The following is a 57,221-nucleotide window of genomic DNA, read 5'->3' as shown; positions in this document are numbered from 1 at the left end:
GAGGGCAAGGCGATCCAGCTGCATCCGCTCGTCTGCGCGGCCTTCAACGCCGACTTCGACGGCGACCAGATGGCCGTGCATGTCCCGCTGTCGCTGGAAGCGCAGCTCGAGGCGCGCGTGCTGATGATGTCGACGAACAACATACTGCATCCGGCCAATGGTCAGCCGATCATCGTGCCGTCGCAGGACATTGTTCTCGGCCTCTATTATCTGTCGCTGGAGCGCGACGGCGAGCCGGGCCAGGGCATGATGTTCGCCGATCAGGGCGAGATCGAACATGCGCTCGCCGCCAAGTCGATCACGCTGCAGACCAAGATCAAAGGCCGAGCCTGGACCTATGACGAGAAGGGCCAGCGCGTGTCGAAAATCTTCGACACCACGCCCGGCCGCCTGATCCTCGGCCAGCTCTTGCCGCGCAATCCCAAGATTCCCTTCGACGCAGCCAACAGACTGATGACGAAGAAGGAAATCTCCAACATGATCGACACCGTCTACCGCAATTGCGGTCAGAAGGAGACGGTCATCTTCTGCGATCGCATCATGGCGCTCGGCTTCCGCGAGGCGTTCAAGGCGGGCATCTCCTTCGGCAAGGACGACATGGTCGTGCCGGAGACGAAGGAGCGCATCATCGAAGAGACGCGCAGCGCCACCAAGGAATATGAGCAGCAGTACAACGACGGCCTCATCACCCAGGGCGAGAAGTACAATAAGGTCGTCGACGCCTGGATGAAGTGCTCGGAGAAGCTCGCCGAGGAGATGATGATCCGCATCTCCACCGTCCGCAAGGACGAGCATGGCCGCGATCTGCCGATCAACTCGATCTACATGATGTCGCACTCGGGCGCGCGCGGCTCGCCCGCCCAGATGAAGCAGCTCGCGGCGATGCGCGGCCTCATGACCAAGCCCTCGGGCGAGATCATCGAGACGCCGATCATCTCGAACTTCAAAGAAGGCCTCACCGTTCTCGAATACTTCAACTCCACCCACGGCTCGCGCAAGGGCCTGTCGGACACGGCGTTGAAGACCGCGAACTCGGGCTATCTCACGCGTCGTCTCGTCGACGTGGCGCAGGATTCGATCATCACCACGGTCGATTGCGGCACTGAGAAGGGCATTCGCATGAGAGCGATCATCGACGCCGGACAGGTCGTCGCCTCGCTCGCCTCGCGCATTCTCGGCCGCACGGCGGCGGAGGATCTGCGCGATCAGCAGGGCAAGATCATCGTCCCCAATGGCGAGATGATTCAGGAATGGCATATCGAGCCGATCAACGCCGCCGGCATTCAGGAGGTGAAGATCCGCTCGGTGCTGACCTGCGAGTCGAAGAACGGCGTCTGCGCCAAATGCTACGGGCGCGATCTCGCCCGCGGCACGCCCGTCAATATGGGCGAGGCGGTCGGCGTCATCGCGGCGCAGTCGATCGGCGAGCCGGGCACGCAGCTCACCATGCGCACCTTTCACATCGGCGGCGCGGCGCAGCTCGCGGACCAGTCTTTCATCGAGTCCAACTTCGAAGGCACGGTGCATATCCGCAACCGCCATGTGGCGCGCAACTCGGATGGCGATCTCATCGTCATGGCGCGCAACGTGGCCGCGGTGATCGTCGGGCCGGACGGCGTCGAGCGCGCCGTCAACCGCATCCAATATGGCGCGCGGCTGAAGGTGGACGAAGGCGACAAGATCAAGCGCGGCGACCGCATCGCGGAATGGGACCCCTATACGCGTCCCATCGTCAGCGAGGTGGACGGCGCCATCGGCTTCGAGGATCTCGTCGAAGGCCAGTCGGTGTCGGAAACGGCCGACGAATCGACGGGCATCACCAAGCGCGTCGTCATGGATTGGCGTCTCAACACGCGCTCGGCGAGCCTCAAGCCGGCGATCGTCATCAAGGGCGCGGACGGCAAGGTCATCAAGCTGCAGCGCGGCGGCGACGCCCGCTACACGCTGCCGGTCGACTCGATCATCGCGGTCGAGCCGGGCGGGCAGATCAAAGCCGGCGACATTGTCGCGCGTATCTCGCTCGAGAGCGCCAAGACCCGCGACATCACCGGCGGTCTGCCGCGCGTCGCCGAGCTGTTCGAGGCGCGCCGTCCGAAGGATCACGCGATCATCGCGGAAATCTCCGGCACGGTGCAATTCGGCCGCGACTATAAGAACAAGCAGCGCCTCTCCATCGTCCCGCATGAGGAGGGCGCGGAGCCGGTCGAATATCTGATCCCCAAGGGCAAGCACATCCATCTTCAGGACGGCGACGTCGTGGAGAAGGGCGACTATATCGTCGACGGCAATCCGGCGCCGCACGACATTCTGGCGATCAAGGGCGTGGAGGAACTGGCGGCCTACCTCGTCAACGAGATCCAGGAGGTCTACCGGCTGCAGGGCGTCAACATCAACGACAAGCACATCGAAGTGATCGTGCGTCAGATGTTGCAGAAGGTCGATATCGTCGACGCCGGCGACACCGGCTTCCTCGATGGCGAGCAGGTCGATCTCACCGAGCTCGAGGAAGCCAACGCCAAGGCGCTCGAGGAGGGCGGCAAGCCGGCCCATGGCACGCCGGTTCTGCTCGGCATCACCAAGGCCTCGCTGCAGACGCGCTCCTTCTTCTCGGCGGCCTCCTTCCAGGAGACCACGCGCGTGCTCACCGAGGCGGCGGTCAATGGCAAGGTCGATCCGCTGGTCGGCCTCAAGGAGAATGTCATCGTCGGCCGGCTGATCCCGGCGGGCACCGGCGCCGCCATGGCGAAATTCCGTGGCATCGCCACCGGCCGCGACGATCTCATCATCACGCAGCGCGCTGCGGAAGCCGAGACGCGCCCGACGCCGCCGCGCCTGCCGCCCGCCGCGGCGGAGTGAGGCGATAGAGATTCTCCCTCTCCTCCACAGCGGGGAGAGGGAGCCGCGCATAATGAAAAAGGCCGCCAGTGTCTGGCGGCCTTTTTTCGTGCTGTATCTGGGATGTTGTTCGATCTGCGAAAACCGCGGGCGCCCGCATCAGACCCGGCTTCGCCAAGCCGCCTTCTCCAGCGCGCGGGAGAAGAATTCGCAGGCCTACCGCTTTTTCTTGCCGCCGGTTTCCGCCGTTTTTTTGAAGCCGATGGCCAGCTGTGTGCCGAGCGCGAGAGCGCGCGCCTCGGTCACGCGTAGGGCGCAATAGCCGAAATCCGCCTCCTGAACATAGGAGCGGCAGATCTCTTCGCGACGCGCGGAAAAGCCGGCCTGTTCGCGCACCAGCTCCTTGCGCTGCGCCTTGTCGGATTTGATCCGATCATAGAGCGCCTTGAAATCATTGCGCACGGTCTGCTCGATGCGGGCGCGCATCGTCAGCATCTCCTCGGCGCGCTTGGGATCGAATTCATCCGCGCCCATTCCCCAGAGTCCATTGGGGTCGGCGCGGCAATCGGCCTGTTTCAGCTCGCAGGCCTTGCCGTCGGAGCTGACCAGAATCGCCCCGTCCAGCGCGTCGAAACCGAAGGGGCAGGCAGGAAACGCCACCTCATAGCGCCGCAGCCCGCTCGTCGTCTCCCGCGGCGTGAGCGGCAGGGGCTCGGAAACCTCGATGCGGCAGGTCTCGCCGGAGCGCGTCAGCCGATCGCCGACGAGCGAGAGCCGCGCCACTTCCAGCGCGCCGCCGCCACGGCGCTGCAATTCGATCGAGCCGCGCGCGTCGCCGTCCTGGTGGAGGACGTGTCCGACGATCGTCTCCTCGCTCGGCAATTTGGGCGCGACGGGCGCGACCGCGGCGCGCGGCTTGGGCTTCGAGCCCTCCGCCGGCGCCGCCACGGCGCCGGCCGGCGCAGGCGCGACGGCGCCCGGCAGCGCCATTTGCGCGCGCGCGCCGGTCGATGCGGCGAAAGCCGATAGAAGCGCCGCGCCGGATAGAATCGCGCGGATGGACGGTCTGGACATGAAAGCAACAAAGACTGAAAGACGCGGCCTCGGCAAGTGCGGATCGAGGCCCCGTCCGAGGCGGGTCAGCGCGGCGCCAGCACCATGATCATCTGGCGGCCTTCCATCGAGGGCTCGAGCTCGACCTTGGCGATGGTGGCCGTCTCCGCCTTCACGCGGGTCATCAGGCGATAGCCGATGTCCTGGTGGGCGATCTCACGACCGCGAAAACGCAATGTGACCTTGACCTTGTCGCCCTCTTCGAAGAAGCGCTGCACGGCCTTCATCTTCACGTCATAGTCGTGCTCGTCGATGCCCGGGCGGAGCTTGATCTCCTTGACCTCGACGATCTTCTGCTTCTTGCGGGCCTCGGCGGCCTTTTTCTGTTCGAGAAAACGAAATTTTCCGTAATCGAGAATTTTGCAGACCGGCGGCTCGGAGTTGGGCGCGATCTCGACGAGATCGAGCGCCGCCGTCTCCGCCAGAGAGAGGGCGTCGAGCAGAGGAACCACGCCGTGGTTCTTGCCTTCCGAGTCGATCAGTTGCACCTCGCGCGCGCGAATCTCCCGGTTGATGCGCGGACCTTCCTTCTGTGGGGCCGCGGTGCTCTTCATTGGACGGCGAATGGATATTCTCCCTTCAGGATGAATCGGTCGTCTTCCGATCCTATCCGATTCGCGAGAGAAAGCGGCAAAAGCCGTCTTTTCCCCCGGGAGACCCGGTGGATGGCCGACGCCGAAAGAATCTCACTCTCCTCGGCGAAGTCAACCGCCGATATCGAACAATTCTGGGCGAAAGGCTGAAATTCGCGCTCAGCCGCAATCGGCGAAGGCGGGGCAGGAGGCTCCGCAGCCGCCGCCGCCGAGGGAGGCGCAGGCGGGCTCGGCCTCGCCGCCGCTCGCCGGCTTCGCGATCAGCGAGAGCTGGCGCGTCAATTCGACGCTTCCGCAGGCCGGACAGGCGGGAGTGTCGTCCGAGCGCACCAAGGTCTCGAATTCTTTATCGCAGGAATTGCAGCTATAGGCGTAGAGCGGCATCGCAATCCTCGTCGCCGGAACAGGTTTCGCGATACATGCGCTCGCGCCCGCGCCATTGCAAGCCGTGGCTCCTGCTCACGCGCCGCCGCCGGCGAGGCGCAGCGCATAGGCGCGAACATCCTTCGGCCACCCGGCCATTTGCGCCTCGAAGCGCGTGGCGTCCCCGGCGAAGAGCGCGCGCAGCGCCTCCTCATAGCCCGGCAGATTTCCGGCGACGTTGGAAAGGAAGCGATAGGCGGCCTCGCGCGCCGCGCGCGTGCGGTCGTCCGTTCCACTCTCGCGCCGTGCGTTGTCGACGAGCCGGCGCAGCGTCGCCGAAGCGCCGCCGGGCTGGGTGGCGAGCCAGTCCCAATGGCGCGGCAGTAGCGTGACCTCGCGCGCGACGACGCCGAGCCTGGGCCGTCCGCGTCCGCGCGCGCTCTCGTCGCCCGTCTCCGGCTCGGCGGTTCCGCTTTGCGGCTTGCCGCTGGCGGCGGGGGAAGCGGCGAGCCGCGCGATGATCGCGGCCTTTCCGCCGCGCAGATCGAGATCGACGATCTCGCCCGTCGCATCGTCGAAAGTGAGAATATGGCCGTCGGCGGCGTCGGCGCTCTCGACCGCGAGAGCGACCTCCACCAAAGGGCCCGCGGCCAGCATCCGGCCCTCGGCGAAAGCGGCGCAGGGCCGCGACAGACGGGAGAGGAGATCATTTTCCATGCGCTATTTATACCCATTAAAAATTACGCAAGTCAATAATACCCGGAATAAATAATCGGCAAGCCGCAAGGGCGCGCGGCCCTATCTTTCTCGACGGGTCCTTTTGGGACCGCCACGGAGACCGTCCGATGATTCGCCGGATCGCCCTTTGCCTCTGCCTCTGCTCGACGCCGATCCTCGACGCCGGCGCGGAGCCCTCGCCGGAGGCCGAGACCCGCCGAATAGAGGCGGATCTGAGCCGCATCCATATGCCGGAAGGCTTCTCCATCTCGCTTTATGCGCTGGTTCCACATGCGCGCACGCTCGCTGTCGGACGGCGCGGCGCCGCCATTTTCGTCGGCACGGATGCGAACCGCATTCATGTGCTGACGCCGGGCAGGGAGGGCGCCGCTTCGGTCGATGTTTTCGCCCCCGACGCGCCTTTCGTCATTCCGCATGGGCTCTGCTTCGACGCGGAGGGAAGCCTCTTCGTCGTCGAGCAGAATCGCATTTCGAGCTTCCCCGCGGCGGAGACAGACTGGCGCCGGCTCGCCTGGAAAGACGCGCGCGGCCTCGCGCCGCAGGGCGGGCTCATCCCCGCCGCCGAGCAGAGCGCCAATCACACGACGCGCGTCTGCCGCATCGGGCCGGACGGCAAGCTCTATGTGTCGCTCGGCCAGCCCTACAATGTCACGCCGCGCGACAAGCTCGAGCTCTTCGACAAAATCGGCATGGGCGGAATCATCCGCATGAATCGCGACGGCTCCGGCCGCGAGGTTTTTGCGCGCGGCATTCGCAATTCTGTCGGCATGGATTTCGATCCTTCGGATGGGACGCTCTGGTTCACCGACAATCAGGTGGATAGCATGGGCGACGACACGCCGCCGGGCGAATTGAATCGCGCGACGCGGCCGGGATTGCATTTCGGCTTTCCCTGGTATGGCGGCGGCCATGTGCGCGCGAATGAATATGCGCGCGATGCGCCGCCGCAGGGCGTCGTCTTTCCGGAGGTGGAGGAGGCGCCGCACGCCGCCGATCTCGGCATGACCTTCTATCGCGGCTCGACCTTCCCGCCCTATTATCGCGGCGGAATTTTCTCGGCGCAGCACGGCTCCTGGGACCGGACGATGCCGGTCGGCGCGCGCGTGATGTTCACCCGCGTCGGCCCGGAGGGAAAGCGCGGCGTCAGCGAGCCTTTCGCGGAAGGCTGGAACGATGGCGATCCGCAATATCTCGGCCGGCCCGTGGATGTGGCGGAGCTGCCGGACGGCTCGCTGCTGGTGGCGGACGACCAGAATGGGGCGGTCTATCGAATCGTTTATAAGGCGCCGTGACGAATGATCTTTTGTATTGACATTATCCACACACGGGCTTTTCAATAGGCTGATCGTCAGAGGAGAGTCGAATGCCGACCGAGGCGTCGAAACAGCCGGCGGCGCCGGCCAGAGAGCGTCACGACTCCACAGTGAATGTGCGCATGTCGACGACGACGCGCAATCTGATCGACACCGCCGCCTCGCTCCTCGGCAAGACGCGCAGCGAGTTCATCACGGAAAGCGCTCGAAACCACGCCGTCGACATATTGCTCGATCAGCGCCTGTTCGTGCTCGATGAAAAAGATTTCGCGGAATTCGAGGCGGCGCTGGATCGGCCGCCGCCGCCCAATGACGAGCTGCGAGCGCTGCTGCTGAAGAAGCCTCTGTGGGAGAGGTAGAGCGCGGGGCGATATTTCATGCGCCCGCGCGGCTCGATCCGACCAAGCATGACTTTCGGACCTTCGACTGCGGCAAGCCTCGGCTGAACGAATGGCTGAAGCAGCACGCGGCCGCGAGCGAAGGACGTAGCGCGAGAACCTATGTCGCCTGCGAGGGCGACAAGGTCATCGGCTATTACTGCATCTCCGCGGGCGCGATCGAGCGTGCGGCGATTCCTTCCAAGGTCAGGAAGCATGGCCTTCCCGATCCGATCCCGGTGAGCATCATCGGCAGGCTGGCGCGGGATGTCGGCCATGCCGGCAAGGGTCTCGGGGCCGATCTGCTCGCCGATGCGCTGAAGCGAATATTGTCCGCTTCGCAGACGATCGGCGTGAGAGGCGTGGTCGTTCACGCGCTCGATGAGGAATCGGTCCCTTTCTATACGAGGCGCGGGTTTCTTCCCTGCAAGCTCGGCGAGCGGACGTTTTTTATGCCGATCGAAACGATCGAGAGCGCTCTGTGAGTCCGCGCCCAAGTCGGCGCGAAATAAGTCGGCGCGAAATCACAGAGGCATCGCCAAGGCGGCCGCGAGCGCGTCTCTCATTGATCGCCGTCGAAGCCGAAGGCGAGCTCGGGAAGATCGAGCGCCGCCACGATCTGCTGAAAACGCGCATTGGCGCTCGTATTCTTCAGCACCAGCAGATCGATCGCCGCGAATGCGTCGCGGCGCTCCAGCCAGACATCCACCGCGCTTCCCGACAATGCCGCGCCGAGCGGCGCGGCATAGAGGGTCCAGAACAGCTTCTGACGTTCGCGCGGGTCCTGCGTGGTGATTTCCTCGCGCGCTCGCGCGATCGTCTCCGCCAATCGGCTCGCCGTGGCGGAGAGACGCGCGCGCAGGCAATCGCGATAGGCTTCGATCTTGCTCCGCTCGGCTGCGGAAAGATGCGGCAGCATATCGTCCAGCGCGCCGGAGACGATGATTTCCGCCGCGTCCTTGGGCTGCGCGAGATGCGCCTTGAATTTGTGAACGCGCGCATAGAGCATATTCTTCACCTTCAGCATATGGCCGTCGTCGAAGCGCACGACATAGCCTTCGCCCTCGGTCTCCGCGAAAGCGCGCGCAGAAAAGCTGTCCCAATCCGCGATCGAATCGAAAGCGCGCACGAGCGGAACGCGCAGCCGCCGTGCATGATCGGCGAGCTGCGCGTAAGCGACATGATCGCCGGTCTCGCGCTCGCGCAGGCCGGTCAGCGTCAGAGCCGGCGCGGCGTGGCGGACGACGACGATGTTTTCCGGCGACGTCCATTCGAAAATCGGCGTCAGCCCGGCGGCGACGAGATCGCGCAGCGCGGCGCGCCCGGCGCCGTCTCCATCTTGCGTTTCGTACCAGGCGAGCGCCTGGCGCGCTATGTCGCTCACGCCCCAACGCGTCGCGAAGGCGAGCGCGCCATCGGGCCGGATGAAAGCATGAATCATCGAGCCGTCGAGCTTTTCCAGCACGAGATGGCGATCGGCGAGCGGCAGATTCGTCGCCAGCGTCTCCTCGCGTTCGCCGGCGTTGAAGAATTTCTGATAGGGACGCGACAGCAGCGCGCTGTTCTTCGCGTCGAAGGTCAGGCCGCGCAGCTCGCGCGCCAGCGCCGCGAATTGCGTCGCGCCGATCGGCGGAAAAACCTCATTGTCCATATAGGCGTAGTCATAGACGATCGTGCCATTGTGACGTTCGCCGCGCTTGAACGCCTCATGCATGAGGCCGGCGTCGCGATGCCTGTCGATATCGTCGAGATGCCGAATGAGAGGAAAAGCGTATTTCATGGGTCACTCTCCGCGCCCGGCCGCCGCAGCGGGCCGAACGCTGAAGAAGGCCGGACTAACAAATCATGTGAAAAGCAGGTTGCCGAGCGTGCGCAGGCCCACGCCGCCACCGCAGTGCGGGGCGTTTTTCTGAATGCGGGCAAAATTGCGCATGTCGCTCATGCGCGGCGCGATACGCCTGTCATGCGCGAAAAGCAAGAGGCTTCGTTGCTCCGCGCGATGACGCTCAGGCGATGAAGACGCCGTTCAACGCCTTCCCGTCATGCCCCGTCACGCGCATTTCCAGCATCCGCCCCGCTTCCGCGCCGGGCGTGCGAATGAGCGTGAAATCGTCGGCGCGGGCCATGCCGCCTTTTTCCGTCAGCACGCGCAATGTCTTGCCGATCTGCGCGTCGAGATGGCGGATGAGCGCCGCTTCTCCGGCCGCGCGCAGGCGGGCGGCGCGCTCCTTCGCCAATGCGCCATTCACTCGAGGCATCAGCGCCGCCGGCGTTCCGGGACGCGGCGAATAGGGGAAGACATGCAGATGCGTCAGCCCGCACTGCTCGACGAGAGCGAGCGTGCGGGCGAACATGTCTTCGGTCTCGGTGGGAAAGCCGGTGATGAAATCGGCGCCGAAGACGATGTCCGGCCGCGCCTCGCGCAGCTCGGCGCAAAGACGAATGGCGTCGGTGCGCGAATGGCGGCGCTTCATGCGCTTCAGAATGAGATCGTCGCCCGATTGCAGCGAGAGATGCAGATGCGGCATCAGGCGCGGCTCGGCGGCCATGCAATCGAAAAGCGCGGCGTCCGCCTCTATGCAGTCGATGGAGGAGAGTCGCAGCCGCTCTAGCTGCGGCAATTCTCGCAGCAGCTTGCGCACGAGGCCGCCCAGCGTAACGCCCTCGGCGGCGTAGCTCGTCAGATCGACGCCGGTCAGCACGATCTCGCGCTTGCCGCTCTCGATGAGGCGGCGCGCCTCGGCGACGACCTCGCCCGGCGCGATGGAGCGCGAGGGGCCGCGGCCCAAGGGGATGATGCAGAAAGTGCAGCTATGGTCGCAGCCGTTCTGCACGGCGAGAAAGGCGCGCGTCTGCCCTTCGGCGGCGCTTTCGGCGCGCGTCTCGCCCGGCTCGGTCAGCACGCGCGTGACGCCATCCATCGTGGCGAAGCTCTGCGGGTCGATGCGCGCCGCGCAGCCGGCGACCACGATCTCGGCCGTCGGCCGCTCGCGCTTCAGGCGGCGGATCGCCTGGCGCGCCTGGCGCGTCGCCTCGGCCGTCACGGCGCAAGTATTGACGATGACGCGCTCGCTTTGCGCGCCGGCGCGCGCCTCGTGCAGCAGCCGCTCGGAATCGACGTAATTGAGACGGCAGCCGAAGGTGACGATGTCGACCGCGGCGGTCACGATTCCGGCTCGGCGAAATAGCGCGCTTCCAGCGCCGTCTCGAATTCGAGCTCGACGTCGCCGGTCATCAGCACATGATCGTCCGCCCCCCAGGCGATGACGAGCTCGCCGCCGGGCAGGCGCACGCGCGCCTCGCGGGCTGAAAGGCCGCTTCGGGCGGCCGCCACCAGCGTCGCGCAGGCGGCCGAGCCGCAGGCCCGCGTCTCGCCCGTGCCGCGCTCCCATACGCGCAGCAAAATCTCGTCCGGCGTGATGATCTTGGCGAAGGAGATATTGGCGCGCTCGGGAAAGAGCTTGTGATGCTCGAGCTGCGGCCCGAGCGTCGCGAGATCCATAGACAGCGGGTCGTCGACGAAGAAGACCGCGTGAGGATTGCCCATATTGACCGCCGAAAAGGCGGCGGGCGCCCCCTGGATTTCCGGCGCAAGCGTCACATTTCTCGTATCGGGCGCTTCCTCGGCGAGCGGGATCTCCCGCCAGCCGAGACGCGGGGCGCCCATATCGACGGCAAAGCGCGTCTCGCCGGCGCGCCATGTGCGCACCGGGCCGGCGTCGGTCTCCAGCGTCAGCGTCTCGCCTTCGCCGGCGCGGCCGAGCACATAGGCGACGCAGCGCGTGCCATTGCCGCAGGCGGCGGAGAGCGAGCCGTCGGTATTGTAGATGCGCATGAAGGCGTTGGCGCCAGCATGGCGCGGCGTCTGCAGGACCATGAGCTGGTCGAAGCGCAGGCCGGGGGCGCGGGCGATGGCGCGCGCCTCGGCGGGCGCGACCTCGAGGCCGGCGCGGCGCAAGTCGAGAACGAGAATTTCATTGCCGATCCCGTTCATGCGAAAGATCGGGAGGCCGGCGAGCGGACTGGTCATCATGCCGTTCATTTCCTGTTACAGGCGTATATAGAGAATCGAATCGCGACGCTATGGCCGGCGCCTGCGCTTTCCAAGAGGACCAGACCGATGAGCAATTCGAGCGGTGAGGGCGTCACGCAGAGATTGAAGCGGGCTTGGCCCTTTGTCGCGGGGCTGGCTGTTCTCGCCGTCGTCGCGGGAGCCTTTTTCGGCGCGACATCCACCTCGCCCACCCCCACCGCCGTCGTTCTGGCGCCGAGCGCGCAGGTCGCGGCGGAGACGCCGCAAAAGCCCGCGCCCGCCGCGCCGGACAGCCCCGTCGCGCCGAAGCCGACGCTGGACCTCAACGAGCCTTCTCCGGCCGAGGCGGAGGCGCAGGCGCAGGCGCAAGCCGACGCTATCGCCGGTCAGGCGATCGATATCATCGCCCGTCCCGTCGTCAAATTGCGCGGGCAGGGCACATGGGCGGACGGACTCAAGACGCTTTCCGAGGCCGTCGCCAATCTGCGCATCGCCGCCTCCAAGGCTGGCCTCACCGTGGACGGCCGTCCGCTGGTCGCCTTCACCGAGACGGATGACAATGGCTTTCATTTCGAGGCCATGCTGCCGCTGACGCGCTCGCCCGAGACCAAGGCCAAGTTCGAGCACGGTGTCGAGGCCGGCGCGTCGCCGGCCGGCAAGGCGCTGAAATTCCAGCATCGCGGGCCTTATGAGGAGATCGACTCGACCTATGAGGCGATCACCGCCTTTCTGGACGAGAAGGGTCTCGACACGAAAAATCTGTTCGTCGAGGAATATCTCACCGATTTGAAGACCAGTGACGACGATGGGCTCGAGGTGGATATCTACGTGTTCTTGAAGTGAGGGTCATCGCTTCGCTTTTGCGAGCGCCTGCAGAGCCGTCGAAATCGGCAGGAAGTAGGAAGATGATCTGACCGCGAAAGCAAGAAAACCGAGGCTTCGATAGAAGGCCTCGGCGCTTTCGTCCTTCGCCTCCACGACGATCGCGAATATCGCGGGATCGGCCCTCGCCGCTCGCACGACGGCGTCCATGACCATTGCGCCGGCGAGGCCTCGCCGTCGAAATTTCACATCGACCGCAAGCCTGCCGATCAGTCCGGCGGGAACCACGCCGTAGCGCGGCAGCTTTCTCACGATCGCGGGCGGCAGCTCGGTGAGCGGCAGGCTGGCCGCGGCGAAAGTGTAATAGCCCGCGATGGCGCCGACGTCGTCGAGCGCGACGAAGCAATTGCTGATGCGCCGCTTCACATCCTGTGCAGCGAGCTCGCGCAGATAGCGGTCGAGCGGCTCGACGCCGCAATAAAATCGCTCCCTGTCATGGATCGAGCTCAGCGATTCGATACGAAATTCGACCGTCACTTCGTCGCCTTGACGAGCCGACGATAGGCGTCGGCGGCGCGCTGCAATCCGGGCGACGGCGCGGGTGGGTCGAGAATCGCATCGGCGAATATGCGCTGATCTTCGACCGAGAGTCGGATGATCTGGGTTTCCTCGATCGTGCGAATCGCCGCTTCTTGCGCGGCGACCACCACGAAATCGCTGACGCTTCGGCCTTGGATTTCGGCGGCGCGTTTGATCGTGGCCAGCGCCTCGGGCGCGAGACGCGCTTCGAGCCGCGCCGTTCGGTTGTTTTCTGCGCCCATGACGCCTCCGATTTTTGACGCCTCCGATCTTCGACCGACTATGTACGGTCGATTGCCGGACAAATCAACCTCCCTTTCCCTCCGCCTCCGGCCGATATTCCAGAATGTCGCCCGGCTGGCAGTCCAAGACCTCGCAGATCTTCTCCAGCGTATCGAAGCGAATTCCTTTCACCTTGCCGGATTTCAAAAGGCTGACATTCTGCTCGGCGATGCCGATGCGTTGCGCGAGATCGCGCGAGCGCATTTTGCGCCGCGCGAGCATCACGTCGAGATTGACCACGATCGCCATGGCGCTCACACGAATTGCGCGTGCTCGCCGGCGATGTCGGCTGCGGTCTTGAAGATATGCGCTATGGCGATCAGCATCAGCAGGAAGATGATGTTCAGCAGATCCTCGAGCCTTATGTAGCCGTGATGATTCTGTCCGGGCGGCAGATGCGATGCGATGGCGAGGATGATCGCCGAGCGCATGACGACATCCAGCAGCACGGTGAACAGCCCGATGACGCCGGCGCGCCGCAGCCAGAGCGCCGCCTCCGCGGAGAAGACGCCGCCCTCGCGATAGAGGCTGAACACGCGCCACAGGCAAAAGCTGATGACGGCGGCGAAGACCCAGACGAAGAGGCTCAGCGCCGTCGCCGTCGCATATTGGCTTTGTGAAGCGCCCGAAACATCGATCTGCAGCAGCTCGCGATAATGGCGCTCGACCTTTCCGTGATCGGCCCAGAAGGTCAGTATCGCGAGGAGATCGGCCCCGGCGAAGACAATGACGAGCGCCCGGACCGTCTGGCAGATCCAGCCGATGCGCGCCCGCAGCGCGGAAAAACGCGGGTCCTGAAAAGCGACGGCGTCGGTCATGGGTTGCATCCTCCTTGGTCGCGTCATGCGCGATAGAAACAATTTGACACATATTATTTTTAATGTCAAACATGAAAATATAATCGAACAAAAGGAAGCGATTCATGACCCGCGGCCTCCCGTCTCTCGCGCTCGCCTCTGCTCTTTTTCTTTCGGCCTGCAACGGCGTTCCGCTCTCCACGCAGTGGAAGCTGCGCTCCTTCGATCTCTCGACGGCCGACGTCGCGCCGCTCCGTGTCGCCTTGCGCGCGCCCGATTGGCTGGAGCCGACGCCGACGAGCGCGCGGGTCGTCGTCGCCTATTGGCGGGAGGGCGAGGAGGCGGCCAAGCGCGTGCTGACGATTCGCCTCGTCTCCGGCGCGAGGGCCGAAGACGGGCCCATTCTCGCCGGCCTCGAATCGACGCTGAGCGGCGGGCTCGTGGTTTTCGAGGCCGACAGGCGGGATCTCGCCGCTATCCGCGCCGCGCAGGAGGAAGGAATGCGCTGGCGCGAGAGCGGCGCGAAAGCCCACGGTTCGCTCGAGCTCGACGGCGGGCTGTTCTGTCGCCGCGCGGAAATCCCCGCCGGGGCGGTGATTTTCGACGTCTATGTGCATACGGATGATGCGCTCGGCTGGCTGCCGCTGCTGATCGGCCATGACGCGCACCGGCCCGGCGCGGACGAGAAAAAGCTCGCCGACTTCATGCCGCCCTGCGCCGCCGCGCCCGCCAATGTCGCGGCCAAGACGCGGCGATAGCGCAAAGCTCCGCCGCCGTCCGATCTCGCTGGCCTTCTCCCCCTTCCGCGCGATATGATCGCGCCCATGCTGCCCACGGGCAGGGTTGGAAATCCAAGTCAATGAACGGCGACGAGCTTTCCGTCGGCTTCGAAATCTTCGAAATCATCTGGATCGATCTGCTTCTTTCGGGCGACAATGCGATTCTCATCGCTCTCGCCTGTCACAAGCTCCCGAAACAGCAACGGCGATGGGGCATAATTCTGGGCGCGGCCGGCGGCGTGACGCTGCGCATCGCCTTCGCCTTCGTCGTCATACAGCTCATGGCCATTCCGGCGCTCAAGGCGATCGGCGGGCTCTTGCTGCTCGGCGTCGCCACCAAGCTGCTCATCGACGAGACCGAGCATCACGTCGACGCGAAAGAGGACCTCTGGGGCGCGGTGGCGGCCATCGTCATGGCCGATGCGGTGATGTCGCTCGACAATGTCATCGCCATCGCCGGCGCCGCGCGCGGCTCCATGCCGCTCATCGTCTTCGGCCTCGCCGTGTCCGTGCCGATCGTCGTCTTCGGCGCCGGCCTGCTGATGCAGGCGCTGTCGCGCTTTCCCATTCTCGTCTGGGCGGGCGCCGGCCTGCTCGGCTGGATTTCGGGCGAGCTCATCGCTGGCGATCCGGTCTGGACGAAGCTTGGCTGGACCGCGCCGGCCCATTTCGAATTGGCCTCCTCTATCGTCGGCGCCGTTCTGGTGCTCGTCGCGGGCTTTGTCGCGTCGAAGCTCGAGGAGCGCGCCGAGGCGCGGCGCCGAGCCGAAAGCAAAGGCTGATCGCCGATGGTCCTTGCGCTGCTGAAATGGACGCTGCTCGTCGTCGTCGGACTTTACTTTCTGTCGATGGCGGGCCTCGGCCTGTTTCAGCGACGCCTGCAATATCTGCCGGACAGGCGTCATATCCCGCCGCATGAGGCGGGCCTCGCCGGCGTCGAGGAACTGACGCTTTCGACATCGGATGGCGAGACGATCGTCGCCTGGCACGCGCCGCCGCGCGAGGGGCGGCCACTGCTGCTCTATTTCCACGGAAACGCCGGCGGGCTGGTGGATCGCGCCGCGCGTTTCCGCAATTTCCTCTCCGCCGGCTATGGCTTTCTCGCCATCGCCTATCGCGGCTATGCGGGCTCCAGCGGAACGCCGACGCAAGAAGGCGTCATGCGCGACGCCGAGGCCGCCTATGCGGAGGCCCGCGCGCGCGGCTACGAGCCGGAGCGCCTCGTCATCATCGGCGAATCATTGGGGTCCGGCGTCGCGACGCAGCTCGCGGCGCGGCGCGCGGCGGCGGCCCTGGCGCTCGATTCGCCTTTCTCCTCGGCCGTCGACGTCGCCGAGACGCGCTTCGGCTTTCTGCCCGTGCGCTGGCTGATGCTGGATCAGTTCCGCTCCGATCTCGCCATTCGCGACGTGCATATGCCGCTGCTGATCGTCCATGGAGACGAGGATGGCGTGGTGCCGATCGCGCTCGGGCGGCGGCTGTTCGATCTCGCCAATGAGCCGAAGACCTTCGTCCTCGCGCCCGGCGGGCAGCATTTGGTGCTGGGGCTGCCGGACGTGTTCCCGCGCGTCGCGCGCTGGCTGGATGCGACGCTCGCGGCTCCGCGTCGCATGGAGGCGAGCGACTGACGCTCAGCCGCGCGAGGCGCCCTGCTTCGCGATCGGCTGCTGCGGATCGAGCGCCAGAGCGCGCTGATAGGATTCGGACGCCTTCTGGCGATTGCCCTTGCGCTCATAGGCGAGGCCGAGCCAGGCCCAGGCCGGCGCGCTCTTATTGTCGACATTGAGCGCGGCGTTGAAATCCTCGATCGCCTTGTCGTAATTGCCGAGCGTGACGAGGCTCTCGCCGCGCGCCTGATAGGGCGCCGCCGCGAAAGGATCGCGGTCGATGGCGTTGTCGAAATCGGTGACGGCGCGCTGATTGTCGCCGCGCTTCTGATGGATCAGCCCGCGCGCGTGAAACGCCTGCGCGCTCTCGGGATTGAGCTTGATCGCCGCATCGAGATCGGCGAGCGCCTGCTCGAGATTGCCCTGCGCGCGCAGCAGATTGGCGCGGCCGATATAGGCCGGCGCGTGATTGGGGTTGACGTCGACGGCGCGGTCGAAATCGAGCCGCGCCTGATCGTTGCGGCCGATCTGGCGGAAGGCGAGGGCCCGATTGGTGAAAGCGGCGGCGTTATTGGGCTCGATCTTGATCGCCTGGGAAAAATCGGCGATCGCCTCCTGAAACTGGCCGATCTTCGCCAGCGCCACGCCGCGCGTGTTGTACGCCTCCGGGCTCGGATTGCGACGAATCACCTCGGAGAGCGATTCGATATTGGCGTTGGCGGCTCTGGGGTCGGCGGCGTCGGTCTCGGCGAAGCCGCGTCCCGGCGGCCGCAGCACGCCGGCGGTCTCGCAACCGGTGAGGGCGAGGAGAGTCAGCATCGCGGCGCCCGCGCGCAGAGGCGCGCGGCGGCGAGATGCGGGGGACGTCCGGCGAACCGCCGAGCCGAGCGGCAATTCCATTCCGTCCGACCTCCTCGAACAAAGTCCTGAAAGCGCGGAACGCGCGATGACGACGATCTATACCGGGCAATTCGGCGAGAATTCGACGGTGCGCCCGCTTTTAACGCGCTCAGCGGCCGCCGACGGCGGGCTTCGCTTTCACCGGCAGCAGGCCTTCGCGCTGCAGCTTCTTGCGGGCGAGCTTGCGCGCGCGGCGCACGGCCTCGGCCTTCTCGCGGGCCCGCTTCTCGGAGGGCTTCTCATAATGGCCGCGGAGCTTCATCTCGCGGAAAATGCCTTCGCGCTGCATCTTCTTCTTCAGCGCCTTGAGAGCCTGGTCGACATTATTGTCGCGGACGAGAACTTGCACGAAGCGATCCTGTTTCTTGAGGCGGCGCGCGCCCCGGGTGGAGACGTTGCTGCGGGTGAGAATAGTCGGTCGGGCGCTGACGGAGCGCCTGACCCGTGCGCGGGGAATTAACAGAACCGCTCGGCGTTGTCCACACGCAGCAGCGGCGGCGTCGCCGTTGTCCGTACAAACCGATAGGCCGGGAGCGTCCCGTCGGCTTCTGGTTTTCCCGCGGCGCCAGGGTGGATTTTTGCGGCGGCTTTCGCCACCATGCCGCAAAGCGCGCGTTACGGCGCGCGTCATGCGGCGTTTTCTGGAGACGACATGAACAAGCCGATCAGCAAAGGGGAATTGAGCGCGGCCGATGGCGCGGAGGCGATCCGCGCCCGCTATCGCCGCGATGATTCGCCCACCCCGCCCGTTTGGAACGAGACGCTGGAGCTTCTGCTCGCGCATCGGTCCATTCGCGCCTATCTGCCGGAAAAAATTCCCGCCGAAACTCTGGCGACCGTCGTCGCCGCCGCGCAATCGGCCTCCACCTCCTCCAATCTCCAGGTCTGGAGCCTCGTCGCCGTCGAGGATGAGGCGCGCAAGAGCCGCCTCGCCGATCTCGCCGGCAATCAGCAGCATATTCGCGACGCGCCTTTGTTTCTTCTGTGGCTCGCCGATCTCTCGCGGCTCGAGAATATCGGCAAGGAGCAGGGCCGCGACGGGGCGGCGCTGCCCTATCTCGAAATGTTCCTCACCGCCGCGATCGACGCCGGCCTCGCCGCGCAAAATGCGCTGGTCGCGCTGGAATCGCTCGGCTATGGCGGGGTCTATATCGGCGGGATCCGCAACAAGCCGGAGGAGGTGGCCAAGGAGCTGGACCTGCCGCCGGGCGTTTTCGCCGTCTTCGGCATGGCGGTCGGCCGTCCCGATCCGGCCAAGGCCGGCGGCGTGCGCCCGCGCCTCGGCCAGGGCGCCGTTCTGCATCGCGAGCAATATGCCTGGAACGAGGCGCAGCGCGAGGCTGTCGCCACTTATGACGGGAAGTTCCGGGATTTCCAGAAGGAGGCGGGCCTTCCCGAGCAGGGCTGGATTCGCCAGGCGCTCTCTCGCATTCGCGGCCCGGAGAGCCTCAGCGGCCGCGACCGGCTGAAGGATGCGCTGCGGGCGTTGGGATTCGCGTTGAAGTGAGCCGCGCTCGAGCGGTTCTACGGTGACGATCGGGTGAAGGTTTCCTCATCCTGAGGAACCCGCATCGATCTCGGGCTCGCCCGAGATCGGCAATTCGAAGAGCCAAAGTCGGGCAAACCCGACTTTGGTGCGGGCGTCTCGAAGGACGAGGAAACCGTTAGCGCCGCCTTCTGGAGTTCGCCCGCGTGCTTCGAGACGGCGGCTCCGCCGCCTCCTCAGCATGAGGGCGAGGGGGATGGACTTTCGATTCGCGGGCGCCGCGCCGACGATTGCCAAGCGCGACATGCTTGCCTTATCAATGCCCCCGGCCCATCTCGGGCCGCAAGCGACTTACGCCGACTTGTATCGGCGAGTGGGCGCATGAGGAGAGCATATGATCGCCGTAACCTTCCCCGACGGGGCGTCCCGTCAATTCGAGCCCGGCGTCTCCGGCCTCGATATCGCCAAGAGCATTTCCCCTTCCCTCGCCAAGCGCACCGTCGCCATGGCTCTCGATGGAGAGCTGCGCGACCTCGTCGACACGATCGACCGCGACGCCAAAATCGAATTCGTCGGCCGCGAGGATCCGCGCGCGCTGGAGCTGATTCGTCACGACTGCGCGCATCTTCTGGCGGAAGCGGTGCAGGAGCTGTTTCCCGGCACGCAGGTCACCATCGGCCCGGTGATCGAGAACGGCTTCTATTACGACTTCTATCGGTCCGAGCCGTTCACGCCGGACGATCTTCCCGCCATCGAGAAGAAGATGCGCGAGATCGTCGCGCGCGACGCCGCCATCACCAAGGAAGTCTGGAGCCGCGATCAGGCCAAGACCTACTTTACGGCGAAGGGCGAGGCCTTCAAGCGTGAGCTGATCGAGAGCATTCCCGGCGGCGAGGATCTGAAAATCTATCGCCAGGGCCATTGGCTCGACCTGTGCCGCGGCCCGCATCTGCCGTCGATCGGCAAGGTCGGAACCGCCTTCAAGCTGATGAAGGTGGCGGGCGCCTATTGGCGCGGCGACCACAATAATCCGATGCTTTCGCGCATCTATGGAACCGCTTTCGCGAAACAGGAAGACCTCGACGCCTATCTGCATCGCCTCGAGGAGGCCGAGCGCCGCGATCATCGGCGTTTGGGCCGCGAGATGGACCTCTTCCATTTCCAGGAGGAAGGGCCGGGCACGATCTTCTGGCACGAGAAGGGCTGGGCGCTGTTCCAGAGCCTCGTCTCCTATATGCGCCGACGCCAGAAGGCCGCGGGCTATCGCGAGGTGAACACGCCGCAGGTGCTCGACCGCGCTTTGTGGGAGACCTCCGGCCATTGGCAGACCTATCGCGAAAATATGTTCCTCACCAAGACAGAGGACGAGCGCATTTTCGCGTTGAAGCCGATGAACTGCCCCGGCCATGTGCAAATCTTCAAGAACGGCTTGAAGTCCTATCGCGACCTGCCGGTGAAGATCGCCGAATTCGGCATTGTGCATCGCTATGAGCCGTCGGGCGCGCTGCATGGCATGATGCGCGTGCGCGCCTTCACGCAGGACGACGCGCATATCTTCTGCAACGAGGACCAGATTATGGAGGAGGCGTTGAAGATCAACGACCTCATCCTGACGATCTATCGGGACTTCGGCTTCGACGACGTCGTGGTGAAGCTCTCCACGCGGCCGGAGAAGCATGTCGGCTCCGATGAAGCCTGGGCCAAGGCCGAGGCGGCGCTCCACAAGGTGCTGGAGGAGCTCGCCGCGCGCGGATTGAAGACCGGCGTCAATCCGGGCGAGGGCGCTTTCTATGGGCCCAAGCTCGAATATACTTTGCGCGACGCCATCGGCCGCGAATGGCAATGCGGCACGACGCAGGTGGACTTCAATCTGCCGGGGCGTTTCGGCGCCTTCTATATCGGCGCGGACAGCGAGAAGAAGACGCCGGTGATGATTCACCGCGCCATGTTCGGCTCGCTGGAGCGCTTCACCGGCATATTGATCGAGCATTATGCCGGTCATCTGCCGCTGTGGCTCTCGCCGCTGCAGATCGTCGTGTGCACCATCACGCAGGACGCCGACGACTACGCCTATGAGGTGGCGGCGGAGGCGCGCAAGCTCGGCCTCGCGGTCGATCTCGATCTGCGCAATGAGAAGATCACCTATAAGGTCCGCGAGCATTCGCTGGCCAAGGTTCCGGCGCTTCTCGTCGTCGGCAAGAAGGAGGCGGTCGAGCGCACGGTCTCCATCCGCCGTCTCGGCTCGCAGGCGCAGAGTTCCGCTACCCTTGCCGACGCGCTGGCCGCGCTCGCCGCCGAGGCGACGCCGCCGGATGTGAAGGAGGGGTAAGACCGCTCGCGACAGGCGCTCACGGTCGCGGCAGCGCGATCGCGAGACGCCGTGATCGAGGCCGGGATTGGCTTTCGCCAAATCGCGTCATTTGCGGGCGTCGCGATATTGCCGCAGCGCGATGCGCTCCAGAGTGTCGTCGGGATAGATCGCGTCTCGCCCGCGGCCGGTGGCGGCGCTTCCGGCGCAGCTTGCGCGACAGCCGGCGATCGAAGGCAATTTGGTTTACCGGCGCAATGAATATTTCGCGCGGCGGCACGGAATCGTGAACGGCGAGCACATGCGGTGGGCGTCCCCCGTCGGCGACGGATGCTATGGCGAGATATTGGACAATTTCGAAAGCGGCAAGTCGCGAGCTCTGCATTATGCGGTCCTCACGACCTTGCACCACCAGCGCAGAAAATGAATTTCCATAATTCGCGACTATGCAAGATATAAATAAAACAGAGATTGCGGTGGGGATTTTCTTCGCGTTAGTTCGTTCCACTCGCGAGGGAACAGGTGATGATCGATCGTCGATATTTCAGCCGAGCGGTCGCCGCATCCGCTCTCGCCCTGCCTGGCATCGCGTGGTCGGAGTCTCCCGTGCTGCGCCTCGGAACGATGCGCCTGAACAGCGCAGCGCCGTTTTTTGTCGCGTCTGATAAAGGCTTTTTCGAAGATGAAGGCTTGAAGGTCCAAGTCGAATATTTCGACGCCGCCGCCCAATTGCCCGTCGCCGCCGTCGCGAATTCGATCGACGTCGGCATGACCGCCTTCACCGCCGCTTATTTCAACCTCGCCGCCAAAGGCGGGCTGAAACTCGTCTGCGGCGACAGTCGACCGCATCCCGCCTTTCCCAATAATCAGCTGGTGGCCAGCCGCAACGGTTACGACGCCGGATTGCGCTCTTTCGCAGACATTCGGGGACGTCGCCTGGGCATAACGACCATCGGATCGTCGTTCCATTATCAGTTCGGCGTGATTGCTGCGAAATTCGCCTTCCCACTGTCGCAGGTCGAGCTCGTCCCTCTTCAGATTTTGCCGAACGTCGGTTCTGCGGTCGCCGCCGGAAAGCTGGACGGGGCCATCCTTCCCTCGACGGTCGCGGACCCGTTGGTCAGAGCGGGCTCCGGCGTCTTCATCGGAAATACGGCCGAAGTCGACATGACGCAAGGAAGCGGCGTGTTTACCCGCCCCGATTTCATCGCCGCCAATCGTGCGGGGATGGAACGCTTCGTGCGAGCGCATCGGCGTGCGATGGCCTTCAGCAATAGAGCCGTCAATCGGCTCGACGAGCGAGGCCGACCGGTCGACAGCGGTGAGCGAGAGGAGCTTCTCGAAATCGTCGCTCGGCGTACGGGCCAGACCAGGCAGCAGATCAGCTCGACCTTCGGCTATTACGATCCCGCCGCCGGCTTGAACCTCGAGGACGTCCGCAAGGTGCTCAGATTTTGGCAAGGCCTGGGACTCGTGAAGCGAAACGTCGACGCCGAACAGGTCGTCGACCTCTCTTTCGCGGCTTGAATTCGGCCTCGGGGAGGACGCAATGGAACTGGAGCTTCGAGGATTGGGACACGACTTCGGGTCGTTGACCGTTCTCGACAATGTCTCGTTCGCGGTGCGAAAATCCGAGATCGTCTCTGTCATCGGTCCCTCTGGTTGCGGAAAGTCGACTCTGCTGGCGATCGCTGGCGGCCTCATCGCGCCGAGTCGAGGATCGGCTGTCTCGCTCGGCGTTCCGCCGGCTGCGAGCCTCAACCCCTTCACCTTCGTTTTTCAGGACGCCGGGCTGCTGCCGTGGCGGACCGTGGCCGGCAATGTCGCATTGGCGCTGGAGGGTCGGCCGCTATCGCGAAAGGCGCAAGCCGAGATCATCGAGGAAGTGTTGGATCGAACCGGTCTGCGCGGCTTCGCGAAAGCCTATCCGAAGCAATTGTCGGGCGGCATGAAACAGCGCGTCGGCATCGCCAGGGCGCTGGCCGCTCGTCCAGCCTTCCTCCTCATGGACGAGCCCTTGTCCGCCGTAGACGCGCAGACGCGCGAGCTGCTGATGGAGGAGTTCCTCGCCCTGTGGCTGCGAGACCGCGTTTCGATCCTCTACGTCACCCATAATCTCGACGAGGCGGTGCGGCTTTCCGACCGGATCGTCGTGCTCTCGAGACGGCCGGGCCGCGTCCGCGAAATCGTCGACGTCGCAATTCCGCAAAGCGAGCGCCGCCGCCCCGATGTCGCGAGCGAATTGTCGGCGATGCAGAACGACATCTGGAATCTGCTTCGATCGGAGGCGCGCAACGCCGATCGAGAGCTTCTGTCCCTGGAACGAGCCGATGTCTGAAGCCCATACGCCATCAGCGATCGGAGTTCCGAGCACGGTGCGATTCCGGGGCGGCGGATTCGAGATCACGCCGAAACGGTGGTTCGCTCCGGCATTTGCCGTTGTGCTCGTCGGAGCGTGGCAGGCCGGATCGACCTCGGGGCGGATCGATCCGCTGCTGCTGCCGGGGCCGGTCGACGTGCTCGAGACACTCTATCGCGAGCTCGCGCAAGGGGATTTGGCGATCCATATCGGCCAATCGCTCACTCGACTGCTGTTGGGCTGGTCGATCGGGAGCCTCGCGGGCCTGAGCGTGGGGCTCTCGATGGGACTCTGGTCCTGGTGCCGAGCGATCGGCGACGCCGCGATCTCTTCCCTATACCCCATTCCCAAGATTGCCCTGCTGCCGCTCTTCATACTCTGGCTCGGAATTGGGGAGTCCAGCAAAATAACGACGATCGCGCTCGGCGTTTTCTTTCCTATGGCGGTGTCCGTATGCGCCGCCGTCGACGCCGCGCCGCGTCCTTTCATACGCATGGCCCAGAGCTTCGGACTCGATCGGCTGTCGATCATCGTCAAGATCGTGCTGCCATCCGCCCTCCCGGCCATGTTGGCCTGCGCGCGCATTACCGTTTCCACAGGCCTCGTGCTCCTCGTCGCCGCCGAGATGATCGGCGCACAATATGGGATCGGCGCCTATATTCTCGCCGCCGGCAACATCATGGACTCCGAGAAGCTCCTCGCCGGCGTTCTCGTAATCTCTCTCCTCGGAACATGTGCAGGGGCGGTGATCGCGGCGCTCGAACGCACGCTCTTGCGCTGGCGTTGACCCGCTCGCTCATCGGATCGTCATTCATGAAAGCTCTCCAAAAAACAGCGCCGAGCTTCGGAGTCGAGTTTCGCGAGGTTCCCCGTCCGGTCCCGCGCCCAGGCGAGGCGCTCATCGAAATCACTGCGGCCGGCGTTTGTGGGACGGACGTGCATATCTTCGAATGGAGCGGCGGCTATGAATTCATGGCGCCGCTGCTTCCGCTGACGCTCGGGCACGAATTCGCGGGACGCGTGATCGACGTCGTCGGCGACGCAAACGGATTGGCGCCCGGCGCGCTCGTCGCCGTAATCCCTTCCGCCCCATGCGGAAGTTGCGCGCATTGCCTGAGCGGCGCGGCCGAATCTTGCGAGCGTCGCTCAGCCAAAGGCACCAGCGCCGACGGCGGCTTCGCGCCTTGGATCACTGCGCCTGTCGTCAATTGCCTCGAGGCGCCGAACGGCGTCGACGACGAGCTCGCAGCGCTCGCCGAACCATTGACCGTTGCGCAGGAAGCCGTCCTGAAAGGCGGAGTGACACGCGGCGATCGGGTGCTCGTCATCGGTCCCGGAACGATCGGACAGGCGATCGCCCTCTACGCCCGTATGGCCGAAGCCGCGGAGGTCGTCGTCGTGGGGAAGAACGATCCCCTCCGTTTCGAAACGCTGCGCGCTCTCGGATTTTGGGACCTTGTCGACATTAACGACGGCGATCTCGAAACCGCTTTGGCGTCCCGCTTCACAAGCCAGAAATTCGATATCATTTTCGAGGCGACCGGCGTTCCGGAGGTGGTTCAGCAAAGCCTCACATTCTTGCGCAAGGAAGGCGTTCTCGTCGTCGCTGGGATACACCCGCGCCGGGCTTCGCTCGATCTCACCCGCCTCGTGCGCGAAAGACATCAAATCCGAGGCACGCAACGCGCTCCGCGCAATGTCTGGCCGCGTGTGCTCGACAGCCTCGCGACCGAAGGCGAACGGTTTCGCCATATGATCACGCATCGCATGTCGCTCGATCGCGGCGTCGAGGCCTTGGAATTGGCGCGGACGCGTCGGGCCTCGAAAATCATTCTCTCGCCGGTTGTTCGAAAGAGAAGTTCATGACCGCTGTCTCGATCGCCCCCCATGGAAATGTCGTCGTTATTTCGATCGATCGCCGAGAGCGACGAAACGCCATCGACATCGACGTCGTCCGTGGACTGCAAGAGGCGTTCGCCCAATTCGACGCGTCCGATGGCCGCGTTGCGGTGCTGACCGGCGTCGGCGACGATTTTTCCGTCGGATCCGATCCGAATGTCCTGGTAACGGAGCTCTGGCGCTGTATGCCGACGATCGGAATCGTTACGAAAAAGCCCATCGTCACCGCCGTCGCCGGCGAATGTCGAGGCAGCGCCTTCACTCTCAATATGTTCGCGGATCTCTGCGTCGCAGACGAAAGCGCGAACTTTTGCTATCCGGAAGGAACGCACGGGGCCTGGGGCGGCCTCGCCGCAGGTCTCGCAGCGCGCATTCCGCACAAGATCGCGATGGAAATTCTGCTGTTGTCGCAGCCGATCTCGGCGCGCCGCGCCTATGAAGCCGGACTCGTCAACCGTCTCGCGCCGCGAGGGAAGCATCTGGAAGCGGCGCTCGAAATCGCCCGCGTCGTCGCGACGCGCGCTCCGCTCGTCATGCAATCGATGAAGCATTTCGTGACCGACCATGTGCTCGTGCAGAGCCCATCGGAGATACTCGGACGGACGACGCGCGACCTGACTGCGGTCCGCACGAGCCAGGACTCAGCCGAAGGCAAACGCGCGATGGCCGAGGGACGCGCACCCGAATTCGTCGGCAGATGAGCGCCCGGCTCGGCGATAACAAGGGAATTTGCCTCCTGTGACGACACGCGCCATTGACGCCGGCACGATCATTCGCCGCAATCTCCGTGACGCCCCGCCGCGCGTCTTGACGACCGACCTCTGCGTCGTGGGGTCGGGAATCGCCGGCGTATCCGCCGCGCTCGAAGCGGCGAGACTCGGGCATCGGGTCGTTCTGGTCGAGGCGGGCGGATCGCTCGGCGGTCAGTCCGTCGCAGCGCAGATCAACACATTTTGCGGGTTCTATGCGAATGGACCAACGCCACGGCAAATCGTCTTCGGCATCGCCGACGAGATACTCGCAGACCTCGGGAAGACCGGCGACGTCATGCTGCTTCGCAGCCGCCACAACTCTTTCGTCGTTCACTACCACAGCGTCGCTCTACAACGCTGGATCGAGCGGGCGACGAGCCGCGAGAGCGTTACCCCGCTTCTCGGCGCGGCGCTGTTCGACGCTCGCGTCGAAGACGAGCGCCTAGTCTCCATTTCCGTGGCCACGCGCGCCGGGATACTGCGCATCGAAGCCGAGGCCTTCGTCGACGCGACAGGAGACGCCGCTGTCGCCTGGATGAGCGGCCTCGCTACGCGCGAGCCCGCCGCTGGGCCGATCTATGGATCGCAGAACGGCATCCTTCGCAATGTCGATGAGCAGGCGCTCGCGGCGATCGATCGCGCGACCCTGCGATCGCGCCTCGTCGCCAAAGGCTGCGCCTATGGCTTGGACCGAAGCGACGCCTTCATATTCACCGCCCCGGGATCGGGCGAGACGCTCGTCAATATGACGCATGTAGAGACGCCTCTCGATCCCATCCACGCAAGTGAGATGGTCGCCGTCGGTCACGACAAGATGGACCTCGCCCTCGACTTTCTTCGGGCTGAATTTCCGGAAGCTTTTTCTCGCGCCGTGGTAAGCATATATGGCGCGCTCGGCGCACGCCAGACGCGCTGGTTCAAGAGTCGCTGTCAGCTGAGCGCGGACGATGTGCGGGCCGGAACGATCTTCGAGGATGCGATCGCCCATTGCGCATGGCCGATCGAGCTCCACAATAGTCTCGACCAAATCTATTTCGAGGCCTTTGATGAGGAGCACATTCATACGATTCCATTTCGCTGCATGGTTCACGACGAGGTCGTGAACCTGCTCGCCGTCGGCCGATGTGTGGATGGCGACGCGCTCGCGCTGTCCTCCATTCGCGTAATGGGCCCGTGTATCGCGATGGGAGCCGCGGCCGCCCACGCCTTCGACCTGGCCGGCGGCAGGTTCGACGCCCCGCCTGTCGGCCGCCTGCGTCGACGCCTGGCCGCCAATCTCGGGCTGGCGCAACTCGCCTGAGCGCTTCGGGCCGTTTCCAAGTCCCGGGCTTCGGCCGAAAAAAGCGGCTTGCAAATCTATTAAAACCATCGATATAATAGATTACTATCGGGAGTTCCTGACGCATGTCGCTGAGCTTACAGCCTCGTCGAAACGGAAATCCGACGCTCACTCCGGCGCGAGACGATCGGCCGCATGGCGTCAGCGTCATTCGCAATCAGATTCTCGAGAACGACCTTCTCCACGTGTTCGTGACGGTCGTCGACCAGGGCGGGTTCACTGCCGCCGCTCGAACGCTGCACAGAACCCAGGCGGCCGTCAGCCTGCAGATCAAACGTCTCGAAGACATTATCGGCGTCAGCCTGATCATGCGCCCGCAGAGAGGCTTTCGCCTCACTCCCGAAGGCGATCTCATGCTCGATTACGCGCGGCGCATGTTGGCGCTCAACGCCGAAGCGCTTCGCACGCTCCGCGCCGAAGAAACCGATTGCACGGTACGCCTCGGCACGATCGACGATTACGTCGCCAACATTCTGCCGCCGCTCGTCGGCGCATTCTGTCGTTCGCATCCACGCGTCAATGTCGAGCTCTATGGCGGCATGCCGAGTTCGATGCTCACACGCATCGGCGCCCATTTCGATATTGTGATCGCCATGGAGCCGGCCGGCACGAGCCAGGGACAGGTGCTTCGTCGCGAGCCGGTCGTGTGGACGACATCGTCCGAGCACAATCAACATGAGCGATCCCCCTTGCCTCTGGCGGTTGCTCCGCCTGGAAGCATGTTTCGTCATTGGGCGATCGCCGCTCTTCAACAAAGTGGCGTTCCCTGGCGTCTCGCCCATGTGAATTCGAACGTTTCCGGCATAGAAGCCGCCGTGCGACAAGGCCTCGGCGTAGGGGTGTTCAAAGCGAGCACGATCGACGATCGACTACGGCGTCTCGACGAAAGCGACGGCTTCCCGCGGCTTCCCGATGTCGAGATAGCGCTCTATTCAATTCGCTCGTCTCCGTCCTCGCCGACCATGCGGCTGAGAGACTATCTCGTCGAGCGGCTCGGAGATAATTCTGGCTCGGATTGACTACGCGGAAAGCCGACCATGCCGATTCGGCTATTCGACGAATAACCGAATTCCGTATTTCCAAAATCATATGATCGCCTCAGATTCCTCGAGCGTGAGCGTGTCGCCGAGGAGGGATATCCCGGCGAGATCCGATTGCGGGACCTCTATCGATTCATGGCCATGACCAGCGCTTATCCGAGTCTTTGTCCTCGACCATTCGAATATGACAAATCGCATGTCGTGAGCTCGGACGGCGTGCAAATCGTCGTGCGGCGGTGGGGCAATCGCCGAGGACCGCCGATCATCTTTGTCCATGGCTTCGCGCAGAGCAGTCTCGCCTTCATCCGGCAAGTACGAGACGAACGTCTCGCGGAAAAATATCATCTGATCACCTATGATCTTCGCGGTCACGGGGCGTCGGACAAACCTCTCGATCGTAACGCTTACCACGACAATCGGCTCTGGGCGCATGATCTACGCGCCGTCGCCGCTGCGGTCGGCGCGGCGCGGCCAATTCTTGTCGCCTGGTCATTCGGAGGCCGCGTCGTTTGGGACTACCTCAAAGAATATGGCGACGAGAGCCTCGCCGGCGCGCAATTGGTGGGATCGTCGTGGCGCCGAAGCAGCGAATGGACGAGCGCGGCTTCGGCCGCGAGCCTACCGCTGATGCTCGAAGACGATCTATCCACTAATATCGCCGGAACGATCGCCTTTCTTTCGAGCTGCTTCGCAACGCCGCCCTCGCCGGAGGAGTTCGCGCAGATGCTCGCCTATAATATGACACAGCCGCCGTCCGTTCGAAGGCTGATCGTTGGACGACCACAGCAGCCCCATGACTTCATCGCCTCGCTCTCTTTGCCGCTCGCGTTCATCGTCGGCGAGAAAGATCGCCATTGTGACCCGCGCGCGTCGCGCGCCTCCGCCGAACATATTCGCGGCGCAACCTTCCTCGAGCTGCCCGATGTCGGCCATTCACCGTTCTACGAGGACGCGCCGGCGTTCAACGCGCAGCTGCTGAGCTTTGCGGAACGCGTCTTTCCGCGTGGATGAAAGCATCCACCGTTTTCGATATGCCACTCATAAGAAGAATCAGCGTTGCCTGAGCGTTTACGTAATCTGTAGCGTTGTTTTACGATGTTTGCGTCAGAAAGTGGGAATGATGAGAAAATCGCTTATCGCCGCTATTCCGCTTTGCCTCCCCTTCACTGTCACCAGCGTCGCGCAGACGCTTCCTTCCGAGGAGGCGCGCGTTCCAGATGTGGTGGTCGGCGCGCCGAAATCGACCGCCGACGTGTCCGAGCGTCAAGCGACCGCATTCCAAACGACGCCGCAGGCCGCGACCGTCATCACGAAGCAGCAGATCGACGCGTTGCAGATCAGCAATCTTCTGCAGGCGCAAAAGCTCGAGCCGAGCTTGCAGATCCGCTTCGCCGACGTTCGCTCATTGACTGTCAATATTCGCGGGTTCGGTTCGTCGACCTCCGTCGCCACCGACGGAATCTTCGGCGGCGTGCCGGTCTATGTCGACGGCATATTGCAACCTCGGCCAGGCCAAGCGATATTCGATATTCCCGATCTCGTTGGCGTCGACGTTTTAAAAGGGCCACAAGGAACGAGAGGCGGGATGGATTCGACGGGCGGCGCCGTCTATCTCAACACGGCGTCGCCGAGCTTCGACACACAACGAAAGCTCGAAGTCACTCATGGAAGCTACGGCAACATTCAGGTTCGCGGATCGGCGACAGGTGCGATCGCCGACAGCGACAAGTTGGCGTTCCGCTTGTCATTCGTCAGCGCCGATCGCGACGGATACGTCTACAGCTATTACAGCGGCCAAAAATACAATGACTGGCACAACAAGAGCTTTCGCGCGCAGATCCTGTTCCAGCCGACGAACGACCTCAGCGTACGTCTGATCGCCGACTATTCGCGTGTCAATCAGGCGTGTTGCCCGAATGTGCTGAACGGCGTTGTCGCGAATTACGCCAATGGCGCGGCGGTTCCGAACAATCTCTACGCCCGCCTGGCGAGGCTGAACTATGCGCCGACATCGTTCTACAATATAGACAGCTACAAGGGCGATATTTCCGGCTATCTGCAGAACACGCAGCAGAGCTATGGAGTGGCCGCTGTGATCGACTACAAGCTCGGCGGCTACGAATTTTCCTCGGTCACGTCTTTCCGAGGGTGGAGCTTCGATCCGCTGAACCAGACGAGCAGCGCTCTCGCTCCGGTGCGGACGACCAACTCGAACAATCAAATCGCTGAAAGATCTCTGCAGCAGGAGTTCAAAGTATCGACGCCCGCCAACGGCCCCATCGAGGGAACCGCAGGCCTCTTCTATCTATTCGAGCAGCTCTATGACTGGGGATATTCGAGCTATGGCCCAGCTGCGGGCGCATGGTACGGCTCGGCGGCGAATCCCCAGGCCTTGAACGATATCGCGCTCAACAACCTCGCCTCCAAGTCCTACGACAATCCAGTCAGTCATGTTATCGCGCCTTATGCGCGAGCCGTCTGGCATGTGACGCCGGATCTCGATTTCACCTTCGGTCTTCGCTACTCTTATACCGCGAAGAGCACATTATTTCGACAGTACCAGTTTGCCGCCAACAGCCTCGACGGGCTGACCGCGGCGCAACAAGCCACCGCGCGATCCGCGCGAATTGGATTGATCGGCGCAGATCGTGAATTCTACGCCACGACACGACAAGGATTGATTTCCGCTCTCGCCTCCGCCTCCTATAAGATTTCGCCCGACGCGCTCGCCTATGCGACCTACGCGCGTGGAGGACGCGCCGGCGGTCCAAATCCCGTCGCCAACCTTCCGACAACAGCCGCCACGACGGTGCGGCCCGAGGAATTGGACGACTTTGAAATCGGGTTGAAGACCGATTTCTTCGATCATCGACTGCTCGCGAACATTGCAGCCTTCATCATGGTCGACCGGAATTATATCACCAACGTCACCGATACGTCTGGCGCTCGGCCGATCACCTATCTTTCCAACGCCAAGAGGGCGATCTCCCGAGGGTTCGAGCTCGATCTGCGGGCAAACCTCATCGAGGGGCTGACGACCTATGGCTCGGTCACCTACGATCACACCTATTACGACTCGTTTGAAAATGCGCCTTGCCGATTCGAACTCGCATTCTCGAGCTCTTGCAGCCTGACCGGCCGCCCGATCTCCCTGACGCCGCGATGGGCTCTCGCCGCCGGCGGCGAATATGCACACGATATCGGACGCGTGCTCGATCCGATCGAAAGATCGGTGATCGCCTATTTCGGAGCCGACTTCTCCTACCAAACCAAATTCTTCTCGGTTCCAGACGATTCGATCTACAGCGTCATCGACGCGTACGGCCTGCTCAATCTGCACGCCGGAATTCGGCTCGACGATGAAAGCGTCGATTTGTCGGGGTGGGTCCACAATGTGACCAACAAGCACTACTTCACCACCGTGTCGCCGAATTTTACCGCTGGCGGAGTGATTGGCACGCCTGCTGATCCGATCATGGCCGGATTCACGCTGAAAGCGAAATTTTGAACGCGACGCCGATGTGCGACTCTTCGTCCCCGAGGCCATGTTCGTAATCGCTTCGAGCCTCGTCGACTTGCGCGGGGACCTCGACGGCGATTGTATGCTCGCGAATGAAAAGATCGCAGCCCGGAATCTATCTTCCGAGCGATAGACGCATTAGCGGGAGCGATCTCACGCATAAACGAAACGAGCATTGCCATTGCGACCGTGATCGGCATAGCTAGGAAAGGCGCTTTTGCCCGTCCCCTGTCGAGTTGTCCCGCGAAATGTCGCTCGAGCAACAGAGCCGCAGCAATGGAGTTGTCGTCGCTCACGCGCGGTGGCGTTGGTTCCGCTTCGCTGTGCTGCTCACGGGCGTTTTTCTGTCGCCACTCGATTTTTTTATCGTCAATATCGCGCTGCCGGCGATCAAGGAGGAGTTCGGCGCGACGCCCGCCGATTTGCAACTCGTTGTGTCCGGCTACATGACCACCTATGCCGTCTTCCTTATCACAGGCGGTAGGCTCGGAGACATTTTCGGACGTCGGACCATCTTTTTGGCGGGACTCGCCTGCTTTGCCGGCGCATCGGCGATATGCGGTTCGGCCCCCAGTTCCAGCATTCTCGTAGCGGGCAGAATTCTCCAAGGATTCGGCGCCGCGCTGATGGTTCCCCAAGGGCTCGCTTCCATCAATGTGATTTTCGCGCCGGAAGAAAAATCGCTCGCGCTGGGTCTTTATGGCGCGACGCTCGGACTTGCCGCGGCGAGCGGACAAATCCTGGGCGGCTTCCTGGTGTCGGCCGATGTCTTCGGTCTCGGCTGGCGGATCGTCTTTCTCGTCAATCTGCCGATCGCAGCGGCCGTTCTCATTTCGGGGCTTCTCTTACCCGAGGCGTCTAATCCACGTCGACCGCGACTCGACATTTTCGGCGTCCTGCTTTCTGCGCTGACGCTCGCTCTCGTCGTCACGCCGCTGATCGAAGGTCGTGAACGAGGCTGGCCGCTCTGGTCCCTGCTATTACTGATGGCGGCGCCGATCGCGGGATCGCTGTTCCTGCGAAATGAGGAGCGACTCCTGCGAGATGGAGGAACTCCGCTTTTCGATCCGCGCGTCATGGAATTGCCCGGCTTCGGCCAGGGGTTGCTGGCGGCCCTCTTCTTCTATGCCATCGGCTCGTTTTTCCTTATTTTTTCCATTTATCTGCAAACTGCGCTCGGAGAATCTCCGAGAGACGTGGCGCTCGTCTTTCTCCCATTCGGCGTCGGCTCTTTTCTCGCTCCGCTGCTCAGCCCCTATGCCGGCCGGATGCTCGGCCCGCGAACGGCTCCCTTAGGAATCGCTGTCGAGACGATCGGTATGCTGGGCCTAGCGTTTGTCGTTTGGAATTGGCGAACCGACCAGTCGCTCGATCACGCGCTTCGCGGCCTTGCACTGTTCGCGATCGGCTTTGGGCAAGGGACAGCGTTGCCGAGCCTCGTTCGCGCCATTATCGGCAAAGTCGACACGGCATGGTCTGGGCTCGTATCCGGCATCATCAACACGACCTTGCAGATCAGCTCCTCATTGAGCATCGCCATCGTCGGCGGATTGTTTTTTTCGATCGCCGGTCATGAGGCCATCGCTGAGAATATCTCGTTCGCATTGGTTGTGTCCTTGATCGCTATTTCGGGTTGCCTCGTCATTGCCGCGCTCGCAACCGTCGCTCTCACGCAAACAAGGCTCGTCGAGCTCGGCACGACGCCCGGCAAGAAAATCCGCTAGCGCGCGCCGGCCGAAAGGTCTTATTCTTTCTGATGCGCAATTACAGAATAATGCACGCTTTCGGTTTGTCGATATGACATCGCGGAATTACGATGCAGTTAAATTGTTATGTGTCGTATAATAAAATACTATATTGCTATTTTTAACGATTGTAATATTTATTTTGTTGTCGAGCTTTATTGTTGCTCGGTTATGGATGCGGCTACAAGAATAGAGGCTCGCCCTGGCATCGTTCTCGGGAGACTCGAATGACGACGCGGCAATTCGTCGAGACAGACAATAGGAATTTTTTTCGGGTGCATCGGCAAGTCTATGTATGTGAGGATACTTGGCGCCGGGAGCTGACACGAATATTCGATAAATGCTGGCTGTATGCCGGTCATGCGAGCGAGTTGGAAAAGCCCGGCGACTTTCTCACGCGCAAGATCGGCGGTCGCCCCGTCATCTTGGTCAGGGACGTAGCTTCCGAGACGCCGCGCGCGTTCTTGAACGCCTGCGCGCACCGCGGCGCCGTCGTCTGCACGGACGCGAAAGGAACCGCCAATCGATTTGCATGTCCCTATCACGGCTGGATGTACGATACGTCGGGCGCGCTCACCGGCGTGCCGGGAAGGTCCGCGTATGGACGCGTCGGCGAAGGGCTGCCCGAGCCTTCCTTGCCGCAAATCAAGCTCGATGATTATCGCGGCTTTCTATTCATCAACTTCGGCGAACCGTCGGTGAGCCTCGCCTCCTATCTCGGGGGCGCGAAGGAATACATAGACCTCGTTTGCGATCAGTCCGAAGGATCCGTCGAAGTTCTGCCCGAACATCTTCATCACTCCATCCGAGCCAATTGGAAGCTCCTCGCTGAAAACGGCGTCGACGCCTATCATCTGCCATTTGCGCACAAACGATTTCTCGAGCTTCTCGATTCGCTCGGAACCGATCCGAACTCGCACAAGCGCAGCGGCGTCGGCTATGCTCTCGGCGGCGGACATGGCGTCATAAAGAGCGGTCCGCCTTCGACTGGACGGCCCATCGCTTATTGGAGCCCGCTATTCCCAGCCGACATGAAAGCAGCGATCGATAAAAAGTTCGACGATCTCGTCGCTCGTGTCGGACGAGGACGCGCGGAGGACATGGCTCATACCAACCGCAGCCTCTTCGTTTTTCCAAATCTGGTCATCAACGACATACTCGGCTTGAACATACGGACTTTTTTCCCGACGTCTCCCGACGAGGTCGAAGTGACCGTCTGGGGCGCCGGATTTTCGAATGACACGCCGGAAGAAAGAGCCATGCGCGTCAGCGCGCTGATATCCTTCATCGGGCCAGGCGGTTTCGGAACGCCCGACGACGTCGAAATTCTGGAATCCTGCCAGCGGTCATATGCACATGCGGGCATCGGCTACAGCGACTTCTCGCGTGGCATGAGCGTCGGCACGACAAATCATACAGATGAAGAGCAGAACCGAGCCTTCTGGCGCGAATGGGCCAATTATGTGGAGCAGCCGTAATGACAGCAACATTCGTCGTTCCCTATATGAGCGCCGTCCCGATTGTTCCGGATATCGTAAGCCGCATCACCTCCTTTCTCGCCTTGGAAGCGGACCTGCTCGACGAATGGCGCCTCGATGACTGGTTCGAGCTTTTTGAACCGGAGGCGCGATACATCGTCGCTCCATTGCAGCGCGCGGCCGAAAGCGCGCCTGAGCAAGCCCTCTGCCTGATCTTGGACGATTATGAGCGACTGCGGGCGCGCGTTCGGCATTTCGCGGGCGCGTCGACTTGGATGGAACAACCGCGCTCGCGTACGCGTCGCTTGGTGTCCAACTTGCGATTTTTGGCCTCTCCGAGCGAAGAGATTATCGTGAGAGTGAATTTCGTCGTCTATCAATTTCGAAATCACGAATCCTGGGAGTTTGTCGGCAGCGCCAAATATCGGCTCGTCCCACATGAGTCCGAGTTTCGAATCCGTGAGCGGTCGGTGCAATTGGACCATGAGTCCATCTCGAAACAAAGACGCATCAGCATCATCATCTGAGACCTTTCTCGGAGAACGCCATGCAGAACCAAGACAGCTATTCGAAGGACGAGAGCGAAGCCTATATCCACGATGTCGGCTACGCCGATCGAGAGCGATTGGAGATATTGACCGAGCTATACGACCCCGCGAGTCGAGACTTCATCTCGAGCCAGCTTCCCGACAATGCGCGGTCCGTATTGGAAATCGGATGCGGGCACGGCCAAATGGCGTTCTGGTTCGCCGATCAGGTCAGGTCACGCAGCGGAGCTGTCGTGGCGATAGACGAGTCGCAAGCTCAGATCGACGTCTGTCTCCAGAGGCGAGACGAGCGCGGGATCGACAATATTCGCTTTATCCGCCATGATATGACATCCACGCTGGATATCGGAGAAGCGTTCGACGTCGTCTACTGTCGCTTCGTTCTCGCGCATATCACGAACTGGACGACATTTTTCGAGAACGTCCTGTCGCTATGCAAGGACAACGGCTCGATTGTCATCGAGGAGCCGACGACACGCCGCTTTTCGATACCTCATCACCCCTCCGTTCCCCGTTCGGTCGAGCTGCTCGAAAGGTTGGGCGAGAGAATCAACGTCAAATTCAATTGCGCGGAGCCGCTCTGGACCTATGTGCAGAACATGGACGTCGCTATCGAAGCGGCGCAGTTCACACAACCGGCGCTCAGGACCCCGCGTCAAAAGAGCCTGATCTGGCGTTCGTTCGTTCAGATTCGAGATCGGCTGCGAGAATTCGGACTCGCGACCAGTCCAGAAATAGAAGCGCTCTACCGCGATCTCCGAAATGTCGCAGAGGACGACGGCTACCTACTGGAAGGCGTTCGCATTCTTCACCTGCATTTGAGAAAGCGCCCTCCGGTGCGAAACTAAACGGCCCCAGTTCGGATCGCGGAGCTGCGCGGCGGGGCGTCTCTTCATGCTTCGACCGCGTGGCGGAAACGGCGACGAGATCGAGTATGCGCTAGAACGCCGAGGTCTGCATGTCTCATAATTGTTTCGGCCACCTCTTCCGCGTCACGACATTCGGCGAGAGCCATGGGCCGGCGCTCGGCGCAGTGGTCGACGGTTGTCCGCCGGGAATTGAGCTGACGGCGGCGGAGATTCGACATGCGCTCGAGAGACGTCGACCCGGCCAATCGCGCTTTACCACGCAACGGCGGGAGCCGGATGACGTGAAAATTCTCTCCGGCGTCTTCACGGATGGAAACGGCCGGCAAGTGACGACGGGCACGCCGATCGCTCTGATGATCGACAACACCGATCAGCGCACAAAAGACTATAACGAGATCGCGAACAAATTCCGTCCCGGTCATGCAGACTATGCCTATGATGCGAAATACGGAATTCGTGACTATCGCGGTGGCGGACGCGCATCGGCGCGGGAGACGGCCGCGCGCGTCGCAGCGGGCGCGGTCGCCCGCAAAGTCGTCGCGGGCGTATCGATTCGTGGAGCGCTCGTGCAGATCGGCGCGGATAGAATCGATCGCGAGCGCTTCGATTGGAGCGAGGTGGAGAGAAATTCGCTATTTTGCCCGGATCCACGAGCCGCGCGGCGTTGGGAGGATTATCTCGACGAGGCGCGGAGAGCGGGCTCGTCCGTCGGCGCCGTGATCGAGGTAATCGCGGAAGGCGTTCCTGCAGGCTGGGGCGCGCCGATCTACGGTAAGCTCGACGCCGAGCTCGCGAGCGCCCTCATGTCGATCAATGCCGTCAAGGGAGTTGAAATCGGGGCGGGCTTTGCGGCCGCGGAACTCTCGGGCGAAGTCAACGCCGACGAAATGCGTTCGGGCAATGACGGCAGAGCGGTCTTTCTTTCCAATCACGCCGGCGGCGTGCTGGGCGGCATTTCGACCGGGCAGACGATCGTGGCGCGTTTCGCGGTCAAACCGACGTCGTCGATCCTCACGCCGCGGCTGACGATCGACAGCCTCGGAGGAGACACGGAAATCGTCACGAAAGGCCGGCACGATCCCTGCGTCGGCATTCGCGCCGTGCCGGTCGGCGAAGCAATGATGGCGATCGTGCTCGCCGATCAGTTTCTGCGGCATCGTGGCCAAGTCGGATAGCGTCGCAAGCCTGGGAACTCGGTGTCACGCGGCGGGCGGCATATATCGACAGACAGCCACGAAGCCACCCTCTCGCGAGCCGCGCCCGCCGGATGCGCAAGTCCGCTGCGCGCTGCGGCGCAGTGCTTCTCCGTCGTGCTGTATCTCACTTTCGTGCTTGACCCTGACATTGATGTCAGAGGCTAGACCATGCGGCAGGAGGGCGGATGAAGATCGGAGACGTTGCAAAAAGGACTGGAGCGAGCGTGCGCTCCATCCGTCATTACGAGAAGGTCGGCCTGATCCGCGCCACCCGCGAGGAGAACGGCTACCGCGATTTCGACGAGGCCGACGTGGCTTTCGTGCGCCGCATCGGCCGGATGATCCGGCTCGGCTTCACCACAGACGAAATCGCGACATTTCTCAACTGCATCGTCGACGATCCCGCCGCAGTCACCGCCTGTCCGAAGGTGGCCGCTGCGCATCGGTTGAAGCTCGAGACGATCGAACGGCAAATGGCCGATCTCGAAACGCGCCGCCAGAAGCTTCTCGTCACCCTGAAGGCTGCCTCCAGCCAGGACGACATCAACGTATCGGAATCGCCTGTCCATGCCGAAACCAACCCCATCGCCCTCGCTCATCCTCGCCACCCTGGCGCTCGCCGTCTATTTCGTCGGCGCGGTTGAATTCATGCTCGCGCCGATGCTGACGCCATTGGCGTCGGCCTTTGCCGCGAAGCCCGCCGATATCGCGTGGCTCGTCTCGGCCTACGCGGTATCCTATGCCGTACTCGCCCCGCTCATCGGCCTCCTCGGCGATCGGATCGGTCGGCGGCGTTTGTTGTTGCCAGCGCTGGCGCTTTTTGCCGCCGATGCGCTGGCTGTCGCCTTCGCGCCCTCGCTCTCTTTCGCGATCGTCGCGCGAGTGCTCGGCGGCGCGGCGGGAGCGGCGCTCACGCCGACCGCCTTTGCCCTGATTGCCGAGACCGTTCCCGAAGAACGTCAGGCGGGAGCCATGGGGCTCGTCCTCTTGGGCTTGACCCTCGGCATCGCCACGGGTCCGACTTTCGCAGGGCTATTGACCGACGCCTATGATTGGCAGGCGCCGTTCATTGCCGTAGCCTGCGGCTGCATCGCCGTCCTCATCCTGGCGGCGCGCATTTTGCCGCCATCCATCGTGCGGCGGAGTCGTCCGCTCAAAGCCTCGGCGGCCCGATTGCTCGACGGCGCGATCCTCCGGCCCAACCTCTCCAAGGGGTTCTGGCTCGGCGCGACGATTGCTGGGTTTCTAATCTCCGGCGAGGTTCTGCGTAGCCGCTACGGTCTTTCCACCGGCGTCATCGGCCTTTCGGTCGCTGCCTTCGGTCTCGGGCTCGCCGCAGGCAACCTGGCCGTCGGACGGCTGACCGCCTGGGCCGGACGGCCCGAGACTGTGCTGGTTTTCGCCATCGGCCTGATCTTCTTTACGCAAAGTGCGTTTCTGGCGACCGAGTCGAGCCGCGTATCGGCAATTATCCTTCTGGCTCTTTGGGGATTTGCCTCGGGCCTCGCCGCCCCGGCCAACACCGCCGTTCAGGCGAGCCGAGCTGGGCCTGACGCGGGCTTTGTATTGGCGTCATCGGAATCGATTAACAATTGCGCCCTTCTCGTTCTGGCGCCAGTCGTCGCGAGCTGGATCGGACGGGCCGACACCGTCGATGCGGCGATCCTACTCGGCGCCTGCACGCTCGCGGCGCTCGGCGTAAATCTCCTCGATCAGCGATCGCTCCCGAAAATCCTTCCCGGCGAAACCGCCTAGCATTATTCGGCGCGCCGCGTTTCGATTGCACGATGGCGCTGGTGTTCCAGGAGGACGCGCGATTGCTTCCCTGGCGGCGTCCAGGCCAATATGACGATTGGGCGCATCTGCGCGCTGGATGCAGTGCGCGGCATCGGCTTCGAGGCTTTCCGCACAGTTCTCCAGCGGACAGAGGCCGCGCGTCGCCTTCGCCCGCGCGCTCGCGGTGCGGCCGGACGTGCTGCTGACGGACAAGTCTTTCTCCGCGCTCGACACGCCGACCCGCAGCGTTTGCAGGACGATCTGCTCGAGCTCCGGCGCTCCGTCTCGGCTACCGTGTGATCGCTCTCGGCGGAAAGCCGGGCGAGGTCCGCGCCGCCGTCACGATCGAGGTCGGCGCGCCCGCGATGACGTGCCGACCCACGCTGTCGCCTCCTATCGTCTCGCGATTTATTGACTTTGTCTAGTAATTTAGTCAACATACGCGCCGTCGTGAAACCACGATTGCCTTCACCTGCCGAGCAAACTGCGGGGCGCGGGGCAAAATGTAATGACGCATCGAGGCGCCGAGCATGTTCAGTCCCTCTCCCTTTTCGGTGGTCGTTACCGATAAGAAAAGGACCGGAATCGAGACCGTTTCCGGAGTGACGCCCGGAGCGACGAGCCGGGCTTCGGCCATGGTGTTCGAGGATCCCGTCTCCTTGCGGCTCAAAGCCGATCTGCATCGGATCGCGCCGAGCGACGCGACCGTTTTGATCATCGGCGAGACCGGCACCGGAAAGGAGCTGGTCGCTCGCTATATTCACGCCAATAGCGCGCGCAAGGACGGTCCCTTCCTCGCGGTCAATTGCGGCGCTTTCAGCGAGACGCTGGTCGAGGCGGAGCTGTTCGGCCATGAGAAGGGCGCGTTCACTGGCGCCGCGAGAAGCGAGAACGGCTGGTTCGAGGCCGCCCATGGCGGGACGCTGCTGCTCGACGAGATCGGCGATCTTCCGCCGCCCATGCAGGTGAAGCTGCTGCGCGTCTTGCAGGAGCGCGAGATCGTGCGCGTCGGATCGCGCAAGGCGCGGCCGATCGATGTGAGGCTGATCGCCGCCACCAATGTGAATCTCGAGGCGGCGGTGGCCGCGAAGAGCTTCCGCAAAGACCTCTTCTATCGACTCGCCATAGCGACCGTGAATATCGCGCCGCTGCGCGCGAGACGCGGCGACATCGAGCCGCTCGCCAATTATTTTCTGCGCCTCTATGGCGCGAAGCTCGGCCGCCCGATGCCCGTGCTCGCGCCCGAAGCCCTCGCGAAGCTGACCGCCTATCATTGGCCCGGCAATATTCGCGAGCTGGAGAATGTGCTGCACAATGCGCTGCTGCTGACGCCGGAGGCGCACATAAGCGATGTGCCGATCGTCGAGGCGTTCGACGCGCCGCATGCGGAAGAGGTCGCCGATTTCGAGACGCGCCTGCGCGGCCTGCTCGAAACCGCGATAGCGCAAGGCGAGAAGAACCTCTTCGACCGCGTGACCCATTCCCTCGTCTCGGTCGCTCTCGATCTTGAGCGCGGCAATCAGGTCCACACCGCGGAGCGGCTCGGCATGAGCCGCAACGAGCTGCGCACCCATCTCGGCCATATGGGCGTCATTGCTCCGCGCAAGAAGAGCCGGCCCGAGAAAGATCGGGAGGAAAAGCGGACGCCGGCGCGAAGCGCCCCCAATGTCGTGCGGCTGGGCTTTCAGAAATTCGGCACGCTCGCGGCCTTGCGGGCGTTGGGGTCGCTCGACGAACGCCTTCGACCATTCGGCTATCACGCCGAATGGCGGGAGTTCAGCGCCGGGCCTGCTGTTCTCGACGCGATCGGTCGCGGCGAGATCGACATCGGCGTAACCGGCGAGGCTGCGACGGTTTTCGCTCTCGCGATGGGCGTTCCGTTCTTCTATGTCGGCTATGAATCTCCCGCCCCGACCGATGTCGCCCTCGTCGTCGCCGATCCGCGCCTCTGCTCGATCGACGATCTGAAAGGCAAGCGCGTCGCCTTCAGCCGATGGTCGAACGCCGATCATTTTCTGACGACCGCGCTCAACATTCGGGGGCTATCGCGCGACGACATCGAGCCCGTCTTTGTCCCTCCGACGCTCGATCTGCTCGAGGATTTGCGCGAGGGCGCCATCGACGCTTGGGCGATCTGGGAGCCTTTGTTGAGCGCCGCGCGCATGGGGAGCAAGACTCATGTGCTCCTCGATGGCTCCGGCTTCGTCGAGAATCATCAATTCTATGTCGCGCGCCGACACTTCGCTTGCGGCCAACCGCAGATCGTCGACGCGATCCTCGCCGAAATCCGCGCGCTCGGCGCGACGCCGCGCGAGCGCGCCGAGGAAGAGCTCGGCGCCGTCGCGCGATGCCTGCATCTCGACCGGCAGGTGGCGCGACATTATCTGCACCGGCTCGATTTCGAGCCCAAGCCGCTCGATTTCCATGTCATCGGCCAGCAGCAGTCGATCGCCGACGGTTATTTCGCCGCGGGCCAATTGCCCGCTCGCGTCTCGATCGAAGGCGCCGTTTGGCGAGGCGCGTGACGGCGCCTCACGCTTTTGGCTCGGAGCGTGATCGATCGAACGATTCCATTCGATCGAAAGGCGCTTTCGCGTCAATATTTGGCGAGGATCGGCTGCGCCGACGCGCCGCCGAAGCGCAGAGTGACGCCGACGCTCGCGAGCCAAGGATCGAGGTTCGACTTCACCCTGACATAGATGTTCTGATTGAGCGCGGAATTATAGATCGTCGCATAGGCGGTCGGCTCCGCCATGATGCGCTTCAGATCGACATTCACGCCGATATTGGGCGTGATCATATAATCGAAGCCGATCTGTCCCGCGACGCCGACCGAGGTTCCGATCTGCAGAGCGCGCACCGAATCATAGCCGGTGAAGCCGAGCGCGGTGCCGAGGGGCGTCCAGCCGTTGCCCGGGCTGTATCCATAGGGAACCGCCCAAGTGACGCCGACGCCGATATAGGGTTGGAAGGCGCCGAATTGGGTGAAGTGATATTGGCCGAGCAGCGACACCGGTAGAAGATTCGTCGCGCCGACCGGAATGCCGGCGAGCGAGCCCGTCGCCGTCAAAGTGTGCCGCGTATAGCCGGCGATCGTCTCGACAGCGAAATGCTCGTCGAAATAATAGCTGAGATCGATCTCGGGAATGATCGACGTGGAGGCATGAACGCCGGCGCCGAAGATCTGGCCGCCGGGAACGCCGGCGGCGATTCCGGTGACAGCCGGCACGGTTCCGAAGCGGTCGAAAACCGAAAAGCCGCCGTCCGGAACGATCGCCGTCGCGCGCAGCCTGATTTGGAAGGGCTGATAATCAACGGACGAGATCGTCGCCGGCTGCGGCTGCGCGCGCGACGGAAGATCGGCGGCGAAGGCGGCGTTCGCGCAGACGAGCGCGCTCGCCGCACCGATGACGCGGTACGGGATATTCATCTTCTTTCCTCGAAATGCTGGGAACAAACGAGACGAGAGGCGACGAGCCTTTCGTTATTCGCCGCCTTCATAGAACAGCTCGAGCGGCAGACCGACCGCCGTCTTGCCGATCCAGTCGCGCGCGATGATGTTCGACGGCCCCATGCCGATGCCGGCGCGGGCGTCGCGGAAATAGCGCTCGAGCGCGCCTTTCTTGTAGCCATAGCCGCCGGTGACGGTGAGCGCGGCCGCGGCGGAGAGATTGGCGGTCTCGGAGGCGTGAACCTTGAATTCGGTGAGCGCGATCAGCAGCTCCGATTGCGGCTTGCCCGAAAACCACAGCGCGTCGAGCCCCGCCGCGAGCTCACGCCGCCAGGGTCCGAGTGATTCGATCAGCACTTTCGGCTTGGCGAGCTCCTGTCGGATCGCCTGATAATCGGCGAGACGCTTGCTCGTGTCCTTGTGGATCGAATTCTTGATATGCCCCACCGCCGTATCGTGAGCGCCGCGGGCGACCCCTTCCCACACCGCGCCGAGGCCGATCAGATAGACCGGCGAGACGCCGTTGTAGATGATCTCCTTGCCTTGATTTTCCTCGCCGAGACGATTGCTCCGCGCGACCTTCACGCCCTCGTAGCGGATCGGACCGGAATGGTTTCCGCGCACGCCGAGCGCGTTCCACGGCCCGGGCGTGATGCCCGGCGATTTGCCGTCCACGATGAAGAAGGAGATGTCCGATTGATCGCGCGCGTCCGGCGTGCGCGTCTGGGTGATGTAGTAATCCGCCTTGCCGGAAGAGGTCGTGAAGGATTTTTCCGCATTGACGATATAATCATCGCCGTCGCGCGACGACTGCGAGAAATTATACCACCAATGACCGCCGGAGGCGCGCTCGCTGGTCGAATAGGTGCCGAGCAGATATTTGCCGTCCTGCGGCTTCAGCCAGCGCAGCTTCTGGTCGTGCGTGCCGTAGAGATTGATCGTCTGCGCGGCGCCGACATGCATCACATAAACGAGGCCCGTCGAGGCGTCTGTCTGTCCGATGCGATAGGCGGCTTCCGCGAAGGCCGTATGATCGAGTCCGAGCCCGCCATAGTCCGGCGAGACCAGCGCGCGGGTCCATCCGGCTTCGGCGAGAGCATGGAGATTCTCGGCGGGAAACAGCGACTGCTCGTCATTGCGCTCCGCATTGGCGGCGATCACTGTCTCGATAACGCGATCGAGCCGTTCGAACGCTTCTGCTCTGTTGACTTCCGACATTTTCGTGCCTCAACTTATTCTGTCATTGTGGATCGAAGCGCAGTTCCGATCGACGAATCTGTTTCGAGACGCTCACGCGGCCCAGCGGGCTTGCTCGGCCTCGAGCGCGCGCACGAGCGGAATGACGCGCTTGCCGAAAAACTCGACCTCCTCCTGAAAATGCAGGAAGCCGAGAAGGATGAGATCCACGCCGACCGCCTTGAGATCCAAGATCCGCCGAGCGACCTCTTCCGGCGAGCCGATGAGATCGGTCTTGAAGCCGTCATTGTATTGAACGAGATCCTCGAAGCTCGACTTCGCCCAATTGCCTTCGCGCTCCGGCGAGGCCGCGCCGGCGTTCTGAACCTCATGGTGGAAAGCGCGAACCGCGTCCGGATCGGCATTTGTCAGAATATCGTTCAACGCGGCGCGCGCTTCCTCGGCCGTGTCCCGCACGATAGCGAAGGCGTTGACTCCGATCTTCACCCGATGACCGCTCTGCGCGGAATTGGCGCGAATGTCGTCGACCTGTTTTTGAATGCCTTCGATCGTGTTGCCATTGGTGAAATACCAGTCGGAAACGCGCGCCGCCATGTCGCGCGCCGCGCGCGAGCTGCCGCCCTGGAATATCTCCGGCGGGCTGACGGGCTTCGGCTTCAGCGTGTAGGCGCGGAAGCGGTAGAAATCGCCCGCGAAGCTGAACTCGTCTTGCGACCACACGCCGCGCAGAACGCGGATGAACTCCTCCGAGCGCCGATAACGCTCGTCGTGATCGAGCCAATGTTCGCCGATCGCCTGGAACTCGCCGCGGAACCATCCCGAGACGATGTTCACCGCGAGCCGCCCGCCGGTATACCAGCTGATCGAGGCGACCTGTTTGGCGACAACCGCCGGATGCCATGGGCCGGGAAGAATCGCCGCGATCACATTGAGCTTCTCGGTCGCCGCGAGCAGCGCATGGGAGAAGCTCACCGACTCGTGCTGATAGTCGGCGCCATAGCCGGCAGTGAAGCGGATCTGCGTCAAGGCGTATTCGAAGCCCGAGGCTTCTGCGATTTGCGCGAGCTTGCGATTATAGTCGATATCCCAGCTCGTGCGCTGCTCGATCTTGCTGATGACGAGCCCGCCCGAGACATTCGGAACCCAATAGGCGAATTTGATCGCCTCCGTTTTTTGATGCGCCGAAGGCGAAGAAGCGCCGCTCATCCTTAGTCTCCCTGTGGCCCGCGCGCGCCGCCGATAGTCATGCGACCGCGCATCGATCGTCTATGAATGAGCAGGGCGCGTGCCACCCAATTTTCGGCCGGCGATTACGGTTTTCCGCATTATCACGGGGGACGGCGATTGCATTCGCAACAGTCTGGGCGCAGCGCTGCTGCACATGCAACAATGCGATTGCGATAGGCCGCGATCTGCCGAGTCCCGATCCGGCGCCTCGATTGCGATGCGATTACTTCCGAGGCACATCGAGAGGATCTTCGAATGACACGATCGAACCGCCCGCGGCATATCGTCGACATGCGCGCGCGACCATCATTCCTTCATTCCTTCTTCGGAGCGGAGCCTGGATCGGCCGACTTCGAAACCGTGTGCTGGATGAACCGCCGCATGGGCTCCGAGGATATCGACCATTTCACGCGAGCGCCCGACCTTCCTTCGTTTCGTCGAGAGCTCGACGCGGCGGAGATCGACATCGCTGTCATGGTGGGACGCAGCACGCCGAGCGTGCGGATTTCAAATGATGTGCTGGCGACGCTGTCTCGCTCGTCGGAAGGGCGCCTGCTCGGCGTCGGCTCGGTCGACCCGCAACTCTTCACCGGCAGAGGCGTGGCCGACGAGGCGGAGCGCTGCCTGAAGGAGCTCAAGCTCGCAGGCGTCAATGTCGATCCCGCTTTTTTGGGGGAGCCGATCTCTCACGACGACGCTACGTTGTTTCCCGTCTACGAAGTCTGCGCGGAGATCGGCGCGCCGGTCTTCATGATGTCTGGCCCGACGACGCCGGACCTACGACTCAACGATCCGCTCGCCGTCGATCGCGTCGCGCGCGCTTTCCCGAGCCTTCCCATCGTCTGCTGCCACGCCTTCTACCCGCGAATCGACGAGATGATCGGCGTCGCCTTTCGTAACGAGAATGTCTTCGTGTCGCCGGACATGTATCTCTTCGCGCCGGGCGGCCAGCGCTATGCGGACGCTGTGAGCGGATGTCTCGCGGATCAAGTCCTGTTCGGCTCGTCCTATCCGTTTCGCCCTCTCGGTCAGGGCGTCGCTGATTTCCTGCGCCTCGACTTGGACGAGGAAGTGATCGAGAAAGTCGCATGGCGCAACGCTGCGCGCCTGCTGCGTCTCGATCTGGCATGAGCTGCTGCGCTTGCCGCAGATCCGGGTCGGAATTGCTTCGAATGCAGCAGCCGAAGGACAAAAAGACCGAGGATTCGAGGGTCGAGAGATTGGCCCGTCTCTTGCGGCCGCCGATTGCAAAAAAAGTCTCGTATGGCCGCGCTCGAATCGGCGAACAGGATCGGATCATGGAAATCTTGTGGTACATTCCGACGCATGGCGACTCGCGCTATCTCGGCGCGGAGGAGGGCGCGCGGACGGCGACATTCGATTATGTTCGGCAGATAGCGGTGGCCGCCGACAGCCTCGGCTACTATGGCGTTCTCATTCCGACCGGACGCTCCTGCGAAGATCCGTGGATCGTCGCCGCGAGCTTGATCGAATCGACGAAGAGCTTGCGCTTTCTCGTAGCCTTACGGCCGGGCCTGGTGCAACCGGCGCTGGCGGCGCGCATGACGGCGAGCCTCGATCGTCTGTCGCGCGGGCGTCTGTTGATCAATCTCGTCGCCGGAGGCGATGCGAGCGAGCTCGCCGGCGACGGCCTCTTTCTCGATCATGCGGCTCGCTACGCCGTCTCGGCGGAGTTCGTGCGCGCATGGGAGGCGCTTCTTCACGCGAGCCACACAGATGAGAGCGTCGATTTTCACGGCGCGCATTTCGATATGGAGAAGGGGAAGCTGCTGTTTCCGCCGGTGCAGAGCCCGAGGCCCCCGCTCTATTTCGGCGGCTCCTCGGAACCCGCGCATGATCTCGCGGCGCGCGCCGTCGACACTTATCTAACTTGGGGGGAGCCGCCCGCTGCGGTCGCCGAGAAGATCGCGGATGTGCGGCGTCGCGCGGCGGCATTTGGACGCGCGCCGCGCTTCGGAGTGCGGCTTCACGTGATTGTGCGCGAGACGGAGGACGAAGCCTGGGCGGCGGCGGACTCCCTCATCAGCCGCCTGGATGATAGGGCGATTGCCGAGGCGCAGCAGACATTCGCGAAAATGGACTCGATCGGTCAGCAGAGAATGCTCGAATTGCGCAAAGGCCGTGGGCGCACGCGCGCGGACCTCGAGATAAGCCCCAATCTGTGGGCCGGCGTTGGACTGACGCGGGGCGGCGCAGGAACGGCGCTCGTCGGCAATCCGGCGCAGGTCGAGGCGCGCCTGCGCGAATATGCGGCGCTCGGCGTCGACAGCTTCATTCTTTCCGGCTATCCGCATTTGGAGGAGGCCTATCGTTTTGCCGAGCTCATGTTTCCGAGGCTCGGAGTCGAGGCGCGCGGGACATTGCCGGGCAAGAAGATCACCGGTCCCTTCGGAAGCGTCGCGGCGAAGCCCGACGCGGCGCCTTCCGCCGCGGCATGAGGAGCGCATCATAAATGTCTGATCGCATCGTCGAGATCCGCGCGACCGCTGTCGCGCTCGAGAGCCTGCTCGCCGCGCTCGCCTCGAACGCCGCACAACGTGACAAGCAGGGCGGCACGGCCAAGCACGAGCGCGATCTCATTCGCGACAGCGGCCTGCTGACCCTCTCCATCCCTCACGAATTCGGCGGCGACGGCGCGGATTGGGTCGAGATATTCGCCATTATTCGGCGAATGGCGGCGGTCGATAGCTCGCTCGCCCATGTTTTCGCGTTTCATCATCTGATGATCGCCACGCTCCAATTCTTCGGGACGGCCGAGCAGACGCGGCGCGCCATGGAGAAGACGGTTCGCGAGAATTGCTTTTGGGGCAATGCGGTCAATCCGAAAGATTCTCGTTTGCGGCTGCGGCGGCATGGCGAATCCTATCGGCTCGACGGCGCGAAGAGCTTTTGTTCCGGCGCGAGCGATTCTGACATGCTCGTCGTCTCGGCGCTCGACGATCTGGAAAAATTGAAGATCGCCGTCATTCCGACCCGGCGCGGCGGAATTCGGATTCACGATGATTGGGACAATATGGGGCAGCGCCAGACCGACAGCGGCTCCGTGTCCTTCGACGCGGTCGAGGTGCGTGAGGACGAACTGCTCGTCTCGCCCGGGCCGCTCGGCTCGCCTTTCGCGGCCTTGCGGCCATGTCTCGCGCAGCTCATTCTCGTCGCCATTTATGTCGGATTGGCGCGTGGCGCGCTCGATTCGGCCATCGCCTATGTGCGGGAGTTGCCGAGCGATGGTGCGGCACGCATCGGCGGCGATCCGTTCACTCTCCATACGGCAGGCGAGCTCTGGGCGCAGGTCTGCGGGGCGGAGGCGCTGGTCGATCGCGCCGTGCAGGCTTTTCAACGCGGCTGGACGCGCGGCGATGCGATCACGCCGCAAGAACGCGGCGCCGTTGCGATCGATGTGGCGACCGCCAAGGTCGCGAGCGCCCGCGCGGCGCTCGACGTCGGCGGCCGCATGTTCGACATCATGGGCGCGCGCGCGACGACTGCCCGCGCCGGGCTCGACCGCTTCTGGCGTAATGCGCGCACGCATACGCTTCACGATCCGCTCGATCACAAGCTGAAGGAGCTCGGCGATTTCGCGCTGAACGGCGCCTATCCGACGCCTTCCTTCTATTCATGAACGGCGCGCAGCGCCACAGCCGACGTTCACAGTCCTCAGACAGGAGACGATATGACCGCGATAAAGCTCGTCGCCGTATCCGGCGGCCTCGGACACCCGTCACGCGCAGCCGCTCTCGCGCAAGCGATCACGGCGGAAATCGCCGCATCGACAACGATCGAAGCCTATGCGATCTCGGTCGCCGATCTCGTCGCCGATCTCGCCGGAGTCGTTTCGGCAAAGGACGCTCCCCCGTCGGTGAGCGAAGCCGTGAAACAAATCGAGTCCGCGGATGCGCTGGTCGTGACGACTCCGGTCTATCGCGGCTCCTACACCGGCCTCTTCAAGCATCTTTTCGATCTCGTCCATCACGAGGCGCTGATCGGCACGCCCGTTCTGCTCGCCGCGACGGGCGGCAGCGATCGACATTCATTGGTGATCGATCACCAATTGCGGCCCTTGTTCGCTTTTTTCCAGTCGCTGACATTACCGCTCGGCGTCTACGCCAATGACAGCGATTTCTCGAATTATGAGGTGAGCAGCGACGCTCTGAAGGAACGCATCAGGCTCGCCGTCACACGAGGAATAGAGCATTTGAAGCACTGACGGTAGCTGCGCTTCACTTCACTGGAAGCCTGATCCCTATCGGCGGAGTGATTCTGGAGCCGTCGTGATGAGCCTCGCCTTCGCCGTTTTCAAAGAGAAGTCGCGTCTGGAGGCCTTCTCGACCATTTCTCGATCATCGACGACCCGCGCGAGGCCTGGCGCGGCGCGCATCCGCTTCGCGAGGTTCCCCGAACAGTCGATGAAGCGATTTCGGACGATGAAGGACATGCGGCTCTTCAAGTGACGGGCGCAGGGGAGGGGGCGTCGACAGGGGCGCAATCGCCTGTCGATGGGCGCCTAGAAGTTCGCAGTCAGGAGAGGCGCGGCGTGTTTCGGCGCGGCCGGACGAGCAGGAGGAAAAAGCCAGCGGTGCGCGATGGGCATGAAAAGCGAAGGCTTTGCATAGGCGTCACGCAGTTTGCCGATCGAGATGCGACCGCATCACCAGTTCCGAATAGGCTCGTCCTTGCGCCATGAGTTCATCGTGCGCGCCACGCTCGATGATCCGGCCCTTTTGCAAGACGATGATTTGATCGGCCTGCCGCACCGTCGAAAGGCGGTGGGCGATCGTGATGGTCGTGCGTCCCTGCGATAGCGCGGCCAGCGCAGACGCCATGGCGTGTTCGGTTTTGGCGTCGAGGGCGCTGGTCGCTTCGTCGAGCAGCAGGATCGGCGGATCGCGAAGAATGACGCGCGCGAGCGCCAGCCTTTGCTTCTCGCCGCCCGAAAAGCGATAGCCTCTCTCCCCGACCAGCGTCTCGTAGCGGTCGGGCAAGGCCATGATCGTCTCGTGAATCTGGGCGATGCGTGCGGCCCTCGCGAGCTGATCGTCGGACGCCTCTGGACAGCCGAAGCGCAGATTCTCTGCGACGGTCGCATGGAGCAGATAAGGCTCCTGCGTCACGACGCCGAGCATGTCGGCGAGCGTCTCGAAGCGAAGCGCGCGAATATCGACGCCGTCGAAGGAGATGACGCCCGTGCCCGCGTCATAGAGTCGGGCGAGGAGGTAGCCGAGGGTCGTCTTGCCCGAGCCGGTCTCGCCGACGATGGCCACATGGTTGCCGGCCGGAATGTCGATGGAGATGTCGCGCAGTGCGGGAGTCGCGGCGCCAGGATAGGAAAAGGAAACGTTCTCCACCCGGACCGCTCCGCGCATGTCCGCCCGGTCGAGCGCGACCGTGTCGGCGCGTTGCGCAATCTCGACCGGCTTGTCGAGATAAGCGAAGATCCGCGTGAAGAGCGCGCGGGTCGTCCGCATCTCCCGCGCGATTTCCAAAAGCTGCTCGAGCGGCCACAACAATTGCTCCTGCAGCGCGATCATTGCGACGAGCGTGCCGATTGTGATCGGCGTGTCGACTCGCATCAGCAGTCCGCCGACCAGCAGCGTCAGCGCGGGAAGCACGGAGAGCGCGAGGTTGATGAGCGCCCATTGCCATTCGCCCGCCGTATGCGCGCGAGCTTCGAGCTTCGCCACCTCTCCGGAGAGGCGCGAGAAGCGATGCGACAAATGCTCGCCGCGGTTCATCGTTCTGGCGAGGATCACGCCGGAGATCGAAAGCGTCTCCTGTATTGCCGACGACATGTCGGCGATGCGCTCTTGCTGCTCGAAAAGCAGCTTTTCGCGCATTCGCGCGACCCGATTGCTGATCGCCACCGTTCCGGGAACGATCAGAAAGACGAAGAGAGCCAACCGCCATTCGAGCAGCAGGATCGCCGCGGCGGTCATGACCACTGTGGCCGTAGACCGCGCTAGATCGTTCGCGCTGGTGGTCACGAGCGATTGCAGCCCGGAAATATCGCTGGCGATGCGCGACTGAATCTCTCCTGCTCGCGTCGCCGTGAAGAAGCCGAGAGACAAGGATTGAAGGTGCGAATAGACCCTCACTCGCAGATCATGCATGATCGCTTGCCCGATCCCGACCGATAATATCACCTGCGCTGTGCTGAGGCTGGTCGACAGGACAGCGACGAACAGCAGGCCGATCACCAGCGCGACGAGCTGATGCAGATCGGAACGGGGCAGAGCCTCGTCGATGATTGCGCGCAAGAGAAAAGGCGACGACATGCCCGCGCCCGCGCCGAGGAGCATCAGGGAGGCGACAATTGCGATCTTGGCGCGGTAAGGCCTGAACAGCTCGAGAACGCGGCGCAGAGACACATGCGTTGCAGCGACTTTCTCGTAATCGCTATTGGGCCGGTCCATTGCAGGTGTGGCGGTCATTCGATTGTCCATGTTCGTTCGATCAGCGTCATGGCGGCGCCGTTATTCGGCCGGCGCGTCGCCGCCGATGCGATCGCGCGCTCGGGCGAGCGGCAGAACGATCTCGAAGATCGCGCCGCCGGCGGTGGCGGAGGCTCTGTATTGCGCGCGGCCGTGATGCGCCTCCGCTATGGCGCGCACCACGGAGAGGCCGAGGCCCGCGCCGCCATGTCGACGCGAGCGTGAGGCTTCCGCCCGGCTGAATGTGTCGAACGCATGGGGCGCGAAGTCGGGCGCGAGGCCCGGCCCCTGATCCTCGACGGCAATCACGAGTTCGTCCTCCTCCGCTCGCGTCGAAACGCGCAAGAGCCCCGGCGTCGCATAGCGCTTTGCATTCTCGAGAAGCGCGAGCAGCGCCTGCCGCAATCGGACCCCGTCGCAGCTCAGAATGACGTGGCGGGCGTCGAGCTCGATCGTGAAGCCGGCCTCTATGAGAGCGGGTCGCATGGCGTCGACGGCCTGTCGAATGTCCTGCTCGAGATCGGTCGGCTCGAAACGCATCTCCAGCCGGCGGCTCTCCGACAGAGTGACGATGCGCAAATCGTCGACGAGACGCGACAATCCTTCCACCTGCGACAGGAGATTGCGGAACAATTCGTCGCTCGGCTCGAACACCCCGTCGGCGAGGCCGTGCAGCCGCCCCCGCAGGATCGTCAATGGCGTGCGGAGCTCATGCGCGATCGCCGCGTTCCAGGAGGCCATCGCCGTGACGCTGTCCTCGAGGCGTTGCGCCATCGCATTGAAGTCGTCCACCAGTCGAGCTGTTTCGCCGAGCGATCTGTCGCCGGGCGAGGCCCGCGCCGTCAGATCGCCGGCGGCGATGCTGCGCGCGCCTTCGGCGAGCGAATTGAGAGGCACGAGAATCCGTTTCGTCAGGCGGAGCGCTGCGAAGATCGCGACGATGAGAGCAAAGAGCAGCAGGACCGCGATCAGCACGAAGTCCGGCGCCTCGGGAAGCAGCGGCGGCGGCCCGGGCGGCGGCGGGTAGTAGGTCAGATAGATGCCGTAGAAGGTGAAGGAGCCGACGAAGACGATCATCACGGCGACGGCGACGACAGCGCTCATCGACAGCGTGATCTGTCGGCTCAAACGATGGCGGCTCACGGCGCCGCCATCCGATAGCCGACGCTGCGCACGACATTCATCAAGCCGGTCGCGCCGGCCTCGTCGAGCTTGCGGCGCAGATTGCTCATATGACTGTCGACGGTCCGCTCGAGCGCGTCGCCGCCGGGCAGACAGGCGTCGACCAGCTCGCCTCGACTGAACGCGCGCGAGGGCGATTTCGCCATATGGGCGAGGAGGCGGAATTCTGTCAGGGTCAGGGGCAGCGTCGCCGTGGCGTCGCCGTCTCGCACCTTGGCGAGAAAGCTCTCGAGGTCGATCTCGAGCTTGCCGATGCGCAAGACCGAGCTGTCGGCGCGGGAATTGGTTCGCCGCAGAACCGCTTTCACGCGCGCGACGATTTCGGCCGGATTGAACGGCTTCACCACATAATCGTCGGCGCCGAGACGCAATCCCTGAAGACGCTCTATGTCCTCGTCGAGCGCCGTGATCATGATGACCGGCGTGTCGCCGCGGCGCCGCAGCTCGGCCAGAGTCTCCCAGCCGTCGACATTCGGCATGTTCACATCCAGCAAGACGATGTCCGGCTTCAGAATCGCATGTTGATCGAGCGCGATCCGGCCATCCGCCGCGCTCACGGTTCGCAACCCTTCCCGCGCCAGATAGGCTTCCAGAATCGCGGCGATTTCGGGTTCGTCGTCGGCGATGAGAACGAGTTCGTTCATGGTCGAGTTCTCGGCTGCTCGCTGGCTGGCCTGATATTGCTTCCCGCACATCGGACAATGTCGTCTTGCGGAATGACTTTGGTCACGCGTCGAAATTATGGCTGAATTTTCGGCCGTTCGAGTCTCTCCTAAATTTCCTGCAAAGAAATGGGTCTGCAGTAGGTCGATGACTCGAAAGGTTCGTGTGCCGGCATCGACGAGCCTCCGAACATTCCGAGATCCAGGCAGGGCTTCTCCATGCAAAATCGTCCTACCAATTCGTCGATATGCGCCCGTTGCCTTTCACGTCGCTCGTTCTGCGATTTCGTCGACATTAAGGGTAAGACGAAACCCTCGCGTGCGCGTAATCCTCCGCGTTCGAGCCAAAAGGCGTCGTAATCGGCGCGCATTCGCCGGCGCTGCCAACAGGCGTCGGCATTGATCGAATGCGTGTCATTGGATACGGCGAGGATCCGCTGGGCGCCCAACGCTCGGGCCAAGGTCGTCGCCGCCAGAAAGACCGCCATTTTGGGACGCAACCCCCAGAGAGCCCGCGTTGCTTTCACGATCCGCGCCTTGGCGTCCGGCCCGCAATGCGACGAAGGCCCTTGCAGTCCCCCGATCAGAACGGAGGGCGTCCCGTCGTCTTCGTTTCCGAGCACAAAGGTCAGCGTCGCAAGTTTGAGACCGTCCGCTGTGTCGCTCAATACGAAACTCAACTCCCCCTCTTTGTAGCAATATTCCGGGCTGCGTAGCGCTAGCCGATAAACTTCACCGTTCTTGCCGCATAGGAGGCCGAGCTCTGCCTCGCACATTCCCCAAGAAACGGCAATCAAAGATGGAATGGTGTTGCAAATATGACTATAGTGATGTTTCAAAATTGACACCCGCTCGGAGCAAGAGAGGCCAAACATAGCGTAATTGAAAAGCGGCTTTCTGATACATTGTGACGGAGCCGCTCCAAATGGATGCTTGTCTTTAAACTCGTCGAGAAAATTCAGCCAGGCGGCCGAGGCGCGAATATCCTGCAGTGATGATAGGCAGAATATTCCCGCTTGGAGTGTCGATTCGTTTGCTGCGATCACGCAGACGTGTCGCCATATCGTCCGCATTGCTTCTTGCACCACGCCTCCGGACAAACGACCGTTTCGATATGGCTTCACGGGCTTCGTCAGCAGTTCGAGCCGACGACGTGTCGATGAAGATCAACCTCAATTGTCAGTAACGAAACACACACATTACAGCAATCATTTGTCCGGCTAAGCCGGTGGTCTCCATCAATTCTCCATCAAACCTGCACGATCCGCGAACAGCCGCGGCGTAGGTCATGATCGAAGACAAAAAAGCCGCCCCGGCGCCGCCCAGGGCGATCCAGCAACGACCTCGAAAGCGCGCTCATGGATATTCGCTCGGCGATCGCCATCTTCACCGCCGCCGCCACGCTCGCCGGATGCGACTTCATGTCGAGCGACCGAAGCAAGGCGTCGCCCGTTCGGCCGGAGGTGGGCGTCGTCACCTTGCATCCTCGAAATGTCGCCATCGCCTCCGAGTTGCCCGGCCGCATCGTCGCTTCGCTGGTGGCGGAAGTGCGGCCGCAGGTCGCGGGGATCATTCAGAAACGGCTGTTCCAGGAAGGCGGTGAGGTCGCTGAGGGCGCGCCGCTCTATCAGATCGATCCCGCCCCCTCTCGAGCCGCGTACGACAGCGCCGTCGCCGCCTTGCAGAAGGCCGAGGCCGCCGTGCCCAGCGCTCGAGCCAAGGTCGAGCGCTACCAGGGGCTGATCAAAAAGAACGCCGTCAGCACGCAGGATCTCGAGGAGGCTGTCGCCACTCTGGCCCAGGCGCACGCCGAGGTGGCGACGGCTCAGGCGAATGTCGCTAGCGCGAAGATCAATCTCGACTATACGACGATCAAGGCGCCGATCGGCGGCCGCGCCGATAAATCCTCGCTGACGCAAGGCGCGCTGGTGACGGCCGGTCAGGCCGACACGCTCACCACCATCCGCACGCTCGATCCGATCTATGTCGACCTCACCCGATCGAGCGCCGCCTTGCTCGATCTGAGACGAGCCATCGACGAGGGCCGCATCCGATTGTCGGAGCGCAAAGTCGATGTGAAGCTGAAGCTCGAAAATGGCTGGGTCTATCCGCTGACCGGACGGCTCGAATTCACCGAGGCCAAAGTGAGCCAGACGACCGGGACCGCGACAGTGCGGGCTGTCTTCCCCAATCCGTCGCGGCTGCTTCTGCCGGGAATGTACGCCCGGGCGATCGTCGAGGAAGGCGTCGCGCCCGGCGGGTTCCTCGTCCCTCAGCGCGCGGTCGCTCGCAATGTCAGGGGGCAGGCGACGGCGCTGGCGCTCGGCAAGGACGACAAGATCGAGGAACGCGTGCTCACGATCGGCAAGGCCATCGGCAATAATTGGCTGGTCACGGCGGGAGTCGGCGATGGCGACCGCGTGGTCGTCGAAGGCTTGCAGCTCGTGCGCGCCGGGCAACTGGCGAGAGGTGTCGAGGTCGTGATCGACGACGCCACCGGCGAGATGCGCGAGCGCGAACCGACGACGACGAAAATCCAGGCGAAAGGCTGACGCGCGTGATCTCCGCATTTTTTATCGTCCGTCCGATCTTCGCCTGCGTGATCGCGATCGTCGTCATGCTCGGCGGCCTGCTGGCGCTCATCGGCCTGCCGGTCTCGCAATATCCGGAGATCGCGCCGCCGACGATCCAGATCACCGCCACCTATCCCGGGGCCGATGCGCGAACGGTTGAGAATTCGGTCACCAAGATCATCGAGCAGGGGATGACCGGCCTCGACCATCTCGACTATATGACCTCGACCTCGACCTCGACCGGCCAGGCCGACATCACGCTCACCTTTACCAACGCCGCCAATTCGGATGTGGCGCAGATGCAGGTGCAGAACAAGCTGCAGCTCGTCACCGCATTGCTGCCGACCATGGTCCAGTCCAATGGCCTCACCGTCACCAAATCGTCGAGCGCCTTTCTGATGGTCGTCGGCTTCGTCTCGACGGACGGCAGGATGACCGACACGGACTTGTCCGATTACGTCAAGAGCGCGCTCAATGACACGCTGAAACGGGTCGATGGAGTCGGCAATACGCAGCTCTTCGGTTCCGGCTATGCGATGCGCATTTGGCTCGATCCGGACAGGCTCGCCCAATATGCATTGATTCCGAACGATGTCGCGAGCGCGATTCAGGCGCAGAATGCGCAAGTGTCGGCAGGACAGATCGGCGGTCTGCCGGCGCGCAGAGGGCAGCAGCTCAACGCCACCGTCACGGCGCAGAGCCGCCTGCAGACGCCGGAACAGTTCCGCGACGTCATCGTGAAAAGCGCGGCCGATGGATCGCTGGTTCGCATCGGCGATGTCGCGACCGTCGAGCTCGGCGCCGAGGATTATGTCAGCGCCTCGACCTACAATGGCGCGCCGGCGACCGGCCTCGCCATTAATCTGGCGACGGGCGCGAATGCGGTCCGTACGGCGGCGTTGGTGAAGGCGGCGATCGATCGGCTCGCGCCGGCTTTCCCCGAAGGCGTGAAAGTCGTCTATCCCTACGACACGACGCCTTTCTGTCGATTTCCGTCGAGATTTGACCCAGGATTTCCATTGAGAAGTGACCCGGGT

General features: G+C 63.1%; 53 protein-coding genes and 1 pseudogene (1 of these 54 running past the window's edge). 34 read left to right on the top strand and 20 right to left on the bottom strand.

Annotated features, from left to right (window positions below):
- Nucleotides 1–2,856, top strand: the 3' portion of a protein-coding gene (gene rpoC, locus KP010_RS00265; protein ID WP_166143119.1) for a DNA-directed RNA polymerase subunit beta'. The gene continues 1,335 nt to the left of window position 1, outside the view; only the last 2,856 of its 4,191 coding nucleotides appear in the window; its start codon lies off the left edge, out of view; its stop codon occupies nt 2,854–2,856.
- Between the two features lie 195 nt (nt 2,857–3,051).
- Here rpoC and KP010_RS00260 read toward each other — a convergent pair whose 3' ends face one another.
- The 4 genes from KP010_RS00260 to KP010_RS00245 all read right to left on the bottom strand — a co-directional run bounded on the left by KP010_RS00260 (nt 3,052) and on the right by KP010_RS00245 (nt 5,621).
- Nucleotides 3,052–3,909, bottom strand: a complete 858-nt coding sequence (locus tag KP010_RS00260) for a hypothetical protein (RefSeq protein WP_142862504.1) — start codon at nt 3,907–3,909, stop codon at nt 3,052–3,054.
- Between the two features lie 65 nt (nt 3,910–3,974).
- Complete coding sequence (infC, locus tag KP010_RS00255; protein WP_108915958.1) at nt 3,975–4,502, bottom strand: translation initiation factor IF-3; 528 nt, start codon at nt 4,500–4,502, stop codon at nt 3,975–3,977.
- A gap of 198 nt (nt 4,503–4,700) precedes the next feature.
- The gene (locus tag KP010_RS00250) at nt 4,701–4,925 is read right to left on the bottom strand and encodes a zinc ribbon domain-containing protein (protein ID WP_142862505.1); all 225 of its coding nucleotides are present in this window, start codon (nt 4,923–4,925) and stop codon (nt 4,701–4,703) included.
- A 75-nt stretch (nt 4,926–5,000) separates the two neighbouring features.
- Nucleotides 5,001–5,621 carry a DUF2239 family protein gene (locus tag KP010_RS00245; protein WP_142862506.1) on the bottom strand — a complete coding sequence of 207 codons (621 nt, stop codon included), beginning with the start codon at nt 5,619–5,621 and terminating at the stop codon, nt 5,001–5,003.
- Between the two features lie 128 nt (nt 5,622–5,749).
- On the opposite strand from KP010_RS00245, the gene KP010_RS00240 reads away from it, so the two are divergent.
- The 3 genes from KP010_RS00240 to KP010_RS00230 all read left to right on the top strand — a co-directional run bounded on the left by KP010_RS00240 (nt 5,750) and on the right by KP010_RS00230 (nt 7,817).
- Nucleotides 5,750–6,934 carry a sorbosone dehydrogenase family protein gene (locus KP010_RS00240; RefSeq protein ID WP_142862507.1) on the top strand — a complete coding sequence of 395 codons (1,185 nt, stop codon included), beginning with the start codon at nt 5,750–5,752 and terminating at the stop codon, nt 6,932–6,934.
- 71 nt (nt 6,935–7,005) lie between these two features.
- On the top strand, nt 7,006–7,314 hold the full coding sequence (locus tag KP010_RS00235; protein ID WP_142862508.1) for a DUF1778 domain-containing protein: 309 nt from the start codon (nt 7,006–7,008) through the stop codon (nt 7,312–7,314).
- Nucleotides 7,302–7,817, top strand: coding sequence for a GNAT family N-acetyltransferase (locus KP010_RS00230; protein ID WP_206605350.1), 516 nt, complete (start codon nt 7,302–7,304; stop codon nt 7,815–7,817). Before KP010_RS00235 ends, KP010_RS00230 begins: the two co-directional genes overlap by 13 nt.
- A gap of 77 nt (nt 7,818–7,894) precedes the next feature.
- Here KP010_RS00230 and KP010_RS00225 read toward each other — a convergent pair whose 3' ends face one another.
- From KP010_RS00225 to dapF, 3 genes are all read right to left on the bottom strand, one after another.
- On the bottom strand, nt 7,895–9,112 hold the full coding sequence (locus KP010_RS00225) for an RNA ligase (RefSeq protein WP_216280275.1): 1,218 nt from the start codon (nt 9,110–9,112) through the stop codon (nt 7,895–7,897).
- A gap of 226 nt (nt 9,113–9,338) precedes the next feature.
- Nucleotides 9,339–10,499 (bottom strand): MiaB/RimO family radical SAM methylthiotransferase, encoded by a 1,161-nt coding sequence (locus tag KP010_RS00220; protein ID WP_142862510.1) that lies wholly within the window; start codon nt 10,497–10,499, stop codon nt 9,339–9,341.
- Nucleotides 10,496–11,362, bottom strand: a complete 867-nt coding sequence (gene dapF, locus KP010_RS00215) for a diaminopimelate epimerase (RefSeq protein ID WP_142862549.1) — start codon at nt 11,360–11,362, stop codon at nt 10,496–10,498. The genes KP010_RS00220 and dapF overlap by 4 nt, the downstream gene beginning before the upstream one ends.
- 90 nt (nt 11,363–11,452) lie before the next feature.
- Here dapF and KP010_RS00210 point away from each other — a divergent pair, with 90 nt between their 5' ends.
- On the top strand, nt 11,453–12,208 hold the full coding sequence (locus tag KP010_RS00210) for a GyrI-like domain-containing protein (RefSeq protein ID WP_142862511.1): 756 nt from the start codon (nt 11,453–11,455) through the stop codon (nt 12,206–12,208).
- A gap of 3 nt (nt 12,209–12,211) precedes the next feature.
- Here KP010_RS00210 and KP010_RS00205 read toward each other — a convergent pair whose 3' ends face one another.
- The 4 genes from KP010_RS00205 to KP010_RS00190 all read right to left on the bottom strand — a co-directional run bounded on the left by KP010_RS00205 (nt 12,212) and on the right by KP010_RS00190 (nt 13,866).
- Nucleotides 12,212–12,724: a GNAT family N-acetyltransferase gene (locus tag KP010_RS00205; protein WP_108915949.1), complete on the bottom strand. Its 513-nt coding sequence runs from the start codon at nt 12,722–12,724 to the stop codon at nt 12,212–12,214.
- Nucleotides 12,721–13,008: a DUF1778 domain-containing protein gene (locus tag KP010_RS00200; RefSeq protein ID WP_108915948.1), complete on the bottom strand. Its 288-nt coding sequence runs from the start codon at nt 13,006–13,008 to the stop codon at nt 12,721–12,723. Before KP010_RS00200 ends, KP010_RS00205 begins: the two co-directional genes overlap by 4 nt.
- A gap of 64 nt (nt 13,009–13,072) precedes the next feature.
- Nucleotides 13,073–13,297, bottom strand: coding sequence for a helix-turn-helix transcriptional regulator (locus KP010_RS00195; protein ID WP_024881568.1), 225 nt, complete (start codon nt 13,295–13,297; stop codon nt 13,073–13,075).
- Between the two features lie 5 nt (nt 13,298–13,302).
- Nucleotides 13,303–13,866, bottom strand: a complete 564-nt coding sequence (locus tag KP010_RS00190) for a DUF2975 domain-containing protein (protein WP_185966460.1) — start codon at nt 13,864–13,866, stop codon at nt 13,303–13,305.
- 104 nt (nt 13,867–13,970) lie between these two features.
- Between KP010_RS00190 and KP010_RS00185 the strand changes: the two genes are divergently transcribed.
- From KP010_RS00185 to KP010_RS00175, 3 genes are all read left to right on the top strand, one after another.
- Nucleotides 13,971–14,603, top strand: a complete 633-nt coding sequence (locus tag KP010_RS00185; RefSeq protein WP_108915946.1) for a hypothetical protein — start codon at nt 13,971–13,973, stop codon at nt 14,601–14,603.
- Between the two features lie 101 nt (nt 14,604–14,704).
- Nucleotides 14,705–15,406 carry a TerC family protein gene (locus KP010_RS00180; RefSeq protein ID WP_108915945.1) on the top strand — a complete coding sequence of 234 codons (702 nt, stop codon included), beginning with the start codon at nt 14,705–14,707 and terminating at the stop codon, nt 15,404–15,406.
- Nucleotides 15,407–15,412: 6 nt separating this feature from the next.
- On the top strand, nt 15,413–16,252 hold the full coding sequence (locus KP010_RS00175; RefSeq protein WP_142862513.1) for an alpha/beta hydrolase: 840 nt from the start codon (nt 15,413–15,415) through the stop codon (nt 16,250–16,252).
- Nucleotides 16,253–16,255: 3 nt separating this feature from the next.
- On the opposite strand, the gene KP010_RS00170 is transcribed toward KP010_RS00175, so the two are convergent.
- Both KP010_RS00170 and rpsU read right to left on the bottom strand, forming a co-directional pair.
- A complete protein-coding gene (locus KP010_RS00170; RefSeq protein WP_142862514.1) occupies nt 16,256–17,131 on the bottom strand; it encodes a tetratricopeptide repeat protein in 876 nt (291 codons plus the stop codon).
- 109 nt (nt 17,132–17,240) lie between these two features.
- Nucleotides 17,241–17,480 (bottom strand): 30S ribosomal protein S21, encoded by a 240-nt coding sequence (rpsU, locus tag KP010_RS00165; protein ID WP_018267543.1) that lies wholly within the window; start codon nt 17,478–17,480, stop codon nt 17,241–17,243.
- 303 nt (nt 17,481–17,783) lie between these two features.
- On the opposite strand from rpsU, the gene KP010_RS00160 reads away from it, so the two are divergent.
- The 20 genes and pseudogenes from KP010_RS00160 (at nt 17,784) to KP010_RS00070 (ending at nt 41,971) form a co-directional block, all read left to right on the top strand.
- Nucleotides 17,784–18,638 carry a nitroreductase family protein gene (locus KP010_RS00160; RefSeq protein WP_142862515.1) on the top strand — a complete coding sequence of 285 codons (855 nt, stop codon included), beginning with the start codon at nt 17,784–17,786 and terminating at the stop codon, nt 18,636–18,638.
- Nucleotides 18,639–19,011: 373 nt separating this feature from the next.
- Nucleotides 19,012–20,946, top strand: a complete 1,935-nt coding sequence (gene thrS, locus KP010_RS00155) for a threonine--tRNA ligase (protein WP_142862516.1) — start codon at nt 19,012–19,014, stop codon at nt 20,944–20,946.
- Between the two features lie 504 nt (nt 20,947–21,450).
- Nucleotides 21,451–22,452 carry an ABC transporter substrate-binding protein gene (locus KP010_RS00150; RefSeq protein ID WP_142862517.1) on the top strand — a complete coding sequence of 334 codons (1,002 nt, stop codon included), beginning with the start codon at nt 21,451–21,453 and terminating at the stop codon, nt 22,450–22,452.
- 22 nt (nt 22,453–22,474) lie between these two features.
- Nucleotides 22,475–23,263, top strand: coding sequence for an ABC transporter ATP-binding protein (locus tag KP010_RS00145; RefSeq protein WP_142862518.1), 789 nt, complete (start codon nt 22,475–22,477; stop codon nt 23,261–23,263).
- On the top strand, nt 23,256–24,071 hold the full coding sequence (locus tag KP010_RS00140; RefSeq protein WP_108915936.1) for an ABC transporter permease: 816 nt from the start codon (nt 23,256–23,258) through the stop codon (nt 24,069–24,071). The genes KP010_RS00145 and KP010_RS00140 overlap by 8 nt, the downstream gene beginning before the upstream one ends.
- A complete protein-coding gene (locus KP010_RS23165) occupies nt 24,017–25,150 on the top strand; it encodes a zinc-binding dehydrogenase (protein WP_142862519.1) in 1,134 nt (377 codons plus the stop codon). Before KP010_RS00140 ends, KP010_RS23165 begins: the two co-directional genes overlap by 55 nt.
- Nucleotides 25,147–25,884: an enoyl-CoA hydratase-related protein gene (locus KP010_RS00130; RefSeq protein WP_142862520.1), complete on the top strand. Its 738-nt coding sequence runs from the start codon at nt 25,147–25,149 to the stop codon at nt 25,882–25,884. Before KP010_RS23165 ends, KP010_RS00130 begins: the two co-directional genes overlap by 4 nt.
- 37 nt (nt 25,885–25,921) lie before the next feature.
- Complete coding sequence (locus KP010_RS00125; protein WP_185966462.1) at nt 25,922–27,235, top strand: FAD-dependent oxidoreductase; 1,314 nt, start codon at nt 25,922–25,924, stop codon at nt 27,233–27,235.
- Nucleotides 27,236–27,339: 104 nt separating this feature from the next.
- Complete coding sequence (locus tag KP010_RS00120) at nt 27,340–28,293, top strand: LysR substrate-binding domain-containing protein (RefSeq protein WP_108915932.1); 954 nt, start codon at nt 27,340–27,342, stop codon at nt 28,291–28,293.
- Between the two features lie 162 nt (nt 28,294–28,455).
- Nucleotides 28,456–29,325 carry an alpha/beta fold hydrolase gene (locus tag KP010_RS00115; protein WP_185966463.1) on the top strand — a complete coding sequence of 290 codons (870 nt, stop codon included), beginning with the start codon at nt 28,456–28,458 and terminating at the stop codon, nt 29,323–29,325.
- A 106-nt stretch (nt 29,326–29,431) separates the two neighbouring features.
- The gene (locus KP010_RS00110; RefSeq protein ID WP_142862523.1) at nt 29,432–31,822 is read left to right on the top strand and encodes a TonB-dependent receptor; all 2,391 of its coding nucleotides are present in this window, start codon (nt 29,432–29,434) and stop codon (nt 31,820–31,822) included.
- Nucleotides 31,823–32,082: 260 nt separating this feature from the next.
- Entirely contained in the window at nt 32,083–33,558 is a 1,476-nt protein-coding gene (locus KP010_RS00105; protein ID WP_142862524.1) for an MFS transporter, read from the top strand.
- A 248-nt stretch (nt 33,559–33,806) separates the two neighbouring features.
- Nucleotides 33,807–35,057: a Rieske 2Fe-2S domain-containing protein gene (locus KP010_RS00100; protein WP_142862525.1), complete on the top strand. Its 1,251-nt coding sequence runs from the start codon at nt 33,807–33,809 to the stop codon at nt 35,055–35,057.
- 26 nt (nt 35,058–35,083) lie between these two features.
- On the top strand, nt 35,084–35,584 hold the full coding sequence (locus KP010_RS00095; protein ID WP_142862526.1) for an aromatic-ring-hydroxylating dioxygenase subunit beta: 501 nt from the start codon (nt 35,084–35,086) through the stop codon (nt 35,582–35,584).
- Between the two features lie 20 nt (nt 35,585–35,604).
- Nucleotides 35,605–36,453: a bifunctional 2-polyprenyl-6-hydroxyphenol methylase/3-demethylubiquinol 3-O-methyltransferase UbiG gene (locus KP010_RS00090; protein ID WP_142862527.1), complete on the top strand. Its 849-nt coding sequence runs from the start codon at nt 35,605–35,607 to the stop codon at nt 36,451–36,453.
- Nucleotides 36,454–36,563: 110 nt separating this feature from the next.
- Entirely contained in the window at nt 36,564–37,649 is a 1,086-nt protein-coding gene (aroC, locus tag KP010_RS00085; RefSeq protein ID WP_216280274.1) for a chorismate synthase, read from the top strand.
- Nucleotides 37,650–37,855: 206 nt separating this feature from the next.
- A pseudogene (locus KP010_RS23160) lies at nt 37,856–37,993 on the top strand (MerR family DNA-binding transcriptional regulator); the annotation flags it as partial.
- Between the two features lie 45 nt (nt 37,994–38,038).
- Complete coding sequence (locus KP010_RS23155) at nt 38,039–38,314, top strand: hypothetical protein (protein WP_371824221.1); 276 nt, start codon at nt 38,039–38,041, stop codon at nt 38,312–38,314.
- On the top strand, nt 38,238–39,425 hold the full coding sequence (locus KP010_RS00075; RefSeq protein ID WP_142862530.1) for an MFS transporter: 1,188 nt from the start codon (nt 38,238–38,240) through the stop codon (nt 39,423–39,425). The genes KP010_RS23155 and KP010_RS00075 overlap by 77 nt, the downstream gene beginning before the upstream one ends.
- Nucleotides 39,426–39,976: 551 nt before the next feature.
- Nucleotides 39,977–41,971 (top strand): sigma 54-interacting transcriptional regulator, encoded by a 1,995-nt coding sequence (locus KP010_RS00070; RefSeq protein WP_142862531.1) that lies wholly within the window; start codon nt 39,977–39,979, stop codon nt 41,969–41,971.
- A 71-nt stretch (nt 41,972–42,042) separates the two neighbouring features.
- Here KP010_RS00070 and KP010_RS00065 read toward each other — a convergent pair whose 3' ends face one another.
- The 3 genes from KP010_RS00065 to sfnG all read right to left on the bottom strand — a co-directional run bounded on the left by KP010_RS00065 (nt 42,043) and on the right by sfnG (nt 45,300).
- Nucleotides 42,043–42,876, bottom strand: coding sequence for an OmpW family protein (locus KP010_RS00065; protein WP_142862532.1), 834 nt, complete (start codon nt 42,874–42,876; stop codon nt 42,043–42,045).
- A gap of 54 nt (nt 42,877–42,930) precedes the next feature.
- Entirely contained in the window at nt 42,931–44,115 is a 1,185-nt protein-coding gene (locus tag KP010_RS00060; RefSeq protein ID WP_142862533.1) for an acyl-CoA dehydrogenase family protein, read from the bottom strand.
- 72 nt (nt 44,116–44,187) lie between these two features.
- Nucleotides 44,188–45,300 (bottom strand): dimethylsulfone monooxygenase SfnG, encoded by a 1,113-nt coding sequence (gene sfnG / locus KP010_RS00055; RefSeq protein ID WP_142862534.1) that lies wholly within the window; start codon nt 45,298–45,300, stop codon nt 44,188–44,190.
- A gap of 276 nt (nt 45,301–45,576) precedes the next feature.
- Between sfnG and KP010_RS00050 the strand changes: the two genes are divergently transcribed.
- The 4 genes from KP010_RS00050 (at nt 45,577) to msuE (ending at nt 49,546) form a co-directional block, all read left to right on the top strand.
- The gene (locus KP010_RS00050; RefSeq protein WP_142862535.1) at nt 45,577–46,452 is read left to right on the top strand and encodes an amidohydrolase family protein; all 876 of its coding nucleotides are present in this window, start codon (nt 45,577–45,579) and stop codon (nt 46,450–46,452) included.
- 167 nt (nt 46,453–46,619) lie between these two features.
- On the top strand, nt 46,620–47,780 hold the full coding sequence (ssuD, locus tag KP010_RS00045) for an FMNH2-dependent alkanesulfonate monooxygenase (protein ID WP_142862536.1): 1,161 nt from the start codon (nt 46,620–46,622) through the stop codon (nt 47,778–47,780).
- A gap of 14 nt (nt 47,781–47,794) precedes the next feature.
- Nucleotides 47,795–48,961, top strand: coding sequence for an acyl-CoA dehydrogenase family protein (locus KP010_RS00040; RefSeq protein WP_142862537.1), 1,167 nt, complete (start codon nt 47,795–47,797; stop codon nt 48,959–48,961).
- Between the two features lie 51 nt (nt 48,962–49,012).
- A complete protein-coding gene (gene msuE, locus KP010_RS00035) occupies nt 49,013–49,546 on the top strand; it encodes an FMN reductase (protein WP_142862538.1) in 534 nt (177 codons plus the stop codon).
- 409 nt (nt 49,547–49,955) lie between these two features.
- Here the strand turns inward: msuE and KP010_RS00030 are convergent, their stop codons facing one another.
- From KP010_RS00030 to KP010_RS00015, 4 genes are all read right to left on the bottom strand, one after another.
- Nucleotides 49,956–51,767, bottom strand: a complete 1,812-nt coding sequence (locus tag KP010_RS00030; RefSeq protein ID WP_253203512.1) for an ABC transporter ATP-binding protein — start codon at nt 51,765–51,767, stop codon at nt 49,956–49,958.
- A gap of 42 nt (nt 51,768–51,809) precedes the next feature.
- Nucleotides 51,810–52,910: an ATP-binding protein gene (locus KP010_RS00025; RefSeq protein WP_216280272.1), complete on the bottom strand. Its 1,101-nt coding sequence runs from the start codon at nt 52,908–52,910 to the stop codon at nt 51,810–51,812.
- Complete coding sequence (locus KP010_RS00020; protein WP_216280271.1) at nt 52,907–53,593, bottom strand: response regulator; 687 nt, start codon at nt 53,591–53,593, stop codon at nt 52,907–52,909. Before KP010_RS00020 ends, KP010_RS00025 begins: the two co-directional genes overlap by 4 nt.
- Nucleotides 53,594–53,721: 128 nt before the next feature.
- A complete protein-coding gene (locus KP010_RS00015; RefSeq protein WP_216280270.1) occupies nt 53,722–54,657 on the bottom strand; it encodes a DUF535 family protein in 936 nt (311 codons plus the stop codon).
- Between the two features lie 312 nt (nt 54,658–54,969).
- Between KP010_RS00015 and KP010_RS00010 the strand changes: the two genes are divergently transcribed.
- On the top strand, nt 54,970–56,163 hold the full coding sequence (locus KP010_RS00010; protein ID WP_216280269.1) for an efflux RND transporter periplasmic adaptor subunit: 1,194 nt from the start codon (nt 54,970–54,972) through the stop codon (nt 56,161–56,163).
- 8 nt (nt 56,164–56,171) lie between these two features.
- Nucleotides 56,172–57,221, top strand: a 1,050-nt coding sequence (locus KP010_RS00005; RefSeq protein ID WP_216281432.1) for an efflux RND transporter permease subunit, incomplete at its 3' end; no start/stop codon positions are given.

The organism is Methylosinus sp. KRF6, from assembly GCF_018887255.1.
Classification (GTDB): Bacteria; Pseudomonadota; Alphaproteobacteria; order Rhizobiales; family Beijerinckiaceae; genus Methylosinus; species Methylosinus sporium.
Note: the sequence above shows the minus strand (reverse complement) of the source record. Positions and strands in the feature narration are given on the sequence as shown.

Coding starts and splice junctions, on each gene's coding strand:
- KP010_RS00010 (WP_216280269.1), top strand. CDS start 54,970: ATGGATATTCGCTCGGCGATCGCCATCTTCACCGCCGCCGCCACGCTC.
- KP010_RS00200 (WP_108915948.1), bottom strand. CDS start 13,008: ATGGGCGCAGAAAACAACCGAACGGCGCGGCTCGAAGCGCGTCTCGCG.
- sfnG (WP_142862534.1), bottom strand. CDS start 45,300: ATGAGCGGCGCTTCTTCGCCTTCGGCGCATCAAAAAACGGAGGCGATC.
- KP010_RS00250 (WP_142862505.1), bottom strand. CDS start 4,925: ATGCCGCTCTACGCCTATAGCTGCAATTCCTGCGATAAAGAATTCGAG.
- KP010_RS00175 (WP_142862513.1), top strand. CDS start 15,413: ATGGTCCTTGCGCTGCTGAAATGGACGCTGCTCGTCGTCGTCGGACTT.
- KP010_RS00185 (WP_108915946.1), top strand. CDS start 13,971: ATGACCCGCGGCCTCCCGTCTCTCGCGCTCGCCTCTGCTCTTTTTCTT.
- dapF (WP_142862549.1), bottom strand. CDS start 11,362: ATGACCAGTCCGCTCGCCGGCCTCCCGATCTTTCGCATGAACGGGATC.
- infC (WP_108915958.1), bottom strand. CDS start 4,502: ATGAAGAGCACCGCGGCCCCACAGAAGGAAGGTCCGCGCATCAACCGG.
- KP010_RS00040 (WP_142862537.1), top strand. CDS start 47,795: ATGTCTGATCGCATCGTCGAGATCCGCGCGACCGCTGTCGCGCTCGAG.
- KP010_RS00110 (WP_142862523.1), top strand. CDS start 29,432: ATGATGAGAAAATCGCTTATCGCCGCTATTCCGCTTTGCCTCCCCTTC.
- KP010_RS00050 (WP_142862535.1), top strand. CDS start 45,577: ATGACACGATCGAACCGCCCGCGGCATATCGTCGACATGCGCGCGCGA.
- thrS (WP_142862516.1), top strand. CDS start 19,012: ATGATCGCCGTAACCTTCCCCGACGGGGCGTCCCGTCAATTCGAGCCC.
- msuE (WP_142862538.1), top strand. CDS start 49,013: ATGACCGCGATAAAGCTCGTCGCCGTATCCGGCGGCCTCGGACACCCG.
- KP010_RS00030 (WP_253203512.1), bottom strand. CDS start 51,767: ATGACCGCCACACCTGCAATGGACCGGCCCAATAGCGATTACGAGAAA.
- KP010_RS00105 (WP_142862524.1), top strand. CDS start 32,083: ATGTCGCTCGAGCAACAGAGCCGCAGCAATGGAGTTGTCGTCGCTCAC.
- KP010_RS00210 (WP_142862511.1), top strand. CDS start 11,453: ATGAGCAATTCGAGCGGTGAGGGCGTCACGCAGAGATTGAAGCGGGCT.
- KP010_RS00170 (WP_142862514.1), bottom strand. CDS start 17,131: ATGGAATTGCCGCTCGGCTCGGCGGTTCGCCGGACGTCCCCCGCATCT.
- KP010_RS00115 (WP_185966463.1), top strand. CDS start 28,456: ATGACCAGCGCTTATCCGAGTCTTTGTCCTCGACCATTCGAATATGAC.
- KP010_RS00090 (WP_142862527.1), top strand. CDS start 35,605: ATGCAGAACCAAGACAGCTATTCGAAGGACGAGAGCGAAGCCTATATC.
- KP010_RS00190 (WP_185966460.1), bottom strand. CDS start 13,866: ATGACCGACGCCGTCGCTTTTCAGGACCCGCGTTTTTCCGCGCTGCGG.
- ssuD (WP_142862536.1), top strand. CDS start 46,620: ATGGAAATCTTGTGGTACATTCCGACGCATGGCGACTCGCGCTATCTC.
- KP010_RS00120 (WP_108915932.1), top strand. CDS start 27,340: ATGTCGCTGAGCTTACAGCCTCGTCGAAACGGAAATCCGACGCTCACT.
- KP010_RS00160 (WP_142862515.1), top strand. CDS start 17,784: ATGAACAAGCCGATCAGCAAAGGGGAATTGAGCGCGGCCGATGGCGCG.
- aroC (WP_216280274.1), top strand. CDS start 36,564: ATGTCTCATAATTGTTTCGGCCACCTCTTCCGCGTCACGACATTCGGC.
- KP010_RS00060 (WP_142862533.1), bottom strand. CDS start 44,115: ATGTCGGAAGTCAACAGAGCAGAAGCGTTCGAACGGCTCGATCGCGTT.
- KP010_RS23165 (WP_142862519.1), top strand. CDS start 24,017: ATGTGCAGGGGCGGTGATCGCGGCGCTCGAACGCACGCTCTTGCGCTG.
- KP010_RS00225 (WP_216280275.1), bottom strand. CDS start 9,112: ATGAAATACGCTTTTCCTCTCATTCGGCATCTCGACGATATCGACAGG.
- KP010_RS00180 (WP_108915945.1), top strand. CDS start 14,705: ATGAACGGCGACGAGCTTTCCGTCGGCTTCGAAATCTTCGAAATCATC.
- KP010_RS00235 (WP_142862508.1), top strand. CDS start 7,006: ATGCCGACCGAGGCGTCGAAACAGCCGGCGGCGCCGGCCAGAGAGCGT.
- KP010_RS00020 (WP_216280271.1), bottom strand. CDS start 53,593: ATGAACGAACTCGTTCTCATCGCCGACGACGAACCCGAAATCGCCGCG.
- KP010_RS00095 (WP_142862526.1), top strand. CDS start 35,084: ATGAGCGCCGTCCCGATTGTTCCGGATATCGTAAGCCGCATCACCTCC.
- KP010_RS00195 (WP_024881568.1), bottom strand. CDS start 13,297: ATGGCGATCGTGGTCAATCTCGACGTGATGCTCGCGCGGCGCAAAATG.
- KP010_RS00130 (WP_142862520.1), top strand. CDS start 25,147: ATGACCGCTGTCTCGATCGCCCCCCATGGAAATGTCGTCGTTATTTCG.
- KP010_RS00070 (WP_142862531.1), top strand. CDS start 39,977: ATGTTCAGTCCCTCTCCCTTTTCGGTGGTCGTTACCGATAAGAAAAGG.
- KP010_RS00240 (WP_142862507.1), top strand. CDS start 5,750: ATGATTCGCCGGATCGCCCTTTGCCTCTGCCTCTGCTCGACGCCGATC.
- KP010_RS00245 (WP_142862506.1), bottom strand. CDS start 5,621: ATGGAAAATGATCTCCTCTCCCGTCTGTCGCGGCCCTGCGCCGCTTTC.
- KP010_RS00075 (WP_142862530.1), top strand. CDS start 38,238: ATGCCGAAACCAACCCCATCGCCCTCGCTCATCCTCGCCACCCTGGCG.
- KP010_RS00140 (WP_108915936.1), top strand. CDS start 23,256: ATGTCTGAAGCCCATACGCCATCAGCGATCGGAGTTCCGAGCACGGTG.
- KP010_RS00145 (WP_142862518.1), top strand. CDS start 22,475: ATGGAACTGGAGCTTCGAGGATTGGGACACGACTTCGGGTCGTTGACC.
- KP010_RS00260 (WP_142862504.1), bottom strand. CDS start 3,909: ATGTCCAGACCGTCCATCCGCGCGATTCTATCCGGCGCGGCGCTTCTA.
- KP010_RS00065 (WP_142862532.1), bottom strand. CDS start 42,876: ATGAATATCCCGTACCGCGTCATCGGTGCGGCGAGCGCGCTCGTCTGC.
- KP010_RS00150 (WP_142862517.1), top strand. CDS start 21,451: ATGATCGATCGTCGATATTTCAGCCGAGCGGTCGCCGCATCCGCTCTC.
- KP010_RS00100 (WP_142862525.1), top strand. CDS start 33,807: ATGACGACGCGGCAATTCGTCGAGACAGACAATAGGAATTTTTTTCGG.